Here is a 56,301-nt window from a genome sequence, read left to right on the forward strand (position 1 = left end):
CGCCGTCACCGCCGAGGAAGGCCTCTGGATCCGAACCGGATGGGCAGGACGGAGCTGACACGCCCGAGCCATCCACACGTTCTTGCCTATAAGCCCCCGACTCCGCGGCGTGAAAGAAATGACGAAGGCCCCGCCTGCCGCGTGATTCCGCGGGAGTCGGGGCCTTCGTGGTGGCGGTGACGGTGGGATTTGAACCCACGGTAGGGGGTTACCCTACACAACTTTTCGAGAGTTGCACCTTCGGCCGCTCGGACACGTCACCGCCGACCAGCTTACGACAGATGAGCGGATGCCGCGAATCCGGCCATCGCTCCGCCCCCGGCGCGGGCGAAACTCCTGAGAAATCGCCCCCGCGAGCCCCCGAGACCCTCCTAGGAGTCGATCCGTACGGAAACTCAGGAGTTCGGCCCGCCCCACCCGCCGCGCCAACCCCACAGGCCCGAACCGACCGGTACCCCGACCCCGCGGCATCCGTTCATCCACCGTCGAACGACCGCCCTGGCACCGGTCCCACCCCGCTGCCAGGATCGAGTCATGAGCGTGATAGAGAACTCCAAGCTGACGGTCGTGGGCGCGGGAAGCGTGGGGGCGAGCGTCGCGTACGCCGCTCTCATCCGGGGGTCGGCACGGCACGTGGCGCTGTACGACATCGCCGAGGCGAAGGTCGAGGCCGAGGTACTCGACCTCGCCCACGGCACGCAGTTCACCGGTTCGAGCGACATCGTGGGCGGTAGCGACGTATCTGTGGCCGAGGGCTCGCACGTCGTCGTCATCACCGCGGGTGCGAAGCAGAATCCCGGACAGACGCGCACCGAGCTCGCCGCGACGAACGCGCGCATCATCCGCGACATGATGCCGAAGCTGCTCGAGGTCGCTCCGAACGCCGTCTACGTGATCGTCACGAACCCGTGCGACGTCCTGACCGTTCTCGCACAGGAGGCGACCGGCCTTCCGACCCGCCGCATCTTCGCGTCCGGCACCGTGCTCGACACCTCGCGCTTGCGCTGGAAGCTCGCGCAGCGCGCGGGCGTCGCCACCTCGAGCGTGCACGCCTGGATCGTCGGCGAGCACGGCGACACCGAGTTCCCGCTCTGGTCCACCGCGACGATCGGATCGATCCCGATCACCGATTTCGACCGCCCCGACGGCGGGCGCTTCACGAAGGACGAATTGGATGCCATCGCCGTCGACGTCCGCGACGCCGCCTACAAGGTCATCCAGGGCAAGGGCGCCACGAACTACGCGATCGGACTCTCGAGCGCTCGCATCGTCGAGGCGATCCTGCGCGACGAGCACGCGATCCTGCCCGTCAGCACCGTCCTCGAGGACTTCCACGGCATCAGCGGCATGGCCCTGTCGGTCCCCTCGATCGTCAGCGCGAAGGGCGCCGTCCCCCTGACGGGCACCCCGTTCTCCGACCCGGAGCTGGCACTTCTGCGCCGCTCCGCCGACGCGCTGACGACCGTCGCCGACTCGCTGCGCGGCTGATCCGCGTCGGTAGCATCGGCGTATGAGCGACATCGAGGATCGTTTCGCCGAAGCCGTCGCCGCGATCGGCGGGGTGCTCAAGCGACACGGGTTCCGCAAGAAGAGATACGTCTGGACGCGCGTCCGCGACGGTGTCGCACACACGGTCGACGTGCAGCGCAGCCACGGCAACACCGCCACCGGCGTGCGGTTCTACGTCAACGCGTCGGCATACGTGGCGGAGCTCGACCGCGCGATCGGACGCTCCGTCCCCGACGATCTCACCCGCGCGACAGCGCAGTACTCGACACGGTTCGAGGCCATCAGCGACTGGCCGAGCGATCGTGTCGACGTGGAGCGGGATGCCGATGCCCTCGGCACTGCGCTCCCGGCGGCGATCGAGCAGGTGGTGGCGCACCTCGACGCGATCACCGACGCGCCATCTCTCGCGCGCACTCTTCTCGACAACGGGTACGTCCTCGATGACGACCTCTTCGCCTGGTTCTGCGCGACCGGTCGCACCGACGACGCCCGCGCACAGTTCGTGGCGGCCCGCGACCGCTTCGGCGCCGAGGACCGGTGGCCCCGCCTCGCCGCGCGGTTCGAAGAGGCAGCCCTGAAGTTCGGCACCCCTCTCCCCTGATCCCGGATGCCGTGCCCCGACGGATCGATGTCGGAGGCCCCGCGTAGCCTGGGCACATGGCATCCCGACGTCCCGCTACCGCCCCTGCTCCGTACCGGTGCACCGAGTGCGGATGGACGACGCTGAAGTGGGTCGGCCGCTGCGGCGAGTGCCAGTCGTGGGGCACGGTCGTCGAGGCCGCCGAGCAGACGGGCATCGTGCGCTCGATCGTGCCGGTGGCGCCGGGCGCCGCGCGAGCGGCGCGGCGCATCACCGAGATCGACACGCAAGACGCCCCGCGTCGCACGAGCGGAGTGGGAGAGTTCGACCGGGTGCTGGGCGGCGGCATCGTCCCCGGCGCGGCGATCCTGCTCAGCGGCGAGCCCGGTGTCGGCAAGTCGACGCTGCTGCTCGAGGTCGCGGCGAAGAGCGCTCACGCCGGGCGTCGCGTGCTGTACGCGAGCGGCGAAGAGTCGGCCGCCCAGGTGCGGCTGCGCGCCGAGCGCACGGGAGCGCTCCACGACGAGTTGTTCCTGGCCTCCGAGACCGACCTCGCCACGATCCTCGGTCACGTCGACCAGGTCGAGCCCGGCCTGCTGATCGTCGACTCGGTGCAGACGATCTCCTCGGCCCACAGCGATGGAGCGGCGGGCCAGCCCGCGCAGGTGCGGGAGGTGGCATCCGCCCTCATCCGTGTCGCGAAGGAGCGCGGACTGCCGATCATCCTGGTCGGCCACGTGACCAAAGACGGTTCGATCGCAGGTCCCCGCATCCTCGAGCACCTCGTCGACGTCGTCTGCCACTTCGAGGGCGACCGGCAGACGTCGCTGCGCTTCGTGCGTGCACTCAAGAACCGCTTCGGACCGACGGACGAGGTCGGCTGCTTCGACATGACCGGCACCGGCATCGCTGAGGTCGCCGATCCGAGCGCGCTCTTCCTCGGGCACGGCGAGCCCGAACCGGGCACGTGCGTGACGATCGCGATGGAGGGCCGACGCGCTTTGCCCGTCGAGATCCAGGCCCTCGCCGTGCGGCAGACCGCGCCGAATCCGCGTCGCATCGTCAACGGCGTCGATTCATCGCGCGTGGCGATGGTCCTGGCGGTGCTCGAGAGCCGGATGGGCCTGAGGCTGTCCGACCGCGACGTCTACGTGTCCACGGTCGGCGGGGTGAGGCTCGTCGAGCCCGCGGCCGACCTCGCGATCGCGATCGCGGTGGCCAACGCCGTGAAGAACCGCAAGGTCTCGAAGCGCCTCGCGGCGATCGGCGAGTTGACGCTGACGGGCGAGATCCGCAACGTGACGCAGGCCGCGCAACGCGCGTCCGAGGCGAAGCGTCTCGGGTATCACACCGTGCTCGATGCCTCCTCGCGCAAGCTGGCGCAGGCCCTCAACGAGCTGCAGGTGCGCGGCATGCCGCGCGACGACAGCGAACCCGGCTTCTGACTCCGCGCACTCGATACGGTCGACCGCCGCTCCTGCCTCGAGGCGCCTCGGTAGAGCGCGGGTCAGCGCCCGGGAGGGGCGGACCGCCGGCGACGGTGCGGCGACGTCATGCCGAGCACCACGGGGATGACGAGTCCAGCGGCGCACACGGCCGCGGTGATCACGTACTCCATGTCTCCGAGTCTGTCACCCTCGCATCACCCGCGCGAGTCGCGTCATTCACCCGCGACATATCGCTCGCGCGTCCCGCGCTCCCACGTTCGGCAGCCCGATCGAGTGTCCAAAACACCCGGTCGCTTTTCCGAACGGTCCGGGTGTTGTGGACACTCAACAGGGAGAAACCCCGCGGCGACGCTCAGGCGTCGAGCGCGGCGATCAGGTCGGCGGGGCTCGCCTGGATGGGGTGCGGTCCGGCGATGTCGATGAACACCGTCGTGAGCTCCTCCTCATGCATTCCGAGGAAGGTCCGCAGCCACTGGGGCGACTGCAGGGCGACGTGCGGCGGCAGGGTCACGGGCTTGTGCGCCGCGTCGCTGAAGAGCAGAAGAGCGACCTGTCCCGTGTTCGGGTCGCGGTATGTCCAGACCTCGCCCATGTCGAGCGGGTTGTCGGCGTCGCCGGCCCTCATCAGCGGGACGACGGTCGGGCCGTGCCGCAGGGCGAAGGCGATCGCGGCCATGTCCTGCGTCTGAAGTGCGTCGGTCAGCGCGGTGTTCTTGAACTCCACATCGACCTTCTTCCCCTTGCGTTTCTTGCCCGCGGCCATCCTCCGAGCCTATCCGCGCGCCCGCACCCGTGCTCAGCGGAGGAGATACGGCGACCGGAGGACCCATACGTACGCGAGCGTCCTCCCGTCGCCGAATCTCCTCCCCTCGCCACCACAGCTCCGCCCGGCACCGACAGCCACCCCCGCGCTACGCCAGGAACCCGCGCAACAGCGCTTCAGAGCCGGCGAGATGGTCGCGCATCGCCGCGTGGGCGGCATCCGGTCTCCCGGCGAGGATCGCCGACACGATCGCGGCATGCTGCGAGGTGGAATGGTCGATGTTGCGCGGCAGGAGCGGAAACGTGTCGAGCCAGGCGTTGATCTTCGCGCGATTGTCCGCGACGAGGGGAACGAGAGACGGGATGCCGGCGACCTCCGCGATCGTCAGGTGCAGGAGCGTGTCGAGTCGGCGGTAGTCCGCCCCTTCGGCCCGCGCCGCCGCTTCGTGCCGCGCCCAGAGCACGTCGCGCTCGTCCGCCGACAGCGAGCGCGCCGCCGCGGCCCACGCGGCCCCTGGCTCGAGGACGCCACGCAGCGCCACGACGTCGTCGAGCTCTGCCGCGGACACCTCCGCCGGTCCCGAGGGCCGCGGTACCGGATCGACGACGAACGTCCCGCCGTACCGACCGCGCCGCGTCTCGAGCCACCCCGCGTCGGACAGCTCGCGCAGGGCCTCCCGCACCGTGTCACGGCTGACGCCGTACAGCGCGGCGAGCTCGCGCTCCGCGGGCAGCGACTCCCCCGGCGCGACGAGACCCAGGCGAACCGTCTGCACGATGCGCGCGGTCGTGTCCTCGAGCGCGTTCCCGCTGCGCACGGGCCGGTAGACGGCCCGGCGCAGGTCGTCGAGCGGGGCGTCGGTCACCGTCTCAGCCTGTCACGGTCGACGGCTCAGAGCGGCGTGACGTACGCGTTGGTGATCCCGCCGTCGACGACGAAGGCCGTCGCGGTGATGAACGACGCATCGTCGGATGCCAGGAACGCCACGGCCGCGGCCATCTCCTCGGGCTCCGCGAACCGCCCCATCGGCACGTGCACGAGGCGACGCTGCGCACGCTCGGGGTCTTTGGCGAACAGCTCCTGGAGCAGGGGCGTGTTCACCGGCCCCGGGCACAGCGCGTTCACGCGGATCCCCTGGCGGGCGAACTGCACACCCAGCTCGCGCGTCATCGCGAGCACGCCGCCCTTCGAGGCGGTGTACGAGATCTGCGAGGTCGCCGATCCCAGCAGTGCGACGAACGAGGCCGTGTTGATGATCGACCCCTTGCCGGCCGGCACCATGTGTCGCAGCGCCGCGCGCGAGCAGAGATACACGCTCTTGAGGTTCACGTCCTGCACACGGTCCCACGCGGGCAGTTCTGTGGTCTCGATCGAGTCGTCGTCGGCGGGCGAGATACCGGCGTTGTTGAACGCGATGTCGACGCTGCCGAGGTCGGCGGCGACGCCGTCGAAGAGAGCGTCGACGGATGCCTCGTCGGCGACGTTCACCTGCCGGAACACCCCGCCGACCTCCTCGGCCGCGGCGGTACCGGTGGTCTCGTCGAGGTCGGCGATCACGACGCGGGCGCCCTCGGCGGCGAACCGACGGGCGGTGGCGAGGCCGATGCCGCTGGCACCGCCGGTGACGATGGCGACGCGGTCGCCGAGGCGCTGGGTGAGATCGATGGTCATGAGCTGTGGTTCCTTAGGCGTGGGGGTGGAGAGGGATGAGGGGTCACTCGGTGGCGTAGAACACGTTCTTCACCTCGGTGAAGTGCTCGGCGGCATCCGGTCCGAGCTCCCGGCCGAGACCGGAGGCCTTCATGCCGCCGAAGGGCGTCGCGTACCGCACCGACGAGTGCGAGTTCACCGACAGCACGCCGCTGCGCACCCCGCGGGAGACCCGGATGCCACGCCCCAGGCTCTCGGTCCAGATGGACCCCGCGAGACCATAGGCGGTGTCGTTCGCCAGGCGGATGGCATCCGCTTCGTCGTCGAAGGGCATCACGGCGAGCACGGGCCCGAAGACCTCGTCGCGCGCGATGCGGTCGCCGGGCTGGGCGAGCACGACCGCGGGGGCGAACCAGAAGCCGTCGCCCTCCGGCGCGGATCCGCGGAAGGCGACGTCCGTCCCGTCGAGGAAGCTCTGCACGCTGGAGCGGTGGGATGCCGAGATGAGCGGCCCCATCTGCGTGTCCTCGTCGTGCGGGTCGCCGACCTTCCACGCGGCGACGGCGGGCTCGAGCATCTCGAGGAACCGGTCGTAGACGCTCCGCTGCACCAGCAGTCGGCTGCGGGCGCAGCAGTCCTGACCGGCGTTGTCGAACACCGAGCCGGGTACGCCGGCCGCGGCCTTCTCGAGGTCGGCATCCGCGAAGACGATGTTGGCGCTCTTCCCGCCGAGTTCGAGGGTCACGGGCTTGAGCATCCGCGCGCATCCCGCCGCGACCTCGGTGCCGACCTCGGTCGATCCCGTGAAGACGACCTTGTGCACGTCGGGGTGCGACACGAACCGCTGCCCGACGACCGAACCCGAGCCGACCACGACCTGGAAGAGCCCCTCGGGCAGGCCCGCTTCGAGAGCGAGTTCGCCGAGGCGGATCGCGGTCAGGGGCGTCAGCTCCGCCGGTTTGAGCACGACGGCGTTCCCCGCGGCGAGCGCGGGGGCGAAGCCCCACGCGGCGATGGTCATCGGGAAGTTCCACGGCACGATGATCCCGACCACGCCGTACGGCTCGTGGTAGGTCACATCGAGCCCGCCGGCGACCGGGATCTGCGACCCGATCAGGCGTTCCGGGGCGCCGGCATAGTAGTTGAGCACCTGGGCGACGTGTTGCGCCTCCCACCGGGCCGAGCCGATGGGGTGGCCGGAGTTGCGAACCTCCAGCGCCGCGAGCTCCTCGACGTGTGCCTCGACGACCCGAGCGAACGACCGCAGCGCGTCGGCGCGGGCGACGGGGGCGAGCGCCGCCCACGCGCGCTGCGCACGCACGGCCTCGGCGACGGCGGCATCCACCTGATCGATCTCGGCGCGCTCGAGCGTGGTGATCGGCGACCCCGTCGAGGGGTCGATGACGGTGAAGGTGCTCATGCGAGGGCTCCCTGGTGCGCGGAGGAATCGGAAACGGCTGAAGCGGCGGCGGTGCCCGCGCGGGACGCCCGGTAACGCGCGGCGGCAGCGACGAGCCCGAGGAACAGCCGCCGGTCCTCGGCGTTCTCCTCCGGATGCCACTGCACGGCGACGAGGTAGTCGTCGCCCGGCATCTCGACGGCCTGCACGAGCCCGTCGTCGGTCCGCGCGGTCACGTGGAGTCCCTCACCGACGCGGTCGACGCCCTGGTGGTGGTAGCTGTGGACCGTGAGCTCCCCTGCCCCGACGAGGCCGGCGAGCCGGGTTCCGGCATCCACCTCGACGGTGTTCTCGGCGAAGACGCCCCCGCCGATCCGGTAACGCTCGGTGCCGAGGGTTTCGGGCAGGTGCTGGTGCAGGGTGCCCCCGAGGGCGACGTTGATCAGCTGAAGACCCCGGCAGATGCCGAAGACCGGGATGCCGCGCTCCCGCGCCCCGGCCAGGAGCGCGAGCTCCCACGCGTCGCGGTCGGCGCGCGCGGGGTCGGTCAGCGGGTGGCGCTCGGCGCCGTAGAGCTCGGGCTGCACGTCGAGCCCGCCCGTGAGGATCAGCCCGTCGAGACCGTCGAGCACCGCGGCGGCAGCCTGCTCGGGACGCGGTTGCGGCGGCAGGAGCACGGCGGTGGCACCCGAGGCGGTGACGGAGTCGAAGTACTGCTGCGGAAGGAACGCCGCGCGCACGTCCCACACGCCCTGCTTCGCGCGCTCCAGATAGGTCGTGAGCCCGACGACGGGGGTCCGGGCCGGATCAGAGACGTTCGAAACCACGCACGCGCTCCCAGTCGGTCACGGCGGCGTCGAAGGCTTCGACCTCGATGCGCGCCTGGTTGAGATAGTGCTCGACGACCTCGTCACCGAAAGCGGCACGAGCGATGGTCGACCCCGAGAAGAGCCGCGCAGCCTCGCGCAGAGTCGTCGGCAGCGTGTCGACACCGGAGGTGTAGGCGTTGCCCGTCAGCGGAGCGGGCAGCGGGAGCTCGTTCTCGATGCCGTACAGTCCCCCGGCGATGATCGCCGAGATCGCGAGGTACGGGTTGACGTCCCCGCCCGGCACACGGTTCTCGACGCGCAGCGACGAGCCATGCCCCACGACGCGCAGCGCGCAGGTGCGGTTGTCGACGCCCCACGCGATGCCGGTCGGCGCGAACGAGCCGAGGGCGAACCGCTTGTACGAGTTGATCGTGGGGGCGTACAGCAGCGTGAACTCGCGGAGGGTGGCCAGGATGCCGGCGATCCAGTGCTCCATGAGGGGGCTGAAGCCGTGCTCCCCGTCGCCCGCCATGACGGCGGTGCCGTCGTCACCGCGGACGGAGAGGTGGATGTGGCAGCTGTTGCCCTCGCGTTCGTTGAACTTCGCCATGAACGTCAGCGACTTGCCGTGCCGGTCGGCGATCTCTTTCGCGCCGTTCTTGTAGATCGTGTGATTGTCGGCCGTCTCGAGGGCTTCGGCGTAGCGGAACGCGATCTCCTGCTGACCGAAGTTGCACTCGCCCTTCACGCCCTCGCAGTACATGCCCGCGCCGTCCATCCCGACGCGGATGTCGCGCAGGAGGGGCTCGAGCCGGGTGGTGGCGAGCAGGTTGTAGTCGACGTTGTAGTCGGTCGAGGCCCGGAGCCCCGTGTAGCCCTTCGCCCACGCCTCCCGGAACGAGTCGTCGAAGACGATGAACTCGAGCTCGGTGCCCGCGTAGGCGGTCAGTCCCCGCTCGGCCAGCCGAGCGCGCTGGGCGTTCAGGATGCCACGCGGCGACTGCGCGACGTGCTCGCGGTCCTCCCAGGCGAGGTCGGCCATGACCAGGGCGGTCCCGGGCTGCCAGGGGACACGGCGGAGCGTCTCGAGATCCGGGACCAGCAGCATGTCGCCGTAGCCCTTGTCCCAGCTCGACATCGCGTATCCGTCGACGGTGTTGAGGTCGACGTCGACCGAGAGCAGGTAGTTGCAGGCCTCCGCTCCGCGCGGCAGCACCTCGTCGCGCCAGAACCGCGCGGCGACCCGCTTGCCGACGAGGCGACCCTGCGCGTCGGGGAACGCCACGATGACCGTGTCGATCTCGCCGCTGTCGATCGCGGCATCCAATTCTGCGGTGGTGAGATTGCCCGCCATGGTTTCCCTCTCGCGTGCTCGTCGTCCTCGCGTGCGGAGGACGTAACGAGGAACTTACACGCCAAAGGTAGACAGGTCGACCAATAGAAGGCCATGATTTCCCGCAAGGCGAGCCCGCCGCCTGCCCGCATCCTTCTGGAGGTCACATGTCCACCTCGAGCAGTTCCCGCAAAAAGGTCGCCGGAGCCACCTATACGGCAACGGATTCCTCGTACTTCGAGAAACGCACGCTCAAACGTTCGGCCGGCGTGTGGGGCCTCTGGGGCCTCGCCGTCGCCGCCGTCATCTCCGGCGACTTCTCGGGCTGGAACTTCGGCATCGGCTTCGCCGGCTTCGGCGGCATGCTCATCGCCTTCGTGATCCTCGTGATCATGTACTACGGCCTGACCTTCTCGATCGGCGAGATGGCGGCCGCGATGCCGCACACGGGCGGCGCCTACTCGTTCGCGCGCTCGGCGATGGGGCCGTGGGGAGGCCTCGCGACGGGCCTCGCCGAGACGATCGAGTACGTCGCGACCACCGCTGTCGTCGTCTACTTCTCGGGCCAGTACGCCGACTCCGCCCTCGAACTGCTGACCGGGGTGAGCCTGCCGGCGTTCGTCTGGTGGATCATCCTCTACGCGCTCTTCATCGCCCTGAACGCCGCGGGTGCCAACATCTCGTTCGGCTTCGCGATCGTCGTCTCGATCATCTCGATCGGCATCATCGTCGTCTTCGGCGTGATGTCGCTCGCGAGCGGCGCCTTCGACTGGGGCTCCCTCTGGAACATCGCCCCGACCGACGGCAACACCGAGTTCCTCCCCTTCGGCGTCGGATCGATCCTGCTCGCCCTCCCGTTCGCGATGTGGTTCTTCCTCGGCATCGAGGAACTCCCCCTCGCCGCGGAGGAGTCGCACAACCCCGCCCGCGACATCCCCCGCGCCGGCCTCTGGGCGCGCGGCACGCTGATCGTCACGGGCCTCATCGTGCTGTTCCTCAACACCGGCGTCCTCGGGGCCGAAGAGACCGGCGGCTCTCTCGAGCCCTTGCTCGACGGCTTCCGCGCGATGGTCGGGGATCAGGCGGCGGCCCTGCTGTCGCTCCTCGCGCTGATCGGCCTGCTGGCATCCCTCATGGGCATCATGTTCGCCTACGGCCGCAACATGTACTCGCTCTCGCGCGCCGGGTACTACCCGCGCTGGCTCTCGCTCACCGGCGCCCGTAAGACGCCCTGGGTCGCGCTGGTGTTCGGCGCCGTCCTGGGCTTCCTCGCCCTCGTGATCGTGCAGGCGGCCGGCGGCGACGCCAGCCCCGCCGGCGCGATCGTGCTGAACATCGCGGTGTGGGGAGCGGTGCTCGCGTACTTCCTGCAGATGGTCTCGTTCATCGTGCTCCGCAAGAAGTTCCCGAACGCCGTCCGCCCCTACAAGAGCCCGTGGGGGCTGTTCGGGGCCTACTCGGCGGCGATCATCGCCGCGGTCGTGTTCTTCGGCCTTCTGCTGAACCCGGCGTACCTGCTCGCGATCGTCGCGATCATCGTGGTCTACGCCGTGATCTTCATCGCCTTCGCGATCTACGGCCGGCACCGCCTCGTCCTCTCCCCCGAGGAGGAGTACGCCCTCTCGGGTGGCCTACACGGCGACCCGCAGAAGGAGGGCTACGACGCCATGGAGGGTGAGGTCTTCGGCGAGAAGCGCCCCTGACGGAGCCGCAGAGGGGCGGATGCCATGGCATCCGCCCCTCTCTTCTCGCGCTCCTGCTGGCCCGGCTCGCCCCGCGGGGTCGGCCCACCTGGTTTGGGGCGCGTTATTCCGTGTGGGGCGGAGTATTCCACGCCCCAAACGGAAAACGGTGCCCCACACCAGCGCCTGCCGAGATCACTGCAGGATGAACGACGCCGTCCCGGCGGAGGGGATGCCGCCGATCGACACGCTCAGGTGGTACGTCGCTCCGCCGCCGGGCGCGAACGGACGCTCGCTCTCGCACGAGCCGACGGAAGAACGGGTGCGATCCCAGGTGAGGGGCGACGAACTGGTGACCGTCTGCCCCGCGGCGAGGGTGACCTCCATGTCGCTCGGCTCGGACTGGCAGTCCGTCGAACGCCACCACACATCGGAGCCGCTGGTCACCGTGAACGACTGCGCGCTGGTGCCCACGTTCATGACGCACGGGCTGGCTCCGGTGTTCGTCAGCCGGATCGAGAGCTGCGGGTTCTCACCCTGGCCGTATTCACTCTTGTCGGAGAGCGCCTCGACCTTGATGTCGGCGGGCGTGCACTCCGCGGGCCCGGAGGATTCGTTCGCGCTGGGGGTCGGGTCAGGGGTGGCCGCCGGAGTGGTCGGGTCGGCCGCCGGGGTCGGCACGGCGGCTGGAGCGGTGGGGGCGGGGGCGGGAGCGCTGTCGGAGGCGGGAGCGGAGCGCCAGGGCGGGGCCGCGACGAGCCACACGACGAGGCCGATCACGATCAACGCGAGGAGCGCGGCGGCGAGACGGCGACGACGGTAGACCGCCGGGGACTGCCGCCGCCTGCGGGGGGCATCGGTCATCGTTCCAGCGTATTCGGCCTCGCTGTGCGCTCAGCCCACGGCACGCTCAGAGGTGCTTGAGCATGCGGGTGTTGCCCAGTGTGTTGGGCTTCACGTGCGCGAGGTCCAGGAACTCGGCGACGCCCTCGTCGGGACTGCGCACGAGCTGCGAGTACACGTCGGGATCGACGACCTGCTCTCCGATCGGCGAGAAACCGCGGCGCGTGAAGAAGTCGACCTCGAACGTGAGGCAGAACAGCCGGCTCACGCCGAGCTCGCGCGCGCGCTGCTCCAGCTCTTCGACGATCGCCCGGCCCACGCCGTGGTGCAGCCACTCGTCGTGCACGATGAGGGTGCGGATCTCACCCAGGTCTTCCCACATCACGTGCAAAGCACCGCACCCGATGACCACGCCATCGGCCTCGGCGACGACGAACTGCTGCACCGAGCCGTAGAGCACCACGAGGTCTTTGCCGAGCAGGATGCGCTTCTGCACGAACGGCTCGAGGAGTTCGTGGATGCGGCGGACGTCGGCGGTTCCGGCGGGGCGGACGACGAACGGCGCGGATGAGGTCATCCATCCAGCGTACGCCGCAACGCAGAAGGGACCCGGATGCCATGGCATCCGGGTCCCTGTCTGTTACGCGTCAGCTGCCCGCGAGCGTGTCGGGGGTGGCGGCGATCTCGCCGGCCGTTCCGACCCCGATCGCGACCTTCTCGCCGCGCGGGGCGGTGTCGAAGGTGAACTGGCCGTTCTCGACGCCGACCTTCACGTGGTCGCCCGACTCGAGCTCGCCGTGCAGGATCTTCTCGCTGAGGCGGTCCTCGACCTCGCGCTGCATGGCGCGGCGGAGGGGACGAGCACCGAGGGTCGGGTCGAAGCCGATCTCGATGAGCTTGTCCTTCGCGTCGTCCGACAGCTCGACGGTCATGTCACGGTCGAGCAGGCGGTCGGCGAGACGCTTCACGAACAGACCGACGATCTGACGGAGCTCTTCCTTGTTCAGCTGCGGGAAGACGATGACGTCGTCGACACGGTTCAGGAACTCGGGCTTGAAGTGGCGCTTGAGCTCTTCGTCGACCTTGCCCTTCATCCGCTCGTACGAGGTCTGCGCGCTGCCCTCGACCTGGAACCCGACCGGACCACCGGCGATCGCCGACGAACCGAGGTTGGTCGTCATGATGATCACGGTGTTCTTGAAGTCGATGACGCGGCCCTGACCGTCGGTCAGGCGACCCTCTTCGAGGATCTGCAGGAGCGAGTTGAAGATGTCGGGGTGGGCCTTCTCGATCTCGTCGAAGAGCACGACCGAGAACGGCTTGCGGCGCACCTTCTCGGTGAGCTGGCCGCCCTCTTCGAAGCCGACGAACCCGGGAGGGGCACCGAACAGACGCGAGACGGTGTGCTTCTCTCCGAACTCCGACATGTCGAGGGAGATCAGCGCGCCCTCGTCGTCGAAGAGGAACTCGGCGAGCGCCTTGGCCAGCTCGGTCTTTCCGACGCCCGTGGGGCCGGCGAAGATGAACGAGCCGCTCGGACGCTTGGGGTCCTTCAGGCCCGCGCGCTGACGACGGATCGTGCGCGAAAGAGCCGCGATCGCCTCTTCCTGGCCGATGACGCGCTGATGCAACGCCTTCTCCATGAACATGAGGCGGCTGGACTCTTCTTCGGTGAGCTTGAAGACGGGGATGCCGGTCGCCTGGGCCAGAACCTCGGCGATCAGGCCCTCATCGACGACCGCGTGGGAGGCGACATCGCCCGAGCGCCACTGCTTCTCGAGACGCAGACGCTCGGCCAGGAGCGACTTCTCCTCGTCGCGGAGCGACGCGGCCTTCTCGAAGTCCTGCTCCTCGGAGGCCTGCTCCTTCTGCTCGCGCACCTTCGCGATCTTCTCGTCGAACTCGCGCAGCTCGGGCGGCGACGACAGGATCGACAGACGCAGGCGGGCACCGGCCTCGTCGATCAGGTCGATGGCCTTATCGGGCAGGAACCGGTCGCTGATGTAGCGGTCGGCGAGGTTCGCCGCCGCGACGATCGCGCCGTCGGTGATCTGCACCTTGTGGTGCGCCTCGTAGCGATCGCGCAGCCCCTTCAGGATGTTGATCGCGTGGGGCAGGCTCGGCTCGGCGACCTGGATCGGCTGGAAGCGGCGCTCGAGAGCGGCATCCTTCTCGAAGTGCTTGCGGTACTCGTCGAGCGTGGTGGCACCGATCGTCTGGAGCTCACCGCGGGCGAGGAGCGGCTTGAGGATGGATGCCGCGTCGATCGCGCCCTCGGCGGCACCCGCACCCACGAGGGTGTGGATCTCGTCGATGAAGACGATGATGTCGCCGCGCGTGCGGATCTCCTTCGTGACCTTCTTCAGGCGCTCCTCGAAGTCACCGCGGTAGCGGGAACCGGCGATGAGAGATCCGAGGTCGAGCGAGTAGACCTGCTTGTCCTTCAGCGTCTCGGGGACGTCGCCCTTGACGATCGCCTGGGCCAAGCCTTCGACGACCGCCGTCTTCCCGACACCGGGCTCACCGATGAGGACGGGGTTGTTCTTGGAGCGGCGCGAGAGGATCTGCATGACCCGCTCGATCTCCTTCTCGCGACCGATGACGGGGTCGAGCTTGTTGTCGCGCGCGGCCTGCGTGAGGTTGCGACCGAACTGGTCGAGCACGGCCGACCCGCCCTGCGCACCCGAGGACTGCTGCTCGCCGGCGCCGGTGGCGACACCCGCGGGCTCCTTGCCCTGGTAGCCCGAGAGCAGCTGGATGACCTGCTGGCGAACCTTGTTCAGGTCGGCGCCGAGCTTGACGAGCACTTGCGCTGCGACACCCTCGCCCTCGCGGATGAGGCCGAGGAGGATGTGCTCGGTGCCGATGTAGTTGTGGCCGAGCTGCAGCGCTTCGCGCAGCGACAGCTCGAGCACCTTCTTCGCACGCGGCGTGAAGGGGATGTGGCCGGTCGGCTGCTGCTGACCCTGGCCGATGATGTCCTGCACCTGCTCGCGGACGGCGTCGAGCGAGATGCCGAGCGACTCGAGCGCCTTCGCGGCGACGCCCTCGCCCTCGTGGATCAGTCCGAGCAGGATGTGCTCGGTGCCGATGTAGTTGTGGTTGAGCATCTTCGCCTCTTCTTGGGCGAGGACGACCACACGACGGGCACGGTCGGTGAATCTCTCGAACATCTCAGTCCCTCCAGAAATGGGCTGACAGGCACGCCTCCGCGCGCCGTACATCGAGAGTAACCAGCGGCCGGATGCCAGAGCCCCGTGTTCGCCGTGGGCATACCGGAAGCGGGGCAGGGCTTGCGGAACATATCGATAGTCATTAACTTATCGATAACCGATAACAACGATCATCGATAAGGAGTTGTCATGGCCTCCCCCCGTCCGACCTCCCGGGTCCTCTCTCGCGGCGACACCGTCTCGTTCTGGTTCTTCGTCGTGGCCGGCATCGGCATCGCGATCTGGGCCGTCGTCCGCAGCATCGTGAACATCGCGGCCGCGGCCTCGAATCAGAACGTGCGGGTCGCCGCCCCGTTCCTCGACACGGTCGCGCAAGCCCCGATCGGTCCGAACGGCGCCCCGGTCCCGGTGGAGCTCACCGGCGCCGTCATCACCGCCCCCGCTCTGCCGCCCGCCTCCCTCGCCGCACTCTTCATCGCGGAAGGTCTCTTCGCCGCGGTCGTGGTCGCCGTGGTGACGCTGCTGCTCCTTCTCACGTCGAGCATCCTGCGCGGTCGCATCTTCAGCCGTCGCAACACGGGCCTCGTCTCTGCAGCCGGGATCGTGACACTCGTCGGCGTGGCCGGTGTCCCGTTCTTCCAGAACATGGTCGCGAACGGTGCGATCGCGTGGCTCTCGGAGCGCACCTTCGATCGCGGCGCGACCCAACTCATCGACGTGCCGACTCTCTTCGGGATCGCGTTCGTCGCCGGCCTCGCCGGGACGGTCTTCGCCGTGGGTGACCGCCTGCAGCGCGATACAGAAGGGCTCGTGTGATGGCCAACCCGTCCTGGGTGTCGGCCCGCATGGAGCGCGGCACCGTCATCCTGTTCGTCACTGCGGGGCTGGTGATGGGCTTCGCGCTCGCGCTCCCCGCGATCCGCGCGGCGATCGACATCGCCGGAGGCAGCGGCGCGATCAGCCTCTTGACCGAAAGCGCGGTGCCCCTCACCCCCGGCGCGGACAGCGCGACGATCGTCTCCGCGACGTACGACTCGGCGCGCGTCGTCGCCGAGGGGTTGGGCGGCCAGACGCGCACTCTTCTCGTCCTCGGCGCGGCGTTCAGCGCGTTGACGACCCTGCTGACCGTCAGCGCTGTCGTCCTCTTCTTCCTCCTGCTGATGTGGCGTCGACCATTCCACCGCGCGCTCATCACAGCCACCCAGGTCGCCGGTGCCGCGCTGCTGATCGGCGGCATCCTCTCCGCGGGCCTCGGCGGTCTGGGTCGCATGATGGCCGCGGACGAGCTCAACCCGGCGGCGGGCGGGGTCTTCGTGATCGGGTTCTCCTTCGACCCGGTCTGGATGCTGGTCGGACTGGGCGTCCTCGCCCTGTCCGTCGTCTTCACCTACGGCACGCGCCTGCAGCGCGACACGGAGGGCCTCGTATGAGCCCCGCAGCCGACGACGAACCGACCGGCATCCACTGCCGACTCGACGAACTCCTCGAGTCGCGAGGCATGACCCTCACGCGCCTCAGCGAGATCGTCGGCGTCTCGATCGTGAACCTCTCGGTGCTCAAGAACGATCGCGCGCGGGCGATCCGCTACTCGACCCTCTCGGCCATCTGCCGCGCGCTGGACTGCGAGGTCGGCGACCTGCTCGTGATCGAGCACTGAGCCGTCCGGCTGTTCCCCCTCGCGAGGAAGCCCGGGCGAATGACATCGGCCCCCGCGATTCCTCGCGGGGGCCGAACGCGACGATGTCAGCGCTTCCCGATGATCGGTACGGGGCCGTCGGCCGTTACGCCCCCACCCGACAGCACGAGGCTCGAGGTCTCCGGCCCTCCGATGCCGGTCACGTCGGCCAGGCTGAGCTGCGGAGCGATGTCGAGCGTACAGACGAGGTCGGCCGGAGGCGTCGCGAAGCCGACCGCGATCGCGTCGCCCTGGGCCGACACGGTCTCGACGGACGGCGGGCAGCTGGAGCTCCCGTACGTCATGATCGCCACGAGCGAGTCGTCGACCCAACCGGCGTTGGGCGTGAAGTCCTCAGCCTGGACGGGTGCCGCGAGTCCCGCGAGCGTCGCTTTTCCGGTCGCGGCACCGCTCACCGCGATCTCGAGATCCTTCGTGGGATCCACCCCTCCCGGCAGAGAGACCAGGGTCGGCCGCGGAACCATGTCACGGGTGCAGGCGGTGCCCTCCGACGCGGTGAGCGACACCGTGAGGACCCCGTCGGCGATCGTGGGGGTCTCGGTGCTCCGGGGGACGCACGACGAGCTCCCCCACGTGACGAGGGCGAGCGAGCGGCCCCCGTTGAGCCACGCGGCTCCGATCTCGGACGACTCGGCCGGGGCCGTGGCATCCGGAGTCGAGGTGGATGAACCCGAGGATGACGGCGCGGACGCGGTGCCGGTGGCGCATCCGGTCGCGGCACCCACGACGATCAGACCGGCTCCGAGGAGCCCGAGGAGCGAGAGACGACGAGACATGAGACCTCCGGGGGCGAGTTGTCGTCGCTCCATCGTGGCCGAGAATCCTGGATGCCAGCGGCGAAAGCCGCGGCCCGGTCTACTGCAGCGCCGAGGTGAGGCGAGCCAGGTTGTCGAGGATCGTCGACCGCAGCGGCTGCAGACGCCACTCTTCGAGCGTGAGCTCACGGCTGAGACCGCGATAGACGCCTTCGACCCCGCGCATGTCGCGGACGAACTCCTGCCCGCGGACGAGCATCGAGACCTCGAGGTTCAGACCGAACGAGCGCATGTCCATGTTGCTCGAGCCGATGACCGCGACCTCGTCGTCGATCGTCACGCTCTTGCTGTGCAGGATGAACGGCTTGCGGTACATCCAGATGACGACACCCGCTCGCAGGAGCGCCTCGTAGTAACTGCGCTGCGCGTGGTAGACCATCGCCTGGTCTCCCTCTTCCGAGACGAACAGTTCGACGTGCACACCGCGCTGGCACGCGGTGGTGATCGCGAGGAGAAGTGCCTCATCGGGAACGAAGTACGGGCTGACGATGATGATGCGTTCGCGTGCGGCGAAGAGCAGTCCGAGGAAGAGCTTGAGGTTGTTCTGAAAATCGAAGCCCGGTCCGGACGGCACGATCTGGCAATCGAGCTCGCCGGGGCCGGTGGTGACGCTGAACAGGTCGATCTCGTCGCGCAGGGTCTCGTCGGTCTCGCTGTACCAGTCGGACAGGAACACGGCGTTGATGCTGGCGACCACCGGCCCCTCCACGCGCACCATGAGGTCGACCCAGTGCAGGCCGCGCCGGATGTTCTTGCGAAGGTTGTAGGAGGAGTCGGTGACGTTCTGCGATCCCATGTAGGCGACGTCGCCGTCGATGACGAGGAGCTTCCGGTGGTTGCGCAGATCGGGTCGCTGCCAGCGTCCGCGGAGCGGCTGCACCGGCAGCATGAGGTGCCAGTGCGCCCCCATGGCATCGAGTCGTCGGAGGGTCTTCTTGTAGAAGGGTTTGCCGCGGTTGGCCCAGTGATCCAGCAGCACCCGGACGACCACGCCGCGCTCAGCAGCCTCTTCGAGGGCGCGGAAGAAGTTGTCGGTCGATTCGTCCGACTGCAGGATGTAGAACTCGACGTGCACGTAGCGTCGCGCCTGGCGGATGGCGTCGGCCATCGCATCGAGGCTCTGCTGGTAGTCGGAGATCAGGGTCGCGGCGTTGTCTCCCGCGATGGGCATGGCACCGAGGTTGCGGTTCAACCGCACCAGCGCGCGGAACCAGTCGGGGGCGTTGGGGCGCAGGGTTCCGAACTCGAGCGACGCGCTGGTGTCGTGGATGTACTCGTTGATCGCCGCCTGCTTGCGCCGACGCTTGCGGGGCAAGCGGGGGTTGCCGATGAGCAGGAAGAGGAACACGCCCACGAACGGGATGAAGTAGATCGCGAGGAGCCAGGCCATCGCCGCGGTGGGCCGACGGTTGCGCGGGACGACGATGATCGCGGCGACACGCACCACGAGGTCGATGACGAAGAAGGCGATGACGAGCCAGCTCGCTTCGAACGTGGCGTCGATCACGGGTCCTCCTGGGCGGGTTGTCCCCTCAGCGTAGTGAGTACCCCCGACACGCGACGGGACCGACGTCGGCCAGCGGCGCTGTTTAGCGGGCCGCGCTGTCGCCGGCGACGGGAGGAAGACCGCGTTTCGCACGCTCCTGCGCTTCGATGCGCGCGTATGCCTTCCGCTCCGTGCGATCCATGCGGATGGCCCCGCGCAGGATCAGGAAGAACGTCACCGACACGACGATGGTCGGCAGAATCGCCCACAACACCGGCAGCCAGGAGTCGTCCATCCCTCAAGGATACCCGGGGTCCCACCGTCCCGGCCCAGCACTCCTCCTTCACATTCGACCATGTGCAGGATCTGTCCCCATTTCGCCGCCGCGTGCCGTTTCGCGATCCACGGATCCACGACGCTCGTCGTCATGTCCACGGTCATCCGCGTCTCGTCACCCCTGTCCCTGCTCGCCCTGGTTCCGCACCTGCTCCACTGCACCCCGCGGCGCAGCCTCGTGCTCATCCCTTTCGCGAAATCGCGATCGCTCGCCGCTCTGCGCGTCGACCTCCCCGCCGACGACAGCCCCGACCTCCCTCGCGTCGCATCCACGGTCATCGGGATGGCGTGCAAGGTTCCCCTCGCGGATGCCGTGACGGTGATCGTCTACACCGACGACGCCGTGGTCGGTTCGGATCCGCTGCCGCACGGCGCGCTGCTCGACGCCGTCCGGGAACGTGCGCACATCTGCGGACTGCGCATCGTCGACGCGCTGGTCGTGGGCGCGAACGGGTGGAGCAGCTACCTCGACCCCGCGATCGCCGGTGAGCACGGGCTCGACGAGATCAGCGCCGCGGGGCCCGAGCTTCCCGAGGCGTCGCCCCACCACGACCAGGCCGCCGGCGCAAGCCTGCCCACCGTCGACCTCGCCGAGAAGGAGCGCCTTGGTCGCGCGCTCGACGACGTCGACCGCCTGCTCGACATCCCGCGTCGACGGGACCGTCTGAGCGTGTCGCGCCGCCGAGCCGCGGAGGCGATCCTCGACGAACTGAGTGATCCGCCCGCGCTGTTCGAGAGCGTTCTCGAGCCCCTCTCGGCCCCGGACGGCCGCCACCGGCTCGCGAGCCTGGCCTTCGCTCTCGAAAGACCGATGCTCCGCGACGTCGCCCTCATGCAGTGGGTCGGTGACATCACCGCCGGCGATGCCGTGTTCCAAGCGCAGACGCGTTTTCCGGACGGAGTGGGCTATCCGGAAGACCTCGCGCGCCCGATGTGGGGCGAGGGCGCGCAGCCCGATCTCGATCGAGTCCTCATCGCGCTCGAGCGGTGCCGTCAGGTTGCGGCGACGACGCCGCGCTCCCGGCGTCCCGGGCCGCTCGCGGCCTGCGCCTGGCTCGCCTGGGCCACCGGGCGTGGAACACACGCCGCTTTCTACGCGCAGTCGGCGCTCGAGATCGACCCCGATCACGGGCTCGGAGCGATCGTGCTGACGCTGGCCGACAGCGGCCGGCTCCCGGAATGGTTGTTCGAGCGTGTCCCGCGCTGAGCGCGGGCGCGCGTCACTTGACGAGCGGGAAGAGGATCGTCTCGCGGATGCCGAGCCCGGTGATGGCCATGAGGAGGCGGTCGATCCCCATTCCCATTCCGCCGGTCGGGGGCATCCCGTGCTCGAGAGCGCGCAGGAACTCCTCGTCGATCGACATCGCTTCGACGTCGCCGCGCGCGGCGAGCGTCGCCTGCTCGACGAAGCGCTCGCGCTGAATGACGGGGTCGACGAGCTCGGAGTACCCGGTCGCCAGCTCGAAGCCGCGAACGTACAGATCCCACTTCTCGACGACACCGGGGATCGACCGGTGCTCGCGGACAAGGGGGCTGGTGTCGACGGGGAAGTCCATGACGAACGTCGGGCGGGTCAGACCGCTCTTCACGAAGTGCTCCCAGAGCTCTTCGACCCACTTGCCGTGCGTTTCGTGCGCGGGGGCGTCGACACCGGCCTCGGCGCCGAAGGCACGGAGTTCATCGAGCGGGGTCTGCGGAGTGATCGAGCGGCCCGACGCCTCCGACAGCGAGTCGTACATCGAGATCCGGTCCCACTCGCCGCCGAGGTCGTACTCGGTGCCGTCGGCCCACGTCACCGTCGTCGAACCGGCGACCGCGACGGCGGCGTTCTGGATGAGCGTCTGCGTGAGATCGGCGATCCCGTTGTAGTCGGTGTAGGCCTGGTAGGCCTCGAGCATCGCGAACTCGGGGCTGTGCGTGGAGTCGGCACCCTCGTTGCGGAAGTTGCGGTTGATCTCGTACGCGCGGTCGATGCCGCCCACCACGGCGCGCTTGAGGAAGAGTTCCGGCGCGATACGCAGGTACAGCTCGGCGTCGAATGCGTTCGAGTGCGTGACGAAGGGACGCGCACTCGCCCCACCGTGCTGGACCTGCAGCATCGGGGTCTCGACCTCGACGAAATCACGCTCGGTGAACGTGCGGCGCAGGCTGGCGTTGACCTTGGCACGGGCGAGGACGGTCTCTCGTGCACGGTCACGCACGATGAGATCGAGGAAGCGGCTGCGCACGCGGCTCTCTTCGCTGAGCTCGCTGTGGAGGTTCGGCAGCGGCAGGACGGCCTTCGCGGCGATCCGCCACTCGGCGACCATGATCGACAGCTCGCCCCGACGGCTCGAGATGACCTCTCCCGAGACGAAGACGTGATCGCCGAGGTCGACCAGTTCCTTCCAGGCCTGCAGCGATTCCTCGCCGACCGCGGCGAGCGACACCATCGCCTGGATGCGACTGCCGTCTCCGGCCTGCAGGGAGGCGAAACAGAGCTTGCCGGTGTTGCGGCTGAACACCACGCGGCCCGCGACGCCGGCGGTGACGCCGGTCTCGGCCCCCGCCTCGAGGTCACCGTAGCGCTCGCGCAGTGCCGGAATCGTGTCCGTCACGGGAACGACGACCGGGTACGGACCGCCCGCGGCGTCGGTGCGCTCGGCGAGCAGCCGTTCGCGCTTACCGAGGCGGACGGCCTTCTGCTCGAAGACGTCGTCTTCGGTGGGTTCGGCGGCGTCGTTCGCGGGCGCGTCGGTCATCGTGAAAGCTCCTCGGGGTCTCCCCCAGTGTATTCGCCGGGCGCGGGACCCCCGTGGCCGAGCAGCCCCGGCGAGCGTCGTTCAGCGCAGCGAGATCTCGGCGTTGTCGATGAAGCGGTGACCGCCCACGGTGGCGGCGATCAGCGCCAGCGCCCGACCGCGGTGTCCCTCCTCGACAGGGAGGAACGTCGCCGGGTCGACGACGGTGAGGTACTCCAGGGCGATGCGCTGCTCGCCCATCAGCGACGACTGCGCCGCCGCGATGCACGCGTCCACGCCCAGGTCGGCGTTCGACGCTGCCGCTTCGAGCGCACGAGGAAGCTTGGCCGCCGCGCGACGATCGGCATCCTCGAGAAGGGCGACACGGCTCGAGATCGGCAGGCCGTCTTCGGCGCGGACGGTGGGCACGACGACCGTCTCGATCGAGAAGTCGAGATCGCGGATCATCCGTTGAACGAGGAACACCCGCTGCAGGTCGCGCTCCCCGTAGACCGCCACGTCCGGACGCACGAGGTGGAAGAGCTTCGCCTCGACCGTGAGCACCCCGTCGAAGTAGAACGGTCGCGATCGTCCCTCGTACCGAAACCCGAGGTCGCCGGCGGCGACGCGCGTGGTGGCCGTTCCCGCGGGCAGGAACTCGGCCGCCGTCGGCGCGAAGACGAGGTCGACGCCCAGGTCGGCGAGAAGGTCGGCATCCGCCTCCGGCGAGCGCGGATAGGCGGCCGTCTCCTCGGCGGTTCGGAACCGCAGCGGGTTGACGAAGGTCGACACGACCACCACGTCCGCGTGCCGACGGGCCTCTCGGATCAGGTCGACGTGCCCCTCGTGCAGAGCGCCGAGCGTAGAGACGAGAGCGACGCGCGCGGCGCGTCCCGAGGGGTCGGCGCTGCGCACATCCGACAGGCGGGCGCGCAGATCGTCGAGGGTGCGGATCATCCGTCGATCGTAGCGTCCGGACCCAGCCCGTCCCCGCCGGCTCGAGTGCCCTCGGCGAGCGCCTGGTCGACGCTCGAGCGCACGAGGGCCGAGAGGTATCCGCCGGTGTTCTCCACCCCGACGCTCGACAGCAGCGCCGCGGACTGCTGCACGATCGAACGCGAGAACTCGGTCGCCGTCGCGATCGCCTCGGCATACGTCGGGCGGTCCGCTTCGGCGACGACGACGGGCTCGCAGCCGAGCTCGACGGCGAGGGCCTGCGCGATCGGCAGTACGGGGGCCGGAGCCGTCACGGCCGCGTACGCCTGGGCGAGCTGGTGCAGGTCGTGCGATGAGACCCCCGTGAAGGTGATCGCGGGGTGGATCGCGAGCGGGATGGCCCCGCACTTCACCGCCGGTCCGAGGACTCCGGTGCCGTACGCCGGGTCGGTGTGCAGCACGAGCTGCCCCGGTTGCCAGGCGCCGAGGTCGGCGAGGCCCGCGACGAGACCCTCGAGCTGGTCATGCGGCACAGCCACCACGACGAGCTCGCTGCGTCGCACGACCTCCTCCGGTGCCAGCACAGGTAGTCCCGGCAGGATCGCATCCACGCGGTCGTCGTCGGACCCCGACGTGATCCCTGTGAGAGCGTGCCCCGCCCCGGCCAGGGCCGAACCGATCACCGGACCGACCCGTCCTGCTCCGATGATCCCGACGCCCAGTCGCCCATCGCGCATATCGCTCATCCTGCCCACCTGTGAGTCCTGTCCTCCGCCGCGGCGGCCACGGTCGCGCGGGCGGTGTCCTCCATCAACGTCACTGCCGCGTCCCGGTCGAGCACGCCCACCGAGGTCTGCACCGTCCCGGCGATCACGTGCGCCGCCAACCGCCCGGTGCGTGTCGCCCGCGCCAGGGGCCCCTGGTGCAGTCCGATCGACTGCAGTCGGGCCAGCGGGAACACCGACAGCGATCGCCAGATCCACCCGCGCCGGAGGAACAAGGCGTCAGACGTCAATAGCGCGCCGTTCCGTCGCCACGACAGCGGGCGGAGGAGGCGGGCACGGCGCGGGGTCGTGACGTAGGGGTCGTCCTCCGCGGGACCCAGCATGCCGTCCTGGATGACCCGAGACCAGCCGTCGACGGGAAGGGCGGGCGCAAGGATCCGCAGCACACGCTCGACGTCGTCCCTCGTGCCCACCGGCAGGACGGCAGCGAGTTGGTCTGTCGACGAATCGGTGGAGGAGCGACCCGACAGGCGGTTGATCGAGACCGACCACCATCCGAACGGCCGCCACAGCAGCGGTTGGCGCACCTCGATCGCGTGCACGCGTCCGGGGGGCACGACCTCGCTGATCGTCGTGAAGAGCCCGAATGTCACCCGCACGCCGTCCGCGGTGGGTGCGATCGAGTACCGCAGCCCGCGTGCGATGGACCGCACGTAGTACGCCCCATAGGCGAGGAAGGTGGGGACGACCGTGAACAACAGCCACACCGTCGAGATCGAGGCCGCGACGACGATCGCCGCGACGAGGCCGAGCAGCCAGAACATCGATCCGCTCAGCACCCGAGAGGCCACGAGCCGCCCGAGCGGGATCCGCACGATGCTCTCGGGCTCGGCATCCGAGAAGTCCTCCCCCTCGACGAGTCCATGGATGCCGGAACCCACGGCCGCAGCCGTCGCCCGCGCGAACGATCCCCCGGCGACGGCGTTCGGTCCGGTGCTCGGACCGGCGTCCGGCACGGCCTCTGCGAGGCGACGCCCCGAGGCGAGCCGCAGGATGTCGCTGCGCAGGGCGTCGGCGTCCCTCGCCGACAGGTACTCGAGCTTGACGTTGGCATCCAGCCCGGCGCCCACCACTTCGAGCTTCGCGAGCCCGAGGAGCCGCGCGACCATCGGGCGGGTGAGGTTCACGCCCTGCACCCGGTCGAGGGGCGCGCGTCGGTGGGTGCGGAAGAGGACGCCGGAGCGCACTTCCACGTCGTCGCCGATGCGCAGCGTGTGGAACCGCCACGACAGGCGGAAGGCGCCCAGGAGGATCAGCAGCACCACCACGACGACACCCGTGGCGATGAGCAGGAGGTTGTTCGCGAAGAGGAAGTCGACGGGGTCCGGCGGCATCACCCCCGGCGGAAGGTCGGTGAACATCGGAAGGAAGAGCTCGAACAGACGCTCGCGCAGGTTGGCGACGAGGACGCCGATCATCACGAGCAGGAAAAGCCCTCCGCGCAGGAGCGGGGTCAACGGGTGCAGGCGGTGCCACTCGCCGTCGCTCATCGGCGACCGGGTCGCGATCCGGCCGCCGCGGGGAGCCGGTTGCGGCGCGGGATCCGTCACAGGCCGGTCCGACGTGTCTCGGCGACGGCGATGAGCGTGTCGCGCAGCTGCTCGGCAGCGGCCTGGGTCAGTCCAGGAATGGTGACGCCGGTCGAGGCGGCAGCGGTGACGAGCTTGAGCTGCGCGATGCCGAAGCCTCGGTCGAGGGGTCCGTGAGTGATGTCGACGAGCTGCATCCGGCCGTAGGGCACCGCCACGACGCGCTGCCAGAGGATGCCCCGGCGGAAGACGAGGTCATCGCGCCGCAGTTGATAGCCGAACGATCGCGCCTGCCGCGGGGTGATGACGAGGCCGACGATCGTGATCACCGACAGGATCCCCGCGGGGATCCACGGCCAGGGCACGTGCAGGAAGAACTGCAGCGCGAACGCGGCCGCGAGGACGACCACGAGGAACGCGCCCTGCAAGATGAGCTGCACCCGCACGTACGCGCGAGCCAACTGGTGCCACGTGCCGTCGCCGAGCGGAAGACGCCCGACGCCGCGCGGCTCGAGGATGCGCGGAAACGTCCCCTCGTCGAGAACGCGAGACGCGCTCACCCCGTCCGCATCGCGAGCGACGGCACCCGGTCCGGTGCCGAGCCCTTCGGAGCGCTCGACCGCTTCCCGCGCAACCGCCCCAGGCTCAGCCCGTTCCCGCAGAACCGCCTCACGCTCAGCCACCTCCTGCGCAGCGTCTTCGCGCTCAGCCCCATCCGGCTGAGCCGCGTCCCGCTCGACCGCTTCCCGCTCAGCCGCCTCCCCCTCAGCGGGGAGCGGCGTCCGCTCCGGGAAGTCCGGGCTGTTCGTCATCGTCGTCCTTCCGGATGGTGCAGAGTTGCTCGGCCACGAGACCCGCGACGACGAGGACGACTCCGCACACGACCGTCGCGATGATCGATCCCATCGAGCCTACCGACGGAGTCACCGGGCGGGTGAGGAGGAACGACAACAGCCCCGCACCGAAGCCCGTCGCCGCCGCCCCGACGAGCGACGACGCCTTCGCCAGCATGGCGACGCGCAACGCGCGGAAGGGGTCGATCCGTCGTGTGACGCGACCCCGGGTCGCGCGGGCGATCGGCACCGCCAGGGCGACGATCACCGCCCCCAGCAGGACGAGGATCGTGGGCAGGCTCGCGGCGGGAGAGAACGTCGGTCGCCCCATCGCGGCGAGGACGGTGTCGAGGATGAACCCGCACACCGCGCCGATCACGGCCGCGATGAGGAGGATTCCCGCGCCCGTGCGCTTCATCGTTCCCCTCCCCGCAGGCCATCGAGCAGGTCCTGAACGCGACCGCGTCCGGGGAGATCGGCATCCGGATCCACGTCCACCCACGGCTCGAGCACGAACGCGCGCTCGTGGGCACGCGGGTGCGGCACCGTGAGATCGTCGTCGTCGATGCGTTCGTCGGCGTAGGCGATGAGGTCGAGATCGAGGGTCCGGTCTCCCCAGCGCTCACGACGGACGCGTCCGTGCTCGGCCTCGATGCGATGCAGTTCGCGGAGCAGCGCGCGCGGCGCGAGCCGGGTGGTCACGAGGGCGACCGCGTTGAGGTAGCGGGGCGCGTCCTCGTCCTCGCCGTGCAGCGTGACCGCCACGGTCTCGAGCGGTGCCGACACGCGCACAGCGGTCGTGAGCGGCAGCGCACGCAGCGCCGCGATGGCCGCGTGCAGGGTCTCGGCACGGTCACCGAGATTCGCACCGAGGGCGACGACCGCTTCCACGGGGGCGTCTCTCGGGGCGTCACCGATGCCGTGGGCCAAGCGCACGCTCATTCGCGACCGCGCCGAATGGTCACGGCGACATCACCGAACGGCACGGTGATGGGGGCGGCCGGCTTGTGCACCGTGACCGTCACCTCCTCCACGCGCGGGTCGACGAGGACGTCGTCGGCGATGCGCTGCGCGAGTGTCTCGAGCAGGTCGGCGGGCTCGCCCTCGACGATCTCGACGATGCGTTCCGCGAGCTCCCCGTAGTGCACGGTGTCGCGCACGTCGTCGGTCGCCGCCGCGATGTGCAGAGGCAGACGCAACCGCACGTCCACGACGAACTCCTGCCCGTCGCGCTTCTCGTCGGCGTACACCCCGTGATAACCGAAGGCGCGCACCCCCGTGAGGGTGATCTCGTCGACGGCATCCATCAGGCCTCCCAGGCGCGGGCGACGGCGAGCGCGTCGCGGGTGGTCGGAACATCGTGCACGCGGACGGCCCACGCCCCGGAGCGCGCGGCGAGGGCACTCGTGACAGCCGTGGCGAGGTCGCGGCGGGCGAGGTCGGCGTCGTCGCCGAGCACCTCGGCGAGGAACCGCTTGCGGCTCGTCCCGATCAGCACGCGCGAACCGAGCGCGGCGATCGTGGGGATCGCGCGCAGCACGTCCCAGTTCTGGATGCCACGTTTGCCGAAGCCGATGCCCGGGTCGACGACGATGCGATCCGGCGCGATTCCCGCGGCGCGGGCCGCCGCCACGCGTTCGGCCAGCTCGTCGGCCACCTCCCGTCCGACGTCGACGTAGTCGGCCCGGGCGTACATGTCGGTGGAGGGGCCACGCCAGTGACCCAGCGCGATGTCGGCGTCGGTCTCGGCGACGGCTGCGAGCATCTCCGGATCGGCAAGGCCGCCTGAGACGTCGTTGACGATCCGCGCACCGGCGGCGACTGCGGCGCGAGCGGTCGACGCGTTCATCGTGTCGATGCTCACGACCGCGCCTTCGGATGCCAGGGCCTCGACGACCGGCAGCACGCGCTGCTGCTCGACGCGCCGCGCCACCCGTTCGGCGCCGGGCCGCGTCGACTCGCCGCCGATGTCGAGGAGGTCCGCCCCCTGCGCGCGGAGCGAACGCGCGTGGGCGATCGCCACATCGGGGTCGAGGTACCGACCCCCGTCGCTGAACGAGTCGGGGGTGACGTTCACGATCGCCATGATGAGGGTCACGCGCGCGTTCCGATCAGGGCGACGAGCTCGGCGCGGGCGACGGGGTCGGTGTACACGCCGCGCGCGGCGATCGTGACGGTCGAGGCATCGAGCTGCCGCCCGCCGCGCATCGTGACGCACTCGTGGACGGCATCCAGCACGACGAGCACTCCTCGCGCATCGAGGGCGGATGCCACGGTGTCGGCCACCTGCTCGCCGAGGCGTTCCTGCACCTGCGGACGCGACGACAGGATGTCGATGACCCGGGGCAGGGCGCCGAGTCCCACGACCTCTTCACCCGGCAGGTAGGCCACGTGCGCGCGACCGCGGAACGGCAGGAGGTGGTGCTCGCACATCGAGCGGAACGAGATGTCCCGCAGCATCACGGCACCGGACGGAAGGGTGTCGGGCGCCGGCCCGCGGGTCACCGAGATGGTGTGCGCGAGGGGGGCACCGGCATCCTGATCCACTCCGCCGAAGAACTCGCTCCACGACTCGGCGACGCGGGTCGGCGTCTGCCGGAGCCCGGGGCGGTCGGGGTCTTCTCCGATCGCCTCGAGCAACTCGCGTACGAGCGCGGCGACGCGCTCCCGGTCGACGGCCACGGCGCCTTAGGCCGTGGCCGGTCGCGTCTGTCCGCTCGGGCGGCGCTGCGCCTGCGTCGCGGTCTGCGACTCCGACTCCACCGAGGCGGCGACCCCGGCGGGGGCGGGGCGACGAGGGACGTCGACGGGCGGCAGGGTCGAGACCGGGCGGTCGCCGGACGACAGCCACTGCGGACGCGGCGGAAGACGCTTGACGTCCTTGAAGATCTCGGCGAGCTCGATGTGGTCGAGCGTCTCTTTCTCGAGCAGTTCGAGAGCGAGGCGGTCGAGCACGTCGCGGTTGTCGTTGATCACCTGGTAGGCCTCGTTGTGCGCCTGCTCGATCAGCGCGCGCACCTGGGCGTCGACGCGCTCGGCGATGCGCTCCGAGAAGTCACGCCCGTGACCCATGTCACGGCCCATGAAGACCTCACCCGACGAGGAGCCGAGCTTGACCGGGCCGACCTCGTTGGTCATGCCGTACTCGGTGACCATCTTGCGGGCGATGCTCGTCGCCTTCTCGATGTCGTTCGACGCGCCGGTGGTGGGGTCGTGGAAGACGATCTCTTCGGCCACGCGGCCGCCCATGGCGTACGTCAGCTGGTCCTGCAGCTCGTTGCGGGTCACCGAGTACTTGTCGTCGAGCGGGAGCACCATCGTGTAACCGAGGGCCTTGCCGCGCGGCAGGATCGTGACCTTGGTGACGGGGTCGGTGTGGTTCATCGCCGCCGCGGCCAGGGCGTGACCGCCTTCGTGGTACGCGGTGATGAGCTTCTCTTTGTCCTTCATCACGCGGGTGCGGCGCTGCGGACCGGCGATGACACGGTCGATCGCCTCATCGAGGGCACGGTTGTCGATGAGCTGCGCGTTCGAGCGGGCCGTCAGAAGAGCCGCCTCGTTCAGCACGTTCGCGAGATCAGCACCGGTGAAGCCGGGCGTCTTGCGGGCGACGACCTCGAGGTCGACAGAGTCGGACAGGGGCTTGCCGCGGCCGTGCACCTCGAGGATGCGCTGGCGACCCTTGAGGTCGGGGGCGTCGACGCCGATCTGACGGTCGAAGCGGCCCGGACGCAGCAGAGCCGGGTCGAGGATGTCGGGGCGGTTGGTCGCCGCGATCACGATGACGTTGACCTTGGGGTCGAAGCCGTCCATCTCGACGAGCATCTGGTTCAGCGTCTGCTCGCGTTCGTCGTGCCCGCCGCCCATGCCGGCGCCGCGGTGGCGACCGACGGCGTCGATCTCGTCGATGAAGATGATGGCCGGCGAGCTCTCTTTGGCCTGGTTGAACAGGTCGCGCACGCGGCTCGCGCCGACACCGACGAACATCTCGACGAAGTCGGAACCCGAGATCGAGTAGAACGGCACGCCGGCCTCGCCGGCGACGGCGCGGGCCAGGAGGGTCTTACCGGTTCCGGGAGGGCCGTACAGCAGCACGCCCTTCGGGATGCGGGCACCGACCTCTTCAAACTTCTTCGGGTCCTTGAGGAATTCCTTGATCTCGTCGAGCTCTTCGATCGCCTCGTCGGAGCCCGCGACGTCCTGGAACGTGACGGTCGGCGTCTCTTTCGTCACGAGCTTCGCGCGCGACTTGCCGAACTGCATGACCTTGCTGCCGCCGCCCTGGGCGCTCGAGAGCAGCCACCAGAAGAGCAGGCCGAGCAGCACGAGGGGGATCATCAGGCCGAGGATGCTGTCGAACCAGCTGGGCTTGGGGACGATGTCGTTGAAGCCGTCAGCCGGCGCGGCGCTGTCGATCGCGCTCGCCACCTCGTTCGCACGGGCCTGGCTGTAGTAGAACTGCACGTCGTTCGCACCCTCGAACGGCTGCGACAGCGTGAGGTCGACGCGCTGGTCGGGGTCGTTGGTCACCACCTGGGTGACCGTCCCGCCCTTGAGCAGGTCGAGACCCTCTTTGGTGGAGATCTGTCGAGCGCCGCTCAGGTTCGAGATGAGCGAGAAACCGATGACCAGAAGCAGGCCGACCAGCAGAACGTAGATGATCGGGTTGCGCGTGATCTTCTTGAAATCCATGGTGGGCGAGCCCAGCCCTTTCGTGATCCGCTCCAGATAAAAGCGGTGGGATCAGGGTAACGCTCAGCGGCTATGCCGAGTCTGTGCGTTCGTCGTGGGCGTATCCGGCCGTCAGGAGTACACGTGCGGCGCGAGCACCGCCACGTCGCGGAGGTTGCGGTATTTCTCGGCGTAGTCGAGCCCGTATCCGATGACGAAGTCGTTGGGGATGTCGAAGCCCACGTACCGGCAGTCGACCTCGACCTTCATGGCATCCGGCTTGCGAAGGAGGGCGAGCACCTCGACCGACTCCGCTCCGCGCGAGGCGAAGTTCTCGAGCAACCAGCTCAGGGTGAGGCCGGAGTCGATGATGTCCTCGACGATCAGCACGTGCTTGCCGGTGATGTCGGTGTCGAGGTCTTTGCGGATCTGCACGACACCGCTCGAGCGCGTGCTCGCGCCGTACGACGACACGGCCATCCAGTCCATCGTGATGTGCATGGGCAGGTGCCGAGCGAAGTCGGCCATGACCATGACGGCCCCCTTGAGCACGCCCACGAGCACGACGTCTTTGCCGGAATAGTCGGCGACGACCTGCTGCGCCAGTTCGGCGAGCTTCTCGTGGATCTGCTCCTCGGTGAGGAGGACTTCGCTGATGTCGTCGGAGATGTCGGCCGCGCGCATTCGGAAAGTCTACGTCGGTCGATTCAGGATGCCGCCCGCGCGACGACCTCGATCCGCCCGCCGACGCGGCGCGCGAGGCATCCGGGCAGATCGATCGGGCCCTGCCCGCGCCAGTCGGTGGCCAGACGCGCGACCTCGAGGGTCTGGGTGCGCGTCAAGGACACCCCGAACTCGCTCTCGACCACGTACCGCACGATCCGGTTGCGCAGCGCCGCGGGGTTCGCCGCCAACGCCGCCACCGAGACCGAGATCCCCGCCTCGGCGTGCTCGACGATGTCTTCGATCGTCTCGTCGATCATGTCCTGGAAAGCCGCCGCATCCTCGCGCAGCTGCTCCGCGGTGCGGGCGAGGGCCTCCGCGACGCCGGGACCGAGTTCGGCCTCGAGCACCGGCAGAACGCGCTCGCGCACCCGCACCCGCGTGTACGCGGGATCGGTGTTGTGCGGATCGGTCCACGGGTCGAGCCCCACCGCGGCGCAGGCCGCCACGGTCGTCGCCCGGCGCACCGCGAGGAGGGGGCGCAGCCACGTGGGGCCGGTGGCATCCTGTCGCTCGGGCGCCATGCCCGCCAGGCTCGTGGCCCCGGCTCCGCGCGCCAGGCCGAGGAGCACCGACTCGGCCTGGTCGTCGAGGGTGTGGCCGAGGAGCACCGCGCTGGCGCCCGCGTCCGCCGCCGCGCGCGAGAGACCGGCGTAGCGCGCGGTCCGCGCGTCCGCCTCGGGCCCGTCGGCCGAGCCGACCTCGACCGCGACGACTCGGGCCTCGAGCCCGAGAGCGCGCGCCTTCTGCGCGGCGGCCGCCGCGACGGCATCCGATCCGTCCTGCAGTCCGTGGTCAATGACGACCGCCTGGGCCCGGATGCCGGCGCGCGGTGCCTCGAAAGCAGTCGCGGCTGCGAGGGCCAGAGAGTCCGGTCCGCCCGAGAGGGCGACGATGACGGACCCGTCGATCCGGGCGAGGGCGGTGCGCACGGCGCGACGCACCTCGGCGACGGACGGGTCGAGTCCGGGGCGGTGATCCATGCCTCCACGCTAGCGGCGCCCCGACTCCGGCCACGGGCGGCTCCCGACTAGGCTGGGCGCGGAAATCCACAGATCTAAGGAGCACGAGTATGGGCGCTTACGACGCCGTCATCGAGATCCCCCGCGGCAGCCGCGTGAAGTACGAGGTCGACCACGGCACCGGCCGCGTCTACCTCGACCGCATCCTGTACACGGTGTTCGGCTACCCGGCCAACTACGGCTTCTTCGAGAACACCCTCGGCGAAGACGGCGACCCGCTCGACGTGCTCGTGCTGCTCGACCGCGAGCTGCACCCCGGCATCCTCGCGAAGGTGCGCCCCGTCGGCGTGCTGAAGATGAGCGACGAGGCCGGCGGCGACGACAAGGTCGTGGCCGTGCTCGCGAAGGACCCGCGCTGGGACCACATCCAGGACGTCGGCGATATCGACGAGTGGACGAAGAAGGAGATCACGCACTTCTTCGAGCACTACAAGGACCTGGAGCCCAACAAGTGGGTCAAGGTCGACGAGTGGGCGGATGCCGCCGAGGCCGAGCGCCTGGTGAGCGAGGCGTTCACGCGCTTCGACGAGCACGACGCGCAGACCAAGACGCAGGGTTCGGGCGAGGCTCCCAACACGCTCTGAGTCCCGCTCTCACGCGAAGAACCCCCCGGTCTCGGACCGGGGGGTTCTTCGCGTTCAGACGTCGATTCCGCGCCAGCGCAACCACGGCGCCGGGTCGGTTGTCCCGCCCCACGGCGGGTAGACCTCGAAGTGGAGGTGGCAGCCGAACGAGTTGCCCGTCTGCCCGGCGGCCGCGATCTGCTGGCCCGACGAGACCCATTGGCCGTACGAGACGTAGATGCCGCCGTCGACGATGTGGGCGTAGCCCGTGCCGGAGCCGTCGGGGTGCTCGATGCGGATGTAGTTGCCGTAACCGCCGTTGTAGCCGGCGTAGGTCACGCGTCCGTCGAATGCCGCGTAGATCGGTGACCAGCAGCCAGCACCGAAGTCGAGACCGAGGTGCCACGAGCTCGCGCAGTAGCTGCCGTTGCACTGGCTCGAGCGCGGGCCGTAGCCCGAGGTCGTGCCGGCCCACGACGGGCGAGACCAACCGCCCGGGCCGCCGCCGTTGCCGCCGCCACCTCCGCCACCGCCGCTGTCGCCACCGCCGCCGCCGTTGTTGTTATTGGCGTTGTCGCGCGCTTCCTGTTCGCGACGCTCGCGCTCGGCGCGGTCGCGCGCCTCCGCCTCTTCGCGGGCCTTGCGCTCACGCTCTTCGCGGGCCTTGCGCTCCGCCTCGACGCCCGCCTGGTAGTCGGCGACGGTCTTCGCGGTCGTGTCCTGGAGGGCGGCCAGCTGCGCCTCGAGCGTCGCCTGGTTGGCCTGCTGCGCGGCGAGGGCGTCCTGCGCGGCCGCGGCGGCCTGCTGCGCGGCGACCATCTTCTCTTCGGCGATCTTCTGCAGACGATCGCGCTCGGCGCGTGCGTCGTTCGCCTGGTTGCTGAGATTCTTCGCGTTGTCGCGAGCCGTGACCGCGGCGGCGTAGACCGCGCGGTTGCGGTCGACGAGCTTGTCCATCGTGCCGAGCTTGGCGAGCAGGTCGTCCGCCGTCGCGGCCGAACCGGAGAAGAACAGGTCGAGGGAGGTATCGTCGCCGCCGGCGCGGTAGAGCTGCGCGGCGACCTTGCCGGCCTTGGTCGCGGCATCCGTCGCCTTCTGCGCCTCGGCGTCGGCCTGCGACTGGATCTGCTGAGCCCGGTAGTCGGCGTCGAAGTACGCCTGCTGCGCGGTGTAGTACTCGTCGGAGCGGGCGACCACCTCGGCCTGCGTGCGCGCAACTTCGGACTGCAGCTGCTGGATGAGGCCCTGGATCCGGGTGATCTCGGCGGCCTTCGCGGCCTCGTTCGCGCGGGCCGCTTCGACGTCGTCCCACGAGGGGTAGTCGGCGGCGTAGGCGGGCGATCCGAACGACGGCACGGTCGCACCGAAGGCCCCGACCGCGACGGCCCCGAGGGCGCCGAGCTTCAGCGCGCTCCGTCGATCGAGCGACGGCCACAGGCGGCGCCTCTCATTCGCAGAGGGCGCGCAACCGCAGTCGTCTTGATCTTCGGGGCGCTCGAGCGTCACGGGAATACCTTCTCTCACCGGTTCGCAACTCGGAACACAGTAGCAACACGAGTCACAGGAGCAACAGAGCGAGTTCCCGCCGTTGCGCCTCATTGTCGGCCCCGTCGGGCCCTCTGACACGGACGCCACGCCCTCGATTGGCAATCTCGCGAATCATGAAGTAGGCTCGGTCGTCGGCAAGCGAGAGCGAAACCGCAAGGTTTCTCCCTCATCCGGCCCCATCGTTTAGCGGCCTAGGACGCCGCCCTTTCACGGCGGTAGCACGGGTTCGAATCCCGTTGGGGTCACTTTCCGAATGAACAACTAAATACGCATGGCCCTGTAGCGCAGTTGGTTAGCGTGCCGCCCTGTCACGGCGGAGGTCGCGGGTTCAAGTCCCGTCAGGGTCGCTCTGAGCGACGGGCCCTTTTCGGAGGGCCTTTCGTTTCGGTCGCGGCATCCATGGTGCCGCGAGGCTCTGTAGCTCAGTTGGTAGAGCGCACGACTGAAAATCGTGAGGTCACGGGATCGACGCCCGTCGGAGCCACAAGGATCGTCATTACAACGGTCCTAGAAACCCTCGCCTAGCTTCTACATGGCGGGGGTTTTGCTTTACCACCGGCCAGTGGTGCCTTCTGATAGCGATCATCCGACTTCGACTTGTTGACTGAGCGAGCGAAGCAAGTGGAGCCGTCGGTGGTACCCCCAAAGTGATGCGCGACTCAGGCGCGTACGACCACGGGCACGCAACTCGTAGCACCAGAGCTCCCAGGCGGTTATGACGCCGACGACCTGGCGCGACGAACTCGCCATGATGGATCGCGCCTCAGGAGATCGCAGACGCGGACGACGTGTGAGAAATTCGCTACTCGATTCAGGTCCGGCCTAGCGGCCGGTACCGTGGCAGAGTGCAAGCCCGCACCCGACACAGCTGGCACAGGCACTGATGCCATGATGGGCCAATGGGTTACGAACCGTTCTCGATCGTTGACGTCGAGGTCGACGAGCACAATCCACGATTCGCCGAGCCCGTTGTAGGACAACGGGAAGCTATCAATGCACTTCTTGCCCAAGGACCTGGCAAGCTCTTGAACCTCGCAGAGGACATAGCCGTGCTCGGGCAGCTGGATCCCATCAATCCGCCGATTGTCATGCGCGAGGGTAGCCGTGTAGTCGTACTGGAGGGGAATCGCCGGTTCGCGGCGTTGAAGCTTCTTCGCAATCCGGACATAGCAATCGCGCCGGCAACTCAGAAGGCCTTGGCCCGAATCAGAAAGAAGGCGATGGACCTCGGGCAAACGGGTGAGGGGCCTGGCCAAGTTGACTGTTACGTCGTCGACGATCGCGATGCCGCTCAGCGGTGGATCGAGCTGCGGCACACTGGCCAGAACGACGGTGTAGGCACAGACCCCTGGAACTCCTACCAAAGCGCCGCGTTCCGTCCTCGCCCAACTGCCGAGTACCGCGCCGTACTGTTCGTTCGCAAGGTCCTGACGACGTTCGCGGACGACACTGAGCTGATCAACGACGTGCGAAGTGTTCGCGATGGCGGGAAGTTCACCAACCTAGCTCGCCTGCTGAGCCGACCCTATGTTCGCTCCCAGATGATGATCGACATAAGGAACGACGTTGTGTCGCTCGACCCGGAGAATGACCTGACCAACGACATTCTGCGTGTCGTTTTCCATGATCTCACAACGATCAAGGTCGATTCAATCAAGACAGGCGACCAGCAAGACGATTACATAGATGGGGTCGTAGCAGCTGTGTCCGACAGGCACCGCGAGAATCGCCCTGACGATGAAGCTGGCGCGGAGTTCGCAGGTGAGCACGAGGGAGCATCAACGGGGGGCGGGCAGCCGAACCCAGCCGCAAGGGGCGGGAGGGGCGGCGATCACGAGAAGGCCAGCGACCCGCATCCGGTCGCAAGAGAGAGCCAAGATGAGCCGACTCGCAGGCGGAAGAACGCCCCCAAAGGCGAAGCTCGGATCTTCTACGGACTCGTTCTAAAGCACGTCGACCTGCGCACAAGCAAGCTTCTCAAGGAAGCGCAGAAGCTCAAGATCGACGAAGCGGCAGGGGTCACTGCGATCATGGTACGAGTGATCCTCGAGATGGCGATGACCGACATTGGCGCCTCGCGCGGTTGGTTCACGGAGGGCGCGAAACTTCGGACCAAGTTTCGCAAGTCGCTGCTCGTGCTAGATCCGGATGCCGAGAATTCGCAGAAGCGCGATAAGGCGCTGGATATGGCTTGGATCAAGACTCAGTCGGGGGACGGCGATGGGCTCGCGGTCGACGAGATGAACGCATACGTTCACAATTTCATGGCGGTTCCAACGCCTGACGCCGTCCGCGCGCTGACCACGACGTTCCGGCCGCTTTTGCAACGACTGGACGACTTCGCAGGAGCCAATCCGGCATGAGATTTCGTTCCCTCAGCCCACTGCGCTACCCAGGCGGCAAGAGTCGTTTGGCTGACTACTTGGCGCGCCTCGTCAGCTCGCAGAGCCCACGCCCACGTGAGTACGCAGAGCCGTTCGCGGGAGGAGCGGGCGCCGCTCTTCGACTGTTGGCGAACGAGGAAGTCCGCCACGCTCATATCAACGATCTGGATCCGGGAATTGCTGCTTTCTGGCGCTCACTCTTCACCTCGACGGAGGATTTCTCTCAGCTGATACTGAGCGTCGCCCTGAGCATCGACGAATGGCATCGGATGCGCGACATTTACGCAAATCCGACGCAGTACGACGATCTCGAACTCGGGTTTGCGACGTTCTACCTGAATCGCACGAATCGGTCAGGCATCCTTCGCGCGAGACCCATCGGAGGGCTCGAACAGACTGGGAATTGGAAGATCGACGCGCGATTCAATCGCGATGATCTTGCCGACAAGGTCCGCTACGTCGGCGAATACAGGAACCGCGTGACAGTCACTGAGCTCGACGCGCGTGATTTCTTACTGAAGATGGAGCGTCACACCAGCGACGTCCTCGTGTATGTCGATCCCCCCTATCTCGTGCAGGGAGAACGCCTCTATCTCGACGGACTTTCGTACGACGATCACACGCAACTCGCCGCCCAGCTTCGCACAGTCGACCTGCCCTGGTTCATGACCTACGACGCAGACGAGCGGATCCCTAACGAGCTTTATGCGGGACTTCGTTGTGCGTCGTTCGACATTGCCCACACGGCTGCGACACAACACATCGGGTCCGAGTACGCCGTCTTCGCTGAAGGGATCACGGTCCCAGATCTTGAGATCATCCGCGGGAACACCGCCCGATGGATCGCTTAGCTGTGAGTTCGCCGTGGGTAGAGCTGTTCTACTCGCGTCCTACGCCCGCGGCCTGACCCACTCACTAGGCTCCAGACCAAGAAACGCATCGGGTCAGCAGTCTGGAGCCTAGTGAGTGGGTTGTGCACGTGCGTGTTGCACCCACGACCGGCTTCAAGTACTGTGAGCACCGGTAGCGAGGGCTGAAATAGTGCTCCGCGCGCCGACTCGAGAAGCCCACGCCGCGTGCGTGGGCTTCTGCGTTGTCGCGTGTTTGCTCGATACTGAAGACATGCTCCTGGCTTACATCGACGAGATCGGAGAGCCCGGAGCATTCATCTCCCGGGATCACGAACGCTTCCACACGAGCCCCTCCTTCGGGTACGCAGGCTTCGTAATCGAGGCGGAGTGCGCTCGAGGCTTTGGGCAGCGATTCACTCACGAGAAGCGAACGCTATTCGCGTCCGAGTTGGTCGATCACCCCAACCCCGGACAGTGGGAGAAGAAGGGGGCGTCGATGTTCCGACCCACGACAGCTGCCACCCATCCTCAGCATCTCAGAGTCTTCAGCGGCCTGGTAAAGACTATGAGATCGATGCGTGGGATGCTCTTCTACTACGCCGACGAAAAGCCGCTCGGCACGCCGAAGCAGACGAACCTAGACCCTGCGGCGCGCGAAACCGCAGCGATGCAAGAGACTCTCAACCGCCTTTGCACCTACGCAGAGCGACGCGGGCAGAACCTACTAGTCATGATCGACCAGATCAACGAAAAGACTCGCGCCGAACGCCTGCCGCAGATGTACGGCCACATTTTCCGTCGGTCTGCTGATCGCCCAGAGATGAAGCGAATCGTCGAGCCCCCGATGCACGTCGACAGTGTCCTGAGCGCGAACATCCAGTTCGCCGATTGGATCGCCGCCGCTACGACACGAGCGATAGACAATCAGCTAGTTCGCGACTCGCCGTATCACTGGGTACCAGCGTCGTGGAGCCACACGATGTCCGGCGGCTTCACGCACGAGTCGAAGCTCCACCTTTGGCACCGCGGTGTCGACGATATCCACAACTCAGCACTGTTCTTCAAAGAGCGGCCCCTCTACCCGATCGCTGCTGGTCACCGCATTGGCGATGGCTTGCCTTCCGCGACGCTCCGGAAGATTCATGCCGCAGCTGTTCGTGCAGAAGAGAGCCAACGCAAGAGGTGACCAACTTCTTGTGTTGATCACGGGCCGGGAACTTCGCCGAAACCACCCAGCACAGCCACCACCAACGAGTGCAGTTTCCGCGGACTCACGCGACGAACGCGCGCTCGTGAGCGCTCGTAGACCCGGCGTACACAACTGAAAATCGTGAGGTCACGGGATCGACGCCCGTCGGAGCCACTGCGACCTTCGTGTGGCTCATACACACGGGGGCTCTTTTGTTTCCGGATGCCGCAATGTCGGCGCCTACGGCCTTTCGCGCTGCTCGACGCCCCCTCTGGTCGCCGCGATGTCGCGGCCCGCGCCGAGAACGGATGACGCGCGCGACAGGTCACCCCGACGAGTATTCACAGCTCAGCCGAGAGCCGCATTGCAGTGGCATTACCCCTTCTGCGACACGCCACCCGGCTCGTTGAGCGCTACGCGTGAGGGTGAGCTTGAGCGCGAACCGGGTGAAGAACGGTGATGCACCATCACCGGTCGCTAGCCTCCTCCTAGGCATGCATACATGCCATACATAGCGAAGGGGCAAGGAAATGACAGCAACGACAACGCTCGAAAGAGCGCGTTCCGCAGTGAGCAGGCGGGCTCTTGCGGCAGCACTGGCATTCGTCGCAGTCTTCGGCATCGCGGTCGGCGCTGCCGCCCCCGCGCACGCCGGAATCGGCATGTGGTACGTCAGCTCGAGCTGGGTCCAGTCATACGCAGCGCTGACCTCCACGGGCGGAGACGGGTACTTCCAGGCGAAGGCGGTCTTGGGCGGAAACGTCAAGTGGGGCAAGTACTCGCCGAACAACACCCAGGCCCAGGCCGATGGGTTCAGCTTTAGCCACAGTGCGTTCCTCTTTCAGAACGGTCGCGTCTGGAAGAGCGGGTAACGGGTGGGCAGCGCACGCGAGCGGCGCGAGTCACATGGAACGAAGGCCGTCGCGCGCCCCTTCACCGGGCGCGCGACGGCGTCGGCTTGGACGAATCTGCAGGCTTTCTCGGTACTCACGCTGTTCGCGCTCATCACGTCGGGCTGTGCCGTCCCATCAACCGCACCCGAGGATCAGCGCCTCGCGCCGTCCCTGAAGGCATATGCCCAGCAGCAGCTCGCTCATGACGACCTGTCGGACTGGGATCGTGCCGTGATCGAGAAGGCCAGCCAGACGGGGACCGTTTCGCAGGCGGACTATGACGAGGGCACAGACAACTTCGAAGCCTGCTTGAACGCCGCAGGTCTGCACTGGACGCGCACACGACTCCTCAATGGAGTCGTCGAGTTCCAGCCGCCGCCGGGCTCGGCGGCGACCGGCTCCGACGACAACGCCGCCATGATCCAGGCGCAGTGCTACCAGTCCACGTACGCGTACACACAGGACTTCTTCGGGCTCCAGCAAGCCAACCCCGAGTTGCTCGCCGACTTCTCCCTCGCGGCGGTCAACTGCCTGAAGAAGGCCGGAGTGGTCGATGACGACTTCACGACGGACGACTTCGGCAAAGTCATCGGGGCGCACGACTCGCCGATCACCGACTGGCCGTTCGACGTGGCCGACCCTCGGGCTCAGACCTGCCTCTACTCCCTGGGTTATGCCGTCGTGACCGATGCCAAGTAGCGCTCCTGGACCCAGCTTCCGCCCCCTCGTGCTCCTCTTCGCGGACAAGCGGCCAGTCCCCCACCAACGCCCGTTCCAGCGAGAGCGGAGAACATCCCCATGAAACGCGCCCTCGCCACCGTCATCTCCTTCACCCTCGGCAGCGGAGCAGTCCTCGGCGCCGCAGTGGCCTACAGCCTGCTGCCCGGGCCCTCCGGCCTCCTCGCCGAAGCCCCCAGCGAGACGACCTACCCCGTGACGATGACCGACTTCCGCGACCAGCGCGCGCTCACCCTCGCGCCGACCTTCACGGCGGGGACTCCTCTGCGTACCACCGCGAGCGGGACGGTAACAGCGACCGCCTGCACCCCGGGGCAATCACTGACCCCCGGGAAAGCAGCATTCGCGGTCGACGACCACCCCATCATCGCCCTGGCCTCCGACACGCCGTTTTTCCGGGACCTCACGTGGGGTGACACCGGCCGCGACGTCGACGCTCTCCGGGCGTCGCTCGCCGGGTTGGGCTTCGATGTCGCGCCGACCGGCGCGTTCAGCCGGGACGTCAGCCGGGCGCTTTCCACCCTTCAGCACCGCGAGACGATGGCTCATGCCGAAGGAGACTTCGTCCTCCAGGATGTGCTCTGGATGCCGAGCCCGCCGCCCACCGTGGCCTCCTGCGACGTCCAGGTGGGCCAGCCGATCACGGCGGGGAGTACAGCGGCGACCACCGCTGTCAGCCTCACCGCTCTGACCGTCTCGGGACAGGCTGCGGGCGCGCTCGTCCCCGGCGAACGGACCGTTCAGGTGCTGGGCGTAGATGCGGTCATACCCGAGAACGGCGTCCTCACCGACCGCGACGCGCTCGGTCGTATCGCATCCTCGCCGGAGGGGCAGCAACAGCTGACAGGCACTAAGACCGGTGACGCAGCAATGGTGTCGGGAACGAGCGCCTTGGCCACGCCCCTTCGCGTCGCGCCAGTCCCGGTGTCGAGTGTCATCGGCGCCTCCAGCGCGCACGCTTGCGTCGCCGACGACCACGCGGAGTACCCCGTGACCGTCGTCGGCGCGAGCCTCGGCATGTCGCTCGTCACGTTCCACGCGGACACGCCGTCGAACGTGCTGCTGCAGCCGCGTCGAGAGCACTGCGATGCCGACTGACGACGCGCTCCTGAGGTTGACGGCCGTCAGTCATCAGTGGGGCACGAACCCCGCTCTGTTCCGTGACGTGAGCCTCGACCTGCACCGTGGTGATGTCGTCGCATTGACCGGCCCGTCCGGATCTGGCAAGTCCACCCTCCTGTCGATCGTTGCGGGGTGGCTCTCCCCGACCCTGGGCCGGGTCGAGCGGCGCGGTATCCGTCGCGTGCACTGGGTCTTCCAGAATCCGCACGGCCAACCCCGCCGCTCGACACGCGACCACGTGTCATACCCGCTCCTGGCACGCGGTGTCCGTCGCCACGACGCCGACCGGCGTGCAGACCACATCCTCGAGCGCTTCGGCCTCACCGATCGAGCGGGACAATCTTTCTCGGACCTCTCCGGAGGTGAAGCGCAACGGCTGATGCTTGCTCGGGCAGTTGCGACTGCGCCGGACCTGCTCCTCGTCGACGAGCCCACCGCTCAGCTCGACCGCGCATCGGCGCGAACGGTCAACGCCGTCTTGGCCGGACTGGCCGCAGCCGGGGCGATCGTCCTCGTCGCCTCCCACGACTTCGACACCATCCGCGCCTGTCAGCGGGCTGTCGACCTTCGCACGGCGGCATGATGCGGCTCGCGGATGCCGTAGGCGAAGCGCTGCGGAACCTTCGCACGGGCGCCGCGGGGGGCGGCATCCTGGCCCTCATCCTGGTCGTCGCGTCAACGATGCTCCTCCTGGCCGACATCGCGTCCATCGGCGCACTGCAGGAGCGCGCCCTCAGCGTCCGAAACCATGCCGGCGATGTTCGCGTGCTCATCGCGAAGGATGCGGTCGACCCCCGCGCCTGCGCCGCGCTCGAGAGTCTCGATGGCGTCACCGACGCGGGCGCGATCTGGACCTTGGGCTCCGTCCAGCTCATCGCGCTGCCCCGGGTCAACGTGCCCGTTTTCGAGGTCAGTTCCGGAGTGGCGCGGATGCTTCACCTCCCGTCGAGCAGGCCCGGGGGCGTCTATCTCTCGGATGATCTTGCGGCCCGTTGGTCTGCCCGCGAGGAGAGCATCCTCGCCACGACGACAGGCCCGGTGATGGTCAGGGGGACATTCCGCTTTCCGGATGACGGGCGGGACCCCCGCTTCACGAATGCCGTGATCGTCATCGGGGACAACTCCGCGAGATCGTCCGAATGCTGGTTCAGCGTGTGGCCCGCGACATCCTCAGTCGATCCTCTTGCCTACGGCGCCGTGGCTGCCGTGGGACAGACCGACGCCGCACCTCAGGTCGCTCCGCTCAACCCGACGGTGGGACAGCTGTTCGCCTTTGCCCAGGACTATCGCGATCGGCTTACCGCCTTCGCCGCCCCTACGGTGATCATCCTCTTCGCCCTGGTCGGGTTCGGCGGCAGCTACCGACGGAGGCTCGAGTTGGCGAGCAATCTCCACGCGGGTGCCCGGCATCGTGACCTCGTACGGATCGCGGCGATCGAAGCGTTCCTCTGGGCGAGCGCGGCAGCCGCGGCCACGTTCGTCGTCGCGCGCCTGGCAACGAGAGTCTTCCTCTACGAAGATGTGCCGGGACTTCTCCCCTCGCTCGCTGTCACTCAAGCCGTGGCCGTATGCGCCGCGATGTGTGCGGCGACGATTCCCGCGCTGCTCGCACGCGAAAGCCGGTTGTTCACCTTGTTCAAGTCGCGCACCTGACACAACGACCACGGCCCCTGCGGCGAGCACCCGCGAGCGGGCGAGAAGCCCTGTCCTCCCCGCTGCCGTAAGCGTTTCCCCAGCGCGACCACCGGCCGCGTCGAGACGCGCTACACTTTGTTGACTTTTAGCAAACACCTGGCGTCCGACCGAGCCTCCCCGAGCCGTCCGCCAGGCCTTCTCTCGAAGAGGCCCCGATGTCAGACATCACTCGCACCCGGCGTGCGCATACCGCGTCGACCGACACGGTCATGACCCACCGCATGATCATGTTCGTGATCTTCGGCCTCATGGCCGGCATGTTCCTGTCCGCCCTCGACCAGACGGTCGTCGGCACCTCGATCCGCACGATCGGCGACGACCTGCAGGGGCTGAGCCTGCAAGCTTGGGTCACCACCGCCTACCTGATCGTGTCGACCATCTCGACGCCGATCTACGGCAAGCTCTCCGACATCTTCGGGCGCCGTCCGCTCTTCCTCATCGCCATCCTCATCTTCATCATCGGATCGATCCTCGCGAGCTTCTCGACCTCGATGATCGAGCTCGCCGCGTTCCGCGCGATCCAGGGACTCGGCGCCGGTGGCCTCATGTCGATGCCGCTCGCGATCATGGGCGACATCCTCGCCCCGCGCGAGCGCGCGAAGTACCAGGGCTACTTCCTCGCCGTCTTCGGCATCTCCAGCGTCATCGGCCCCCTCGTCGGCGGCATCTTCGCCGGGGCGAGCCAGATCCTGTGGATCACCGGCTGGCGCTGGGTGTTCCTCATCAACGTCCCGATCGGCATCGTCGCTCTCGCGATCGTGTGGCGCTTCCTCCACATCCCGAAGCAGCCGCGCCACTCGGTGCGCATCGACTGGTGGGGCGCCACGACCGTCATCGTCGCACTCGTCCCCCTCCTCCTCGTCGCCGAGCAGGGTCGCGAGTGGGGCTGGGGCTCGCCGATCGCCCTCGCCTGCTACATCGTCGGGGCTCTCGGCATCCTGGCCTTCGTCATCGCCGAGACCTACATGAAGGACGACGCGCTCATCCCGCTGAAGCTCTTCCGCTCGTCGACCTTCTCGATGGCGACGATCATCGGTGTGCTCGTCGGCTTCGGCATGTTCGGCGCGATGCTCACGCTGCCGCTGTACCTGCAGCTCGTGCTCGGCTCCACGCCGACCCAGAGCGGTTTCGAGATGCTGCCGATGATCCTCGGCCTCATGATCGCGTCGATCGTGAGCGGCCAGCTCATCGCCCGCACCGGCCGCTACCGCATGTTCCCGATCCTCGGCACGCTGCTGATGTCGGTCGGCTTCTTCCTGCTGACGTTCCTGAAGTACGACACCCCGTACTGGCAGGTCGCGCTGTCGATGCTCGTCATCGGCCTGGGCCTCGGCCAGCTCATGCAGACGCTGACGATCGCGAGCCAGAACTCCGTGGGACTGCGCGACATGGGTGTGGCGACGAGCGGATCGACGTTCTTCCGCCAGATCGGCGGCACGCTCGGCACGGCCGTGCTGCTGTCGCTGCTGTTCACGCTCGTGCCCACGAACATCCTGGGCTCGTTCGCCGACCGCGCCACTCTGACCGATGCATTGGATGCCGCGCTCGACCCCACCGTGGCCTCGGCGCCAGCGAACCAGAAGATCATGTCGACGGTCTATGCGCCGATCATCTCGGGCATCACCGACGGCGCGACGACGCAGGTGCAACAGGCCGTGCAGCAGGCGACGGATGCCGCCACCCAGGCTGTGGCGGCGAAGGTCGCCGCGGGAGAGATCCCCGCCGCGGCACAAGCGACCGCGACGCAGAGCGCCGTCGCGCAGGCGCTCGCGGCGGTGACCCAGCAGGCCCCCTTCGCCCGCATCGCGGCGGACGGCACCGTGACGCTCGACTTCTCGAACGCCGATCAACGCGCGGCCTTCGTCGAGAGCACCGCCACCACGCTCGAGCAGCGGTTCGCCGACGGCAACGAGAACGCCGCGGTCGGCAGCTCCACCCTCGACGACACGTCGTTCCTGGTGGGCGCCGATCCGCGCCTGACCAAGCCGATCCTCGTCGGGTTCAACTCCTCGGCCGTCACGGTCTACTGGGTGGCGATGTCGGTCGTGCTGCTCGCCTTCGTGCTGTCGCTGTTCTTCCGCACGCCGCCGCTGCGCTCGAAGTCGGCGCTGCAGGAGGCCGCGGACGAACGCCGCGGTCGCGACGACGAAGAGAAGCGCGCCGAGGAATCGGCCGCGCAGACCGGCGCCCTGATCGCGCCGTAAGCGCAGCGCACACACCGAAGGGCGAGGCCATCGTTGAGATGCCTCGCCCTTCGGTGTTCTCGCGCGGTTACGCGCGCTCGCGCGCCCGAAGGTCCTTCCGCAGGATCTTGCCCGAAGCCGACTTCGGGATCGCCTCGATGAACTCGACGCGGCGCACCTTCTTGTGCGGCGCGACCTCGGCGGCCACGAACGCCATCACCTCGTCGGCCGTGAGCCCCGAGTCCGGCGCGGCGACGACGAAAGCCTTGGGGATCTCCTGCTTGTCGTCGTCGTCCACGCCGATGACGGCGGCATCCATGATCCTCGGATGCGACAGCAGCAGCGCCTCGAGCTCGGCCGGGGCGATCTGGTACCCCTTGTATTTGATCAGCTCCTTGAGCCGGTCGACGATCGAGAAGTACCCGCTGACGTGGTGCACGCCGATGTCGCCGGTGTGGAGGAAGCCGTCGGCATCCAGGGTCTCCGCCGTCGCGTCGGGGCGGTTCAGGTAACCGAGCATGACGTTCGGGCCGCGCACCCAGATCTCCCCCGGCGCGGTGAGACCGTCGTCGCCGTGGACCTCGATCTCGGCGCCCGTCTCGGGGTCGATGAGCTTGGCATCGGTGTTCGGCAGAAGCACCCCGACCGAGCTGGCCGGCATGTCGACACGATCCTCGGGGACGGCGTGCGAAACGGGGCTGAGCTCGCTCATGCCGTATCCCTGCAGGATCCGGGCGCTCATCCGCCGGGCCGCGGCCTCGGCGGTCTCGCCGTCGAGAGGGGCGGCACCCGAGAAGACCGTGCGGACCGACGAGGTGTCGAACTCGTCGACCACGGGGTGCTTGGCGAGGGCGACCGCGATCGGCGGGGCGATGAAGAGGAACGTGCAGCGGTACTCCTGGATGTTCCGGAGGAACTCGACGAGATCGAACCGCGGCATCGTCACGAGGCTCGCCCGCTGACGCAACGCCAGATCGAGCAGGACCGTCATGCCGTAGATGTGGAAGAACGGCAGGACCGCGAGCACGCGGTCATCGCGGTGGAGCTCGATCACGACCCGACACTGGTGGACGTTCGCGACGAGATTGCGATGGGTCAGCATGACGCCCTTCGGGTTCCCCGTCGTGCCCGACGAGTACGGCAGCACCGCCACGTGCGTCGCCGGATCGAAGCGGACCTCCGGCGGCGTGCGCCCCTCCGCGAGCAGGCTCCGCAGGTCGGGATGCCCCTCGGCTCCGTCGAGCACGATCACGCGGTCGTCCGGGATGCCCGCCGCCCGCGCGGCCTCGGCCGCAGGCCCGAGCAGCGGCGACACCGTAAGGAGCCAGGTGGCCGCGGCATCCTGGATCTGGTTCTCGATCTCGTGCGCCGTGTAGAGGGAGTTGATCGTCGTGACGATCGCGCCCAGGCGCAGGATGCCGTGGAACACCGTCGCGAAGGCGGGAACGTTCGGGCAGAGCAGAGCCACGACGGTCTCGGTGTCGACACCGCGCGCGGCGAGCGCTCCCGCGAAGGCGTCGACCTGGGCGCGGAGCGATCGGTACGTGGTCTCGGCTCCGGTCGCCGGGTCGATCAGGGCGACACGGTCCAGGTCGGCCTCGACGAGCGAGCCGAACAGGTCGTCGTAGATGCTGTCGTCGGGGATGTCGACGGGCGGGTACGGGCTCTGGAACACGGGCTTCTCCTTCGAAACCGGGCGGCGTGCGCCCATCCTGGCACCGACGAGACGCGGTGTCACGGATGCCGACACCGAGACTCGATCTGCTACGTGAGCAGTCGAATCGCCACTCCGCCCACGGCGCCGATGATCACCACCGCCCACGCGGGCACGCGGAATCGCGTGAGCAGCACGAATCCGAGCAGTGCCAGCAGGAACGGCGCGGGTCCGGTCACCGCGGTCGTGAACACCGGTGTGTAGAGAGCCGCGCCCAGAATGCCGACGACCGCGGCATTCGCCCCGCGCATCGCCGAGCGGACGAGCGGCCTCTCGCGCACGGCGTCCCAGAACGGCAGCACGCCCACCAGCACGAGGAAGCCCGGGAGGAAGATCGCGGCCAGGGCGATCGCAGCACCCGCGATCCCGCCGGGGCCGACAGTGCTCACTGCGCCGAGGAACGCGGCGAACGTGAACAGCGGGCCGGGCACGGCCTGCGCAGCCCCGTAACCGGCGAGGAATGTCTCGGGCGAGACCCACCCCGTCTGCACGACCTCCGCCTGCAGCAGCGGGAGCACGACGTGACCGCCACCGAAGACGAGGGCGCCCGAGCGGAAGAAGGCGTCGGCGAGGGCGAGGGCGCCCGAACCGCTGACGGCGGCGAGCGCCGGGAGACCGAGAAGTCCCACACCCGCGAGCACGAGGCATCCGATCGCCACCGCCCGGGGGACTCCGAAGGAGGGCAGCGGTGCGGATGCTGCTTCGGTCACGCCGCGCAGGAGCACCAGGCCGGCGACGACTCCGACGCCGAGGGCCCCGAGCTGGCCGATGGCTCCCGGCGCGAGCAGGGCCAGAGCCGCCGCCACGACGGCGATGCCCGCGCGGGTCGCGTCGGGGGTGAGAGTTCGCGCCATCCCCCACACGGCCTGCGCGACGATCGCGACGGCGATGATCGTGAGGCCCTCGAGCACCCCGGCGCCGATCGGTCCGCCGAAGAGCGCGGCCCCTCCGGCGAAGGCGACGAGCAGCACCGCCGAGGGGAGCGTGAACGCGAGGAAGGCCGCGACCGCACCGAGGAACCCGGCGCGCTGCAGCCCCATCGCGAAGCCGACCTGGCTCGATGCCGGCCCCGGGAGGAACTGGCACAGCGCGACGAGATCCGCGTAGGCGCGATCGTCCATCCACTTTCGGCGGACGACGAGATCGTCGCGGAAGTACCCGAGGTGCGCGACGGGGCCACCGAACGAGGTCAGACCGAGGCGGAGGAACGCCCGGAACACCTCCCACGGGCTCCCGGTTCTGTGCATCGGTCCGTCCTATCGGCCCCGAGAGAACAGCAGGTGAACCGTCAGCAGGTGAACGTCAGCGGAGCGGCTCGGCCAGCAAGGCATCGACGAGACGCAGCGTGGCGGTCGTCCGCTCCTGGTCCGCACGGATGTCGGCGCCGCCGATCGCGTCGCGCAGGCGCTCGACCTCGCCGACCATGACGTTCTCGTGCGCCTCGACGCGGATGATCTCGGCGTCTCCCCCGCGCGGCGTGAACTCGAGGACGCGTGGGGCGTCGATCGTGTCGATCCGCAGCGAGGCGTCCTCGCCCTGGATCTCGCTCGACAGGGAGGTGTCGGTGATCTTCGACCAGGCGATGTCGGCGACGAATCCGTCGTAGGCAGCCAGGGCGCTCCCGAGCCCGTCGGTCCCCGAGGCGATGCCGATCCGGACGCCCTGCACCGCCCGCGGAACGCCGAAGAGCTGGACGAGCGCGTGCAGGGGGTACACACCGAGGTCGCGCAGTGCGCTGCCGCCGAGGGCCGGGTCGAAGATGTTCGTCTGCTCGCCCGCGAGCACGTGGTCGTAGCGCGCAGAGCGCTTCTCGTAGCGCAGCGAGACCCGGCGCACCGTCCCGAGCCGCGGCAGCAGATCGGCGACCGCGGCGAGCCCCGGGTCGTAGGCGCTCCGCATCGCCTCCAGCAGCACCACACCCCGCGCGGCTGCCCGCCCGACCAGTTCCTCCCACTGCGGCGCGGTGAGCGTCGCCGGCTTCTCGACGAGCACCGGGATGCCGGCATCCAGAACCGTCTGCGCCTGCGCGACGTGCGCGGAGTTCGGACTCGCGAGGTACACCGCGTCGATGTCGCCGGAGTCGAGGAGACCCTCGAGACCGAGCGCGATGCCGGGGGCACCGATCTTCTCGGCGAACGCGCGTGCGCGCTGCTCATCGCGCGAGGCGACGCGACGCACCTCGACCCCGTCGACGACGTCGACGGCCTCGGCGAAGCGTTCGGAGATGCTGCTGGTGCCGACGATGCCGATGCGGATCATTCCTCCATCATCGCGGCTCACCCCGACCGATTCGGCAGGACCGTCCGGGGAGTGCGCAAAACGTCCCGCTAGGATCGCGATGATCGCACCAGACCCGAGGGATCATGACCACGACACGCGCCCAGCACCGCCGCCGCACCACGCGTCGGACGCGCCTCCGCCGAACCCTCGCCGCCACGACGGCGATCGTGTTGATCGTGGGCGGAGTGACCGCCTTCGCCCTGACCCGTGGAGCATCGACCCCCACCGCCGACGGCACGACCGCACCCTCGGTCGAAGACACCCCGACCCCGACGCCGACACCCAAGACGGCATCGGAGCAGCTCCTGGCGACGACGACCGACCCGAAAGCGTGCGCGGTGTCCTTCGCGGGCGACGGGATCGCTCTCGCCCCGCAGTTGCAGACACAGGACACGCTGTACGCGGCTCTGCCCCTCCCCCAGGCCGACGGTCGCGTGTTCGCCGGCTGGTACGAGACCGCCGCGGACGCCGCCGCCATGACGCTTCCCGCCCGGGTGAACGGGTCCGATGTCGTCACGTGCACCGCGCAAGAGAAGACGCTGCACGCCGGCTGGACGACACCCGAGGCGAACGCGGCCGAGGATGCCAGCATCCCGATCCTGATGTACCACCAGTTCACGACGAAGCCCGAGGGCGAAGACAACTGGCTGCGCCTCAACTACGCCTACATCGGCGACTTCGACGCGCAGATGGCGCACATCCAGGAGGGCGGCTTCTACCTGCCCACGTGGGACGAGCTGAGCGCCTTCATCGACGGCAAGGTGTTCCTGCCCAAGCACTCGGTGATCATCACCGACGACGACGCCGACAGCACGTGGCTCGAGCTCGCCGCCCCCATCGTCGACAAGCGCCACCTGCTCACGACATCGTTCGTCATCACCTCGGCCCGCACCGAGCCGACCCCGAACCGCTTCGTGCTCCAGCGCTCCCACACGCACGACATGCACCGCGCGGGCGAGAACGGCAAGGGGCGGATGGTGAACGACGACGCCGACACGATCGCCGCCGACCTCGAGCAGTCCGCGACGATCCTCGGGGCGAAAGAGGTCGTCGCGTACCCGTTCGGTCACTACAACGACACGACGAAGGAAGGGGTGCGCAAAGCCGGCTTCGAACTGGGGCGCACCATCGAGAACGGGTACGTGCGCATCGGCACCGACAAGCTCGCTCTTCCGGTCATCCGGATGAACTACGGGATGACCGTCGACGACCTGAAGGATGCCATCGGCTGATCGCGCGGGCGCACCCTATCGGGGAGGAGTGGGGGTGAACACCTGCTACCTCCCAGGTAACTGATCCACAATACCAAGTTGAGCACGCGTCGGCCGGTCTACGCTGTGTCTTCCTGGCTTCCCTTCTGAAACGCGAGAGCCCATGATCCTTTCCGTCATCGTTCCGACCTTCAACGAAGGTCCGAACGTCGCCGAACTCGTTCGACGGACGGCGGCCGCGCTCCCGGGTCGTGACATCGAGATCATCTTCGTCGACGACTCCACCGATGACACCCCCGAGATCATCCGCGGTGTCGCGCAGAACGCGCCGGTCCCGGTGCGCCTGATCCACCGCGATGCCCCCCAGGGCGGACTCGGCGGCGCGGTCGTCGAGGGCATCAAAGCCGCGGCATCCGATTTCTGCGTCGTCATGGACGGCGACCTGCAGCACCCGCCGGAGGTCATCGCCGATCTGCTCGCGCGCGCCGAGGTGGGCGACGCCGAGGTGGTGGTCGCCTCGCGCTACGTCGACGGCGGCACCTCCGACGGCCTCGCGAACGCCGTGCGCACGATGGTCTCGCGCGCCTCGACGCTGCTCACCAAGGCGATGTTCCCGAAGAAGCTGCACAACTGCTCCGACCCGATGACGGGCTTCTTCCTCATCGACCGCCGCTCGCTCGACATCGAGGAGCTGCGTCCGCGCGGCTTCAAGATCCTGCTCGAGATCCTCGCGCGCAAGCAGATGCGCGTCGCCGAGGTTCCGTTCGACTTCGCTCCCCGCTTCGCGGGCGAGAGCAAGGCCTCGTTCAGCCAGGGCATGCGCTTCCTCACGCAGCTGACCATGCTCCGCTTCGGCCGCATGTCGGCCTTCGCCGTCGTCGGCGGCCTCGGCGCCGTGGCCAACCTCGCGATCATGTGGGGACTGCAGACCGTCGGCGTGCAGTACCTCGTCGCCGCGGTCATCGCAAGCGTGCTGACCATCATCGCCAACTTCATCGCGCTCGAGTACCTCGTCTTCGCCGACATGCGCGACGAGTCGGGGCTCATGCGGCACCGCTTCATCAAGTCGTTCACGTTCAACGGCATCGAGGCGATCGTGCGCATCCCGGTCATCTGGCTGCTCGTCAACGAGGCGCACATCCAGAGCGTGCTCGCGGCGGCACTCACGCTCATCGCGGCGTTCATCATCCGCTTCGTGTTCCACGCCCTCGTCGTGTACGCACCGAAGAAGGCTCAGGCGGCGCCTGCCGTGGCCGCGGTGCGCGAACCCCTCGAGGACGAACTCGCGGCCTGACCCGCCGGCCGCCTGCGGACCTGCTCTCCGGCGTACCCTGGAGGCATGTCCTCTGACGCTCCCATCCGCATGTTCGGCGCCGACTGGTGCCGCGATTGCATCCGCACGAAGAAGCAGCTCGACGACCTCGGCATCGCCTACGAGTACGTCGACCTCGTGGCCGACCCCGCCGCCGCCGACGTGGCGAAGGAGATCTCGGGCCGCACGAGCATCCCGGTCGTGGTGTACCCCGACTCGAGCCACCACGTCGAGCCGAGCAACGCCGACGTCGAGGCGAAGCTCCGCGAACTGTCGCTGATCTGACCCCTTGTCGCCTGACCCCTTGTCGACCGACCTGACGGCCGCCTTCGCGTCCGAGGCGGCAGCTCTCGACGCCGCCGACCCCCTCGCGCAGCACCGCGCCGCCTTCGTCGGCGCCGAGACGTCGCTGATCTACTTCGACGGCAACTCCCTCGGGCGGCCTCCGCGGGCGACCGCGGGGCGTCTCGCGCGCTTCGTCGAAGACGAGTGGGGCGGTCGCCTGATCCGGGGCTGGGACGAGTCCTGGATGCAGCTGCCGTTCGAGATCGGCGACCGCATCGGCGCCGTGGCGCTGGGCGCTGCCGCGGGGCAGACCGTCATCGGCGATTCGACGACGGTGCTCCTCTACAAGCTCCTGCGTGCCGCCCTGGACGCGCGGATGGCCGTCGATCCCGACCGCGTCGAGATCGTCGTCGGCCGCGACGACTTCCCGACCGATCGGTACCTGGTCGAGGGCATCGCCGCAGAACGCGGGGCGCGCGTGGTGTGGGTCGAGGTCGACACGACGCGCGGCGTCGAACCGGGGCTCCTCCGCGCGGTGGTCGGCCCCCGCACGGCGGTCGTCCTGCTGAGCCACGTGTCGTATCGCTCGGGGTTCCTCGCCGACGGGGCCGAGCTGACACGCATCGCGCAGGATGCCGGAGCGCTCGTGCTGTGGGACCTGTGCCACTCGGCGGGTTCGGTGCCGGTCGAGCTCGACGCGTGGGGCACCGATCTCGCCGTCGGGTGCACCTATAAGTACCTCAACGGCGGACCCGGGTCCCCCGCCTTCGCCTACGTCGCCACGCGCCACCACGACACCCTCGCCCAGCCGGTCCAGGGGTGGATGGGGGCGGCCGATGTCTTCTCGATGGGCCCGGAGTACCGGCCCGCGACGGGGATGCGCCGCTTCCTCTCGGGGACGCCGCCGATCCTCGGCATGATCGCGATGCAGGACACGCTCGACCTCCTCGAAACGGCGGGGATCGCCGCCGTGCGTGAGAAGTCCGTCGCGCTCACCGAGTTCGCTCTGCGCGTGAGCGATGGCATCCTGTCTCCCCTCGACGTCCGTGTCGCCTCACCGCGGGACGCGGCGGAGCGGGGCGGGCACGTGACGCTCTCGCACCCGGCGATGCGCGCGGTCACCGCCCGCCTGTGGACGCAGGATGTCCTGCCCGACTACCGCGATCCGGGGGGACTGCGCATCGGCCTGTCACCGCTGTCGACGAGCTTCGCCGAGGTGCTCACGGGCCTCGAGGCGGTCGCCGAGGCGTTACGCGCCGAGGCCTGAGCTCGCCCCTTCCCGGCGCGGCGCGGCGGGTCTCACCGCGAGGTTGGACATCGAGTGTCCACGAAACGCCGTAACCGGGGGCGCGGTTGCGGCGTGTCTTGGACACTCGACGAGATCGAGGGTCGCGGGTGGCACGGCGCGGTCAGCGCGCGTCGACGTGGTCGCGCAGAACGGAACCGGCGGCGGCGACCGCGCCCGCGTCTCGCTGGTTCGCCGAGACCGCGACGACGAGATTCGTGCGGCCGAGGGCGCGCGCGTGGTCACGCACGCCGTCGAGGTAGCGATCGAGAAGCCGGCCGTAGCCGCGGCCCGAGAGCACGAGCCGGTCGAGGTCGAGCACGTCGGCGAAAGCGACCACTCCCCGGCTGAAAGCGGCCACCGCCTCGTCGATCGCCCGAGCGGCGAGGGGGTCCGTGCCCGCGCGCGCGGCGATGCGATCGGCGGTCAGGGCGGTTCCCGCTTCGTCGACGTAGCTCTTCACGATCGCGTGGGGTGTCGCCACGACGCCGAGACAACCCCGCTGGCCGCAGCGACACGGGGGGCCGGCCGGATCGTTGGGAAGGTGCCGGATGTCGCCCGCGCGTCCGCGCGACCCGCGGACGAGACGCCCGTCGACGACGATCCCCGCACCGAGCTCCCCATCGAGATGGATGACAGCCAGGGCGCGCGAGTCGGCCGCCGCGCCCGTCCACACTTCGCCGGCGGCGGAGAGGAGTGCGGCGCTCTCGAGCCGGACGTCCAGGCCCGTCGCCGCCTCCAACGCGGACCGGAGGGGGAACCCCTCCAACGCGGCGAGAGAGGGCGTATCGAGGATCGCTCCCGCGTCGTCGTGCGGCCCGGGCACGGCGACGCACAGACCCTCGACGAGTCCATCACCCAGCGATGTCGCCGCGAGCAGCTCGGTGACGGCTGCGGCCACGGAGGCGACGATGTCGTTCGGGTCTGCGTCCGCCGCGCCGGCCACGCCGATGCGGCCGACGACGGCACCCCAGAGGTTGGCCACGACGACCTGCACCGATTCAGGACCGAGCTGCACCCCGAGGCCGTAGCGCGTCGTCGGGTTGACGTCGAGCAGCTCGCGGCGCTTCCCCCCGGTGGACTCGCTGTGACCCACCGACATGACGAGCTTTTGGTCGATCAGGTGGCGCACGGCGTTCGTCATCGTCGCGGGGGTGAGGCCCGTCGCGGCGGCGAGCTCGATGCGGCTGATCGGACCACGCGTGCGGATGACGTCGAGCACCAGCGACGGCGTGGAGACGCCGGTCGTCTCTCCCGGCATACTTTCTCTCACCCGCTTAATTTAGTAGGTTGAATAACACCCGTGACCGTTCTGATACTACCGTCCACCCGGATCCGCGTGGGCGTGACGGCGGGCCTCTCCCGGAAGGAACACCGACGCTGATGTACCACCCCCTCGACGAAGGCTGGAGCCTGACCCTCCTCCGCGGAGACCGCCCGGACGCCTATGCGGCCCTCGACGACGGCATCCCGGCGACCGTTCCCGGGGTCGCGCACACCGACCTCCTCGCCGCCGGCCTGATGGCCGATCCCTTCCCGGGCGCGCAGGAGGCCGAACTCGCGTGGATCGGAGAATCGGACTGGCGTTACCGATCGACGTTCTCGTGGCACCCCACCCTCGATGACGCGCGCGTCGACCTCGTCGCGGACGGACTCGACACCGTCGCGACCGTCCGCATCAACGACGTGGTCGTGCTCGAAACGGTGAATCAGCACCGCAGCTACCGTGCCGACCTCGCCGCGGTGCTGCGCGAGGGCGAGAACACCCTCGAGGTCGACTTCCGCTCTCCCGTGCGTTACGCCCGCGAGCGGGAAGCTGTCCTCGGCGAGCGCCCCCACTCGTACGCGCACCCGTTCAACACCATCCGCAAGAGCGCCTGCAACTTCGGCTGGGACTGGGGTCCCGACTTCGCCACCGCCGGCATCTGGCGCCCCCTGGGCCTGCAGGAATGGGCGCACGTGCGCATCGCGGCGGTGCGCCCGGTGGTCGATGTCGTCGACGGCATCCCGCATCTCACCGCGAATGTCGACCTCGAGTGGCAGGGCGACGACGAGGAGCCGGTCACGGTCGAGATCGAGGTCGCGGGAGCCTCCGCGCGAGTCGAGGCGCGGCCCGGTCAGCCCGTCGTGATCGAACTCGATGTCCCGGATGCCGAGCCTTGGTGGCCCCGCGGCTACGGCGAAGCACGGCTCTACGACCTCACCGTGCGCGTGGACGACGGTTCCGACGAAGCGACCCGGTGGTCTCGAGCGATCGGATTCCGCCACGTCGAGGTCGACATCGCGCCCGACGACCAGGGCAGCCCG

General features: G+C 68.7%; 53 protein-coding genes and 4 tRNA genes (1 of these 57 only partly in view). 26 read left to right on the forward strand and 31 right to left on the reverse strand.

The window, feature by feature from the left end:
* Positions 1-171: 171 nt before the first annotated feature.
* A tRNA-Ser gene (locus AB0O24_RS09470) sits at positions 172-262 on the reverse strand.
* 272 nt (positions 263-534) lie between these two features.
* Here AB0O24_RS09470 and AB0O24_RS09475 point away from each other — a divergent pair.
* The 3 genes from AB0O24_RS09475 to radA are packed head-to-tail and all read left to right on the forward strand — an operon-like array spanning position 535 to position 3,534.
* Positions 535-1,488, forward strand: coding sequence for an L-lactate dehydrogenase (locus AB0O24_RS09475; protein ID WP_363374411.1), 954 nt, complete (start codon positions 535-537; stop codon positions 1,486-1,488).
* A gap of 22 nt (positions 1,489-1,510) precedes the next feature.
* Positions 1,511-2,110 (forward strand): DUF4304 domain-containing protein, encoded by a 600-nt coding sequence (locus tag AB0O24_RS09480; RefSeq protein ID WP_363374414.1) that lies wholly within the window; start codon positions 1,511-1,513, stop codon positions 2,108-2,110.
* Between the two features lie 56 nt (positions 2,111-2,166).
* Positions 2,167-3,534, forward strand: coding sequence for a DNA repair protein RadA (radA, locus tag AB0O24_RS09485; RefSeq protein WP_275800732.1), 1,368 nt, complete (start codon positions 2,167-2,169; stop codon positions 3,532-3,534).
* A 355-nt stretch (positions 3,535-3,889) separates the two neighbouring features.
* Here the strand turns inward: radA and AB0O24_RS09490 are convergent, their stop codons facing one another.
* The 6 genes from AB0O24_RS09490 to AB0O24_RS09515 form a co-directional block, all read right to left on the reverse strand.
* Positions 3,890-4,300 (reverse strand): dehydrogenase, encoded by a 411-nt coding sequence (locus AB0O24_RS09490; RefSeq protein ID WP_275800734.1) that lies wholly within the window; start codon positions 4,298-4,300, stop codon positions 3,890-3,892.
* Between the two features lie 148 nt (positions 4,301-4,448).
* Positions 4,449-5,165, reverse strand: coding sequence for a GntR family transcriptional regulator (locus AB0O24_RS09495; protein ID WP_275800736.1), 717 nt, complete (start codon positions 5,163-5,165; stop codon positions 4,449-4,451).
* Positions 5,166-5,191: 26 nt separating this feature from the next.
* Positions 5,192-5,971 carry a 3-oxoacyl-ACP reductase gene (locus AB0O24_RS09500; protein WP_275800738.1) on the reverse strand — a complete coding sequence of 260 codons (780 nt, stop codon included), beginning with the start codon at positions 5,969-5,971 and terminating at the stop codon, positions 5,192-5,194.
* A 43-nt stretch (positions 5,972-6,014) separates the two neighbouring features.
* Positions 6,015-7,370, reverse strand: coding sequence for an aldehyde dehydrogenase family protein (locus tag AB0O24_RS09505; RefSeq protein WP_363374419.1), 1,356 nt, complete (start codon positions 7,368-7,370; stop codon positions 6,015-6,017).
* The gene (locus tag AB0O24_RS09510) at positions 7,367-8,176 is read right to left on the reverse strand and encodes a gamma-glutamyl-gamma-aminobutyrate hydrolase family protein (protein WP_363374421.1); all 810 of its coding nucleotides are present in this window, start codon (positions 8,174-8,176) and stop codon (positions 7,367-7,369) included. The genes AB0O24_RS09505 and AB0O24_RS09510 overlap by 4 nt, the downstream gene beginning before the upstream one ends.
* Positions 8,157-9,512, reverse strand: a complete 1,356-nt coding sequence (locus AB0O24_RS09515) for a glutamine synthetase family protein (RefSeq protein ID WP_363374424.1) — start codon at positions 9,510-9,512, stop codon at positions 8,157-8,159. The genes AB0O24_RS09510 and AB0O24_RS09515 overlap by 20 nt, the downstream gene beginning before the upstream one ends.
* A gap of 146 nt (positions 9,513-9,658) precedes the next feature.
* Here AB0O24_RS09515 and AB0O24_RS09520 point away from each other — a divergent pair, with 146 nt between their 5' ends.
* Positions 9,659-11,194: an amino acid permease gene (locus AB0O24_RS09520; protein WP_058595805.1), complete on the forward strand. Its 1,536-nt coding sequence runs from the start codon at positions 9,659-9,661 to the stop codon at positions 11,192-11,194.
* 174 nt (positions 11,195-11,368) lie between these two features.
* Here the strand turns inward: AB0O24_RS09520 and AB0O24_RS09525 are convergent, their stop codons facing one another.
* The 3 genes from AB0O24_RS09525 to AB0O24_RS09535 form a co-directional block, all read right to left on the reverse strand.
* Complete coding sequence (locus AB0O24_RS09525; RefSeq protein WP_307382956.1) at positions 11,369-12,037, reverse strand: hypothetical protein; 669 nt, start codon at positions 12,035-12,037, stop codon at positions 11,369-11,371.
* Positions 12,038-12,083: 46 nt separating this feature from the next.
* Positions 12,084-12,593 carry an amino-acid N-acetyltransferase gene (locus AB0O24_RS09530; protein ID WP_275796115.1) on the reverse strand — a complete coding sequence of 170 codons (510 nt, stop codon included), beginning with the start codon at positions 12,591-12,593 and terminating at the stop codon, positions 12,084-12,086.
* A 70-nt stretch (positions 12,594-12,663) separates the two neighbouring features.
* Positions 12,664-15,189 carry an ATP-dependent Clp protease ATP-binding subunit gene (locus tag AB0O24_RS09535; RefSeq protein ID WP_275801511.1) on the reverse strand — a complete coding sequence of 842 codons (2,526 nt, stop codon included), beginning with the start codon at positions 15,187-15,189 and terminating at the stop codon, positions 12,664-12,666.
* Between the two features lie 189 nt (positions 15,190-15,378).
* Here AB0O24_RS09535 and AB0O24_RS09540 point away from each other — a divergent pair, with 189 nt between their 5' ends.
* The 3 genes from AB0O24_RS09540 to AB0O24_RS09550 are packed head-to-tail and all read left to right on the forward strand — an operon-like array spanning position 15,379 to position 16,846.
* Complete coding sequence (locus AB0O24_RS09540) at positions 15,379-16,005, forward strand: hypothetical protein (protein WP_363374427.1); 627 nt, start codon at positions 15,379-15,381, stop codon at positions 16,003-16,005.
* Positions 16,005-16,619 carry a hypothetical protein gene (locus AB0O24_RS09545; RefSeq protein ID WP_363374430.1) on the forward strand — a complete coding sequence of 205 codons (615 nt, stop codon included), beginning with the start codon at positions 16,005-16,007 and terminating at the stop codon, positions 16,617-16,619. The genes AB0O24_RS09540 and AB0O24_RS09545 overlap by 1 nt, the downstream gene beginning before the upstream one ends.
* Positions 16,616-16,846, forward strand: a complete 231-nt coding sequence (locus AB0O24_RS09550) for a helix-turn-helix domain-containing protein (RefSeq protein WP_307382962.1) — start codon at positions 16,616-16,618, stop codon at positions 16,844-16,846. Before AB0O24_RS09545 ends, AB0O24_RS09550 begins: the two co-directional genes overlap by 4 nt.
* 86 nt (positions 16,847-16,932) lie before the next feature.
* Here the strand turns inward: AB0O24_RS09550 and AB0O24_RS09555 are convergent, their stop codons facing one another.
* The 3 genes from AB0O24_RS09555 to AB0O24_RS09565 form a co-directional block, all read right to left on the reverse strand.
* Positions 16,933-17,661 (reverse strand): hypothetical protein, encoded by a 729-nt coding sequence (locus AB0O24_RS09555; RefSeq protein WP_307382964.1) that lies wholly within the window; start codon positions 17,659-17,661, stop codon positions 16,933-16,935.
* A gap of 79 nt (positions 17,662-17,740) precedes the next feature.
* Positions 17,741-19,207: a cardiolipin synthase gene (gene cls, locus AB0O24_RS09560; protein WP_363374432.1), complete on the reverse strand. Its 1,467-nt coding sequence runs from the start codon at positions 19,205-19,207 to the stop codon at positions 17,741-17,743.
* Positions 19,208-19,289: 82 nt separating this feature from the next.
* A complete protein-coding gene (locus AB0O24_RS09565; RefSeq protein WP_275801518.1) occupies positions 19,290-19,481 on the reverse strand; it encodes a hypothetical protein in 192 nt (63 codons plus the stop codon).
* Positions 19,482-19,613: 132 nt separating this feature from the next.
* On the opposite strand from AB0O24_RS09565, the gene AB0O24_RS09570 reads away from it, so the two are divergent.
* Positions 19,614-20,729: a DUF4192 family protein gene (locus AB0O24_RS09570; protein WP_363374434.1), complete on the forward strand. Its 1,116-nt coding sequence runs from the start codon at positions 19,614-19,616 to the stop codon at positions 20,727-20,729.
* Between the two features lie 13 nt (positions 20,730-20,742).
* Here AB0O24_RS09570 and lysS read toward each other — a convergent pair whose 3' ends face one another.
* From lysS to tilS, 13 genes are all read right to left on the reverse strand, one after another.
* Complete coding sequence (gene lysS, locus AB0O24_RS09575; RefSeq protein ID WP_363374437.1) at positions 20,743-22,263, reverse strand: lysine--tRNA ligase; 1,521 nt, start codon at positions 22,261-22,263, stop codon at positions 20,743-20,745.
* A gap of 81 nt (positions 22,264-22,344) precedes the next feature.
* Positions 22,345-23,199, reverse strand: coding sequence for a pantoate--beta-alanine ligase (panC, locus tag AB0O24_RS09580; RefSeq protein WP_275801521.1), 855 nt, complete (start codon positions 23,197-23,199; stop codon positions 22,345-22,347).
* The gene (locus AB0O24_RS09585; protein WP_275801522.1) at positions 23,196-23,924 is read right to left on the reverse strand and encodes a DUF2520 domain-containing protein; all 729 of its coding nucleotides are present in this window, start codon (positions 23,922-23,924) and stop codon (positions 23,196-23,198) included. The genes panC and AB0O24_RS09585 overlap by 4 nt, the downstream gene beginning before the upstream one ends.
* Positions 23,921-25,513: a PH domain-containing protein gene (locus tag AB0O24_RS09590; protein ID WP_275801523.1), complete on the reverse strand. Its 1,593-nt coding sequence runs from the start codon at positions 25,511-25,513 to the stop codon at positions 23,921-23,923. The genes AB0O24_RS09585 and AB0O24_RS09590 overlap by 4 nt, the downstream gene beginning before the upstream one ends.
* A complete protein-coding gene (locus AB0O24_RS09595; RefSeq protein WP_275801537.1) occupies positions 25,510-26,052 on the reverse strand; it encodes a PH domain-containing protein in 543 nt (180 codons plus the stop codon). The genes AB0O24_RS09590 and AB0O24_RS09595 overlap by 4 nt, the downstream gene beginning before the upstream one ends.
* 205 nt (positions 26,053-26,257) lie before the next feature.
* Entirely contained in the window at positions 26,258-26,743 is a 486-nt protein-coding gene (locus AB0O24_RS09600; RefSeq protein WP_275801524.1) for a DUF3180 family protein, read from the reverse strand.
* A complete protein-coding gene (folK, locus tag AB0O24_RS09605; protein ID WP_363374442.1) occupies positions 26,740-27,267 on the reverse strand; it encodes a 2-amino-4-hydroxy-6-hydroxymethyldihydropteridine diphosphokinase in 528 nt (175 codons plus the stop codon). The genes AB0O24_RS09600 and folK overlap by 4 nt, the downstream gene beginning before the upstream one ends.
* Positions 27,264-27,632 carry a dihydroneopterin aldolase gene (folB, locus tag AB0O24_RS09610; protein WP_275801526.1) on the reverse strand — a complete coding sequence of 123 codons (369 nt, stop codon included), beginning with the start codon at positions 27,630-27,632 and terminating at the stop codon, positions 27,264-27,266. Before folB ends, folK begins: the two co-directional genes overlap by 4 nt.
* Positions 27,632-28,423 carry a dihydropteroate synthase gene (folP, locus tag AB0O24_RS09615; protein ID WP_363374445.1) on the reverse strand — a complete coding sequence of 264 codons (792 nt, stop codon included), beginning with the start codon at positions 28,421-28,423 and terminating at the stop codon, positions 27,632-27,634. The genes folB and folP overlap by 1 nt, the downstream gene beginning before the upstream one ends.
* On the reverse strand, positions 28,420-29,007 hold the full coding sequence (gene folE, locus AB0O24_RS09620; RefSeq protein WP_275801528.1) for a GTP cyclohydrolase I: 588 nt from the start codon (positions 29,005-29,007) through the stop codon (positions 28,420-28,422). The genes folP and folE overlap by 4 nt, the downstream gene beginning before the upstream one ends.
* 6 nt (positions 29,008-29,013) lie before the next feature.
* Entirely contained in the window at positions 29,014-31,017 is a 2,004-nt protein-coding gene (gene ftsH / locus AB0O24_RS09625; RefSeq protein WP_275801529.1) for an ATP-dependent zinc metalloprotease FtsH, read from the reverse strand.
* Between the two features lie 111 nt (positions 31,018-31,128).
* A complete protein-coding gene (gene hpt / locus AB0O24_RS09630; RefSeq protein WP_058595761.1) occupies positions 31,129-31,680 on the reverse strand; it encodes a hypoxanthine phosphoribosyltransferase in 552 nt (183 codons plus the stop codon).
* A gap of 23 nt (positions 31,681-31,703) precedes the next feature.
* Positions 31,704-32,702 carry a tRNA lysidine(34) synthetase TilS gene (tilS, locus tag AB0O24_RS09635; RefSeq protein ID WP_363374449.1) on the reverse strand — a complete coding sequence of 333 codons (999 nt, stop codon included), beginning with the start codon at positions 32,700-32,702 and terminating at the stop codon, positions 31,704-31,706.
* An 89-nt stretch (positions 32,703-32,791) separates the two neighbouring features.
* On the opposite strand from tilS, the gene AB0O24_RS09640 reads away from it, so the two are divergent.
* Positions 32,792-33,325 (forward strand): inorganic diphosphatase, encoded by a 534-nt coding sequence (locus tag AB0O24_RS09640; RefSeq protein ID WP_275801531.1) that lies wholly within the window; start codon positions 32,792-32,794, stop codon positions 33,323-33,325.
* 54 nt (positions 33,326-33,379) lie between these two features.
* On the opposite strand, the gene AB0O24_RS09645 is transcribed toward AB0O24_RS09640, so the two are convergent.
* Positions 33,380-34,810 (reverse strand): M23 family metallopeptidase, encoded by a 1,431-nt coding sequence (locus AB0O24_RS09645; protein WP_275801532.1) that lies wholly within the window; start codon positions 34,808-34,810, stop codon positions 33,380-33,382.
* A 214-nt stretch (positions 34,811-35,024) separates the two neighbouring features.
* Here AB0O24_RS09645 and AB0O24_RS09650 point away from each other — a divergent pair.
* The 12 genes from AB0O24_RS09650 to AB0O24_RS09705 all read left to right on the forward strand — a co-directional run bounded on the left by AB0O24_RS09650 (position 35,025) and on the right by AB0O24_RS09705 (position 45,928).
* Positions 35,025-35,097 (forward strand) — tRNA-Glu (locus AB0O24_RS09650).
* Between the two features lie 28 nt (positions 35,098-35,125).
* Positions 35,126-35,199: transfer RNA gene (locus AB0O24_RS09655), tRNA-Asp, on the forward strand.
* Between the two features lie 64 nt (positions 35,200-35,263).
* A tRNA-Phe gene (locus AB0O24_RS09660) sits at positions 35,264-35,336 on the forward strand.
* 415 nt (positions 35,337-35,751) lie between these two features.
* On the forward strand, positions 35,752-37,215 hold the full coding sequence (locus AB0O24_RS09665) for a ParB/Srx family N-terminal domain-containing protein (protein WP_363374452.1): 1,464 nt from the start codon (positions 35,752-35,754) through the stop codon (positions 37,213-37,215).
* Positions 37,212-38,087, forward strand: a complete 876-nt coding sequence (locus tag AB0O24_RS09670; protein WP_275801534.1) for a DNA adenine methylase — start codon at positions 37,212-37,214, stop codon at positions 38,085-38,087. The genes AB0O24_RS09665 and AB0O24_RS09670 overlap by 4 nt, the downstream gene beginning before the upstream one ends.
* Before the next feature lie 271 nt (positions 38,088-38,358).
* Positions 38,359-39,273, forward strand: coding sequence for a DUF3800 domain-containing protein (locus tag AB0O24_RS09675; RefSeq protein ID WP_363374455.1), 915 nt, complete (start codon positions 38,359-38,361; stop codon positions 39,271-39,273).
* Between the two features lie 533 nt (positions 39,274-39,806).
* Positions 39,807-40,148 (forward strand): hypothetical protein, encoded by a 342-nt coding sequence (locus tag AB0O24_RS09680; RefSeq protein ID WP_275801536.1) that lies wholly within the window; start codon positions 39,807-39,809, stop codon positions 40,146-40,148.
* A 3-nt stretch (positions 40,149-40,151) separates the two neighbouring features.
* Positions 40,152-40,868 (forward strand): hypothetical protein, encoded by a 717-nt coding sequence (locus tag AB0O24_RS09685; protein ID WP_363374458.1) that lies wholly within the window; start codon positions 40,152-40,154, stop codon positions 40,866-40,868.
* 99 nt (positions 40,869-40,967) lie between these two features.
* Entirely contained in the window at positions 40,968-42,005 is a 1,038-nt protein-coding gene (locus AB0O24_RS09690) for a hypothetical protein (RefSeq protein WP_275797697.1), read from the forward strand.
* Positions 41,995-42,612, forward strand: a complete 618-nt coding sequence (locus tag AB0O24_RS09695; RefSeq protein WP_275797695.1) for an ATP-binding cassette domain-containing protein — start codon at positions 41,995-41,997, stop codon at positions 42,610-42,612. Before AB0O24_RS09690 ends, AB0O24_RS09695 begins: the two co-directional genes overlap by 11 nt.
* Complete coding sequence (locus AB0O24_RS09700; RefSeq protein WP_363374462.1) at positions 42,609-43,682, forward strand: hypothetical protein; 1,074 nt, start codon at positions 42,609-42,611, stop codon at positions 43,680-43,682. Before AB0O24_RS09695 ends, AB0O24_RS09700 begins: the two co-directional genes overlap by 4 nt.
* Before the next feature lie 197 nt (positions 43,683-43,879).
* Entirely contained in the window at positions 43,880-45,928 is a 2,049-nt protein-coding gene (locus tag AB0O24_RS09705) for an MDR family MFS transporter (protein WP_275797691.1), read from the forward strand.
* A 67-nt stretch (positions 45,929-45,995) separates the two neighbouring features.
* Here AB0O24_RS09705 and AB0O24_RS09710 read toward each other — a convergent pair whose 3' ends face one another.
* The 3 genes from AB0O24_RS09710 to AB0O24_RS09720 all read right to left on the reverse strand — a co-directional run bounded on the left by AB0O24_RS09710 (position 45,996) and on the right by AB0O24_RS09720 (position 49,880).
* Positions 45,996-47,582: an AMP-binding protein gene (locus AB0O24_RS09710; RefSeq protein ID WP_363374466.1), complete on the reverse strand. Its 1,587-nt coding sequence runs from the start codon at positions 47,580-47,582 to the stop codon at positions 45,996-45,998.
* 89 nt (positions 47,583-47,671) lie between these two features.
* Complete coding sequence (gene chrA / locus AB0O24_RS09715; protein WP_275797687.1) at positions 47,672-48,868, reverse strand: chromate efflux transporter; 1,197 nt, start codon at positions 48,866-48,868, stop codon at positions 47,672-47,674.
* A gap of 55 nt (positions 48,869-48,923) precedes the next feature.
* Positions 48,924-49,880, reverse strand: coding sequence for a Gfo/Idh/MocA family oxidoreductase (locus tag AB0O24_RS09720; RefSeq protein WP_363374469.1), 957 nt, complete (start codon positions 49,878-49,880; stop codon positions 48,924-48,926).
* A gap of 104 nt (positions 49,881-49,984) precedes the next feature.
* On the opposite strand from AB0O24_RS09720, the gene AB0O24_RS09725 reads away from it, so the two are divergent.
* The 4 genes from AB0O24_RS09725 to AB0O24_RS09740 all read left to right on the forward strand — a co-directional run bounded on the left by AB0O24_RS09725 (position 49,985) and on the right by AB0O24_RS09740 (position 53,976).
* On the forward strand, positions 49,985-51,133 hold the full coding sequence (locus AB0O24_RS09725; RefSeq protein ID WP_363374471.1) for a polysaccharide deacetylase family protein: 1,149 nt from the start codon (positions 49,985-49,987) through the stop codon (positions 51,131-51,133).
* A gap of 142 nt (positions 51,134-51,275) precedes the next feature.
* Positions 51,276-52,406: a glycosyltransferase family 2 protein gene (locus AB0O24_RS09730; protein ID WP_363374474.1), complete on the forward strand. Its 1,131-nt coding sequence runs from the start codon at positions 51,276-51,278 to the stop codon at positions 52,404-52,406.
* A 45-nt stretch (positions 52,407-52,451) separates the two neighbouring features.
* The gene (locus AB0O24_RS09735; protein WP_058595771.1) at positions 52,452-52,709 is read left to right on the forward strand and encodes a glutaredoxin domain-containing protein; all 258 of its coding nucleotides are present in this window, start codon (positions 52,452-52,454) and stop codon (positions 52,707-52,709) included.
* 19 nt (positions 52,710-52,728) lie between these two features.
* Positions 52,729-53,976, forward strand: coding sequence for an aminotransferase class V-fold PLP-dependent enzyme (locus tag AB0O24_RS09740; RefSeq protein ID WP_363374477.1), 1,248 nt, complete (start codon positions 52,729-52,731; stop codon positions 53,974-53,976).
* A gap of 142 nt (positions 53,977-54,118) precedes the next feature.
* Here the strand turns inward: AB0O24_RS09740 and AB0O24_RS09745 are convergent, their stop codons facing one another.
* Positions 54,119-55,267, reverse strand: coding sequence for an ROK family transcriptional regulator (locus tag AB0O24_RS09745; protein WP_307383005.1), 1,149 nt, complete (start codon positions 55,265-55,267; stop codon positions 54,119-54,121).
* 110 nt (positions 55,268-55,377) lie between these two features.
* Here AB0O24_RS09745 and AB0O24_RS09750 point away from each other — a divergent pair, with 110 nt between their 5' ends.
* Positions 55,378-56,301 carry the beginning of a glycoside hydrolase family 2 protein gene (locus AB0O24_RS09750; protein WP_363374481.1) on the forward strand. Its footprint extends 1,542 nt past the window's final position, so the window shows 924 of its 2,466 coding nt (coding positions 1-924); its start codon is at positions 55,378-55,380; its stop codon lies beyond the right edge, outside the window.

The organism is Microbacterium sp. NPDC086615 (genome assembly GCF_040686055.1).
Classification (GTDB): Bacteria; Actinomycetota; Actinomycetes; order Actinomycetales; family Microbacteriaceae; genus Microbacterium.

What these genes read in the sequence shown, in the direction of transcription:
- AB0O24_RS09475 (WP_363374411.1), top strand. Translation starts at nt 535, where the DNA reads ATGAGCGTGATAGAGAACTCCAAGCTGACGGTCGTGGGCGCGGGAAGC.
- AB0O24_RS09480 (WP_363374414.1), top strand. Translation starts at nt 1,511, where the DNA reads ATGAGCGACATCGAGGATCGTTTCGCCGAAGCCGTCGCCGCGATCGGC.
- radA (WP_275800732.1), top strand. Translation starts at nt 2,167, where the DNA reads ATGGCATCCCGACGTCCCGCTACCGCCCCTGCTCCGTACCGGTGCACC.
- AB0O24_RS09490 (WP_275800734.1), bottom strand. Translation starts at nt 4,300, where the DNA reads ATGGCCGCGGGCAAGAAACGCAAGGGGAAGAAGGTCGATGTGGAGTTC.
- AB0O24_RS09500 (WP_275800738.1), bottom strand. Translation starts at nt 5,971, where the DNA reads ATGACCATCGATCTCACCCAGCGCCTCGGCGACCGCGTCGCCATCGTC.
- AB0O24_RS09505 (WP_363374419.1), bottom strand. Translation starts at nt 7,370, where the DNA reads ATGAGCACCTTCACCGTCATCGACCCCTCGACGGGGTCGCCGATCACC.
- AB0O24_RS09515 (WP_363374424.1), bottom strand. Translation starts at nt 9,512, where the DNA reads ATGGCGGGCAATCTCACCACCGCAGAATTGGATGCCGCGATCGACAGC.
- AB0O24_RS09520 (WP_058595805.1), top strand. Translation starts at nt 9,659, where the DNA reads ATGTCCACCTCGAGCAGTTCCCGCAAAAAGGTCGCCGGAGCCACCTAT.
- AB0O24_RS09525 (WP_307382956.1), bottom strand. Translation starts at nt 12,037, where the DNA reads ATGACCGATGCCCCCCGCAGGCGGCGGCAGTCCCCGGCGGTCTACCGT.
- AB0O24_RS09530 (WP_275796115.1), bottom strand. Translation starts at nt 12,593, where the DNA reads ATGACCTCATCCGCGCCGTTCGTCGTCCGCCCCGCCGGAACCGCCGAC.
- AB0O24_RS09535 (WP_275801511.1), bottom strand. Translation starts at nt 15,189, where the DNA reads ATGTTCGAGAGATTCACCGACCGTGCCCGTCGTGTGGTCGTCCTCGCC.
- AB0O24_RS09540 (WP_363374427.1), top strand. Translation starts at nt 15,379, where the DNA reads ATGGCCTCCCCCCGTCCGACCTCCCGGGTCCTCTCTCGCGGCGACACC.
- AB0O24_RS09545 (WP_363374430.1), top strand. Translation starts at nt 16,005, where the DNA reads ATGGCCAACCCGTCCTGGGTGTCGGCCCGCATGGAGCGCGGCACCGTC.
- AB0O24_RS09550 (WP_307382962.1), top strand. Translation starts at nt 16,616, where the DNA reads ATGAGCCCCGCAGCCGACGACGAACCGACCGGCATCCACTGCCGACTC.
- AB0O24_RS09555 (WP_307382964.1), bottom strand. Translation starts at nt 17,661, where the DNA reads ATGTCTCGTCGTCTCTCGCTCCTCGGGCTCCTCGGAGCCGGTCTGATC.
- AB0O24_RS09565 (WP_275801518.1), bottom strand. Translation starts at nt 19,481, where the DNA reads ATGGACGACTCCTGGCTGCCGGTGTTGTGGGCGATTCTGCCGACCATC.
- AB0O24_RS09570 (WP_363374434.1), top strand. Translation starts at nt 19,614, where the DNA reads ATGTCCACGGTCATCCGCGTCTCGTCACCCCTGTCCCTGCTCGCCCTG.
- lysS (WP_363374437.1), bottom strand. Translation starts at nt 22,263, where the DNA reads ATGACCGACGCGCCCGCGAACGACGCCGCCGAACCCACCGAAGACGAC.
- panC (WP_275801521.1), bottom strand. Translation starts at nt 23,199, where the DNA reads ATGATCCGCACCCTCGACGATCTGCGCGCCCGCCTGTCGGATGTGCGC.
- AB0O24_RS09585 (WP_275801522.1), bottom strand. Translation starts at nt 23,924, where the DNA reads ATGAGCGATATGCGCGATGGGCGACTGGGCGTCGGGATCATCGGAGCA.
- AB0O24_RS09600 (WP_275801524.1), bottom strand. Translation starts at nt 26,743, where the DNA reads ATGAAGCGCACGGGCGCGGGAATCCTCCTCATCGCGGCCGTGATCGGC.
- folK (WP_363374442.1), bottom strand. Translation starts at nt 27,267, where the DNA reads ATGAGCGTGCGCTTGGCCCACGGCATCGGTGACGCCCCGAGAGACGCC.
- folB (WP_275801526.1), bottom strand. Translation starts at nt 27,632, where the DNA reads ATGGATGCCGTCGACGAGATCACCCTCACGGGGGTGCGCGCCTTCGGT.
- ftsH (WP_275801529.1), bottom strand. Translation starts at nt 31,017, where the DNA reads ATGGATTTCAAGAAGATCACGCGCAACCCGATCATCTACGTTCTGCTG.
- hpt (WP_058595761.1), bottom strand. Translation starts at nt 31,680, where the DNA reads ATGCGCGCGGCCGACATCTCCGACGACATCAGCGAAGTCCTCCTCACC.
- tilS (WP_363374449.1), bottom strand. Translation starts at nt 32,702, where the DNA reads ATGGATCACCGCCCCGGACTCGACCCGTCCGTCGCCGAGGTGCGTCGC.
- AB0O24_RS09640 (WP_275801531.1), top strand. Translation starts at nt 32,792, where the DNA reads ATGGGCGCTTACGACGCCGTCATCGAGATCCCCCGCGGCAGCCGCGTG.
- AB0O24_RS09665 (WP_363374452.1), top strand. Translation starts at nt 35,752, where the DNA reads ATGGGTTACGAACCGTTCTCGATCGTTGACGTCGAGGTCGACGAGCAC.
- AB0O24_RS09670 (WP_275801534.1), top strand. Translation starts at nt 37,212, where the DNA reads ATGAGATTTCGTTCCCTCAGCCCACTGCGCTACCCAGGCGGCAAGAGT.
- AB0O24_RS09675 (WP_363374455.1), top strand. Translation starts at nt 38,359, where the DNA reads ATGCTCCTGGCTTACATCGACGAGATCGGAGAGCCCGGAGCATTCATC.
- AB0O24_RS09680 (WP_275801536.1), top strand. Translation starts at nt 39,807, where the DNA reads ATGACAGCAACGACAACGCTCGAAAGAGCGCGTTCCGCAGTGAGCAGG.
- AB0O24_RS09690 (WP_275797697.1), top strand. Translation starts at nt 40,968, where the DNA reads ATGAAACGCGCCCTCGCCACCGTCATCTCCTTCACCCTCGGCAGCGGA.
- AB0O24_RS09695 (WP_275797695.1), top strand. Translation starts at nt 41,995, where the DNA reads ATGCCGACTGACGACGCGCTCCTGAGGTTGACGGCCGTCAGTCATCAG.
- AB0O24_RS09700 (WP_363374462.1), top strand. Translation starts at nt 42,609, where the DNA reads ATGATGCGGCTCGCGGATGCCGTAGGCGAAGCGCTGCGGAACCTTCGC.
- AB0O24_RS09705 (WP_275797691.1), top strand. Translation starts at nt 43,880, where the DNA reads ATGTCAGACATCACTCGCACCCGGCGTGCGCATACCGCGTCGACCGAC.
- chrA (WP_275797687.1), bottom strand. Translation starts at nt 48,868, where the DNA reads ATGCACAGAACCGGGAGCCCGTGGGAGGTGTTCCGGGCGTTCCTCCGC.
- AB0O24_RS09720 (WP_363374469.1), bottom strand. Translation starts at nt 49,880, where the DNA reads ATGATCCGCATCGGCATCGTCGGCACCAGCAGCATCTCCGAACGCTTC.
- AB0O24_RS09725 (WP_363374471.1), top strand. Translation starts at nt 49,985, where the DNA reads ATGACCACGACACGCGCCCAGCACCGCCGCCGCACCACGCGTCGGACG.
- AB0O24_RS09730 (WP_363374474.1), top strand. Translation starts at nt 51,276, where the DNA reads ATGATCCTTTCCGTCATCGTTCCGACCTTCAACGAAGGTCCGAACGTC.
- AB0O24_RS09735 (WP_058595771.1), top strand. Translation starts at nt 52,452, where the DNA reads ATGTCCTCTGACGCTCCCATCCGCATGTTCGGCGCCGACTGGTGCCGC.